The organism is Pseudomonas sp. PDM10, from assembly GCF_014852295.1.
Lineage (GTDB): Bacteria > Pseudomonadota > Gammaproteobacteria > Pseudomonadales > Pseudomonadaceae > Aquipseudomonas.
Map to the genome: position 1 here is coordinate 456,131 of NZ_JACVBJ010000001.1, position 55,914 is coordinate 512,044.

The 55,914-nt window shown below is 59.2% G+C and carries 55 protein-coding genes, 1 tRNA gene and 2 pseudogenes (2 of these 58 only partly in view); 31 read left to right on the plus strand and 27 right to left on the minus strand.

Annotated elements, in window-relative coordinates:
• Positions 1-2,830, minus strand: partial view of an efflux RND transporter permease subunit EmhB gene (gene emhB, locus IB252_RS02145; protein ID WP_192406539.1) — the 5' portion only. The gene continues 335 nt to the left of window position 1, outside the view; only the first 2,830 of its 3,165 coding nucleotides appear in the window; its start codon is at positions 2,828-2,830; the stop codon falls past the left edge of the window.
• Positions 2,831-2,833: 3 nt separating this feature from the next.
• Positions 2,834-3,991 carry an efflux RND transporter periplasmic adaptor subunit gene (locus IB252_RS02150; protein WP_192406541.1) on the minus strand — a complete coding sequence of 386 codons (1,158 nt, stop codon included), beginning with the start codon at positions 3,989-3,991 and terminating at the stop codon, positions 2,834-2,836.
• 265 nt (positions 3,992-4,256) lie between these two features.
• Here IB252_RS02150 and emhR point away from each other — a divergent pair, with 265 nt between their 5' ends.
• Positions 4,257-4,889 (plus strand): efflux system transcriptional repressor EmhR, encoded by a 633-nt coding sequence (gene emhR / locus IB252_RS02155; protein ID WP_111450916.1) that lies wholly within the window; start codon positions 4,257-4,259, stop codon positions 4,887-4,889.
• 152 nt (positions 4,890-5,041) lie between these two features.
• Here the strand turns inward: emhR and IB252_RS02160 are convergent, their stop codons facing one another.
• Genes IB252_RS02160 through IB252_RS02170 form a run of 3 tightly spaced genes read right to left on the minus strand, consistent with a single transcriptional unit; the run spans position 5,042 to position 7,608 of the window.
• Positions 5,042-6,091: an alkene reductase gene (locus IB252_RS02160; RefSeq protein ID WP_192406543.1), complete on the minus strand. Its 1,050-nt coding sequence runs from the start codon at positions 6,089-6,091 to the stop codon at positions 5,042-5,044.
• Positions 6,092-6,112: 21 nt separating this feature from the next.
• Positions 6,113-7,279 (minus strand): MFS transporter, encoded by a 1,167-nt coding sequence (locus tag IB252_RS02165; protein WP_192406545.1) that lies wholly within the window; start codon positions 7,277-7,279, stop codon positions 6,113-6,115.
• Between the two features lie 26 nt (positions 7,280-7,305).
• The gene (locus tag IB252_RS02170) at positions 7,306-7,608 is read right to left on the minus strand and encodes an ArsR/SmtB family transcription factor (RefSeq protein ID WP_093225791.1); all 303 of its coding nucleotides are present in this window, start codon (positions 7,606-7,608) and stop codon (positions 7,306-7,308) included.
• A 171-nt stretch (positions 7,609-7,779) separates the two neighbouring features.
• Here IB252_RS02170 and IB252_RS02175 point away from each other — a divergent pair, with 171 nt between their 5' ends.
• Entirely contained in the window at positions 7,780-8,358 is a 579-nt protein-coding gene (locus tag IB252_RS02175) for an ACP phosphodiesterase (RefSeq protein ID WP_192406547.1), read from the plus strand.
• Between the two features lie 108 nt (positions 8,359-8,466).
• On the opposite strand, the gene IB252_RS02180 is transcribed toward IB252_RS02175, so the two are convergent.
• Together IB252_RS02180 and olsB are read right to left on the minus strand one after the other, a co-directional pair.
• Positions 8,467-9,258, minus strand: a complete 792-nt coding sequence (locus tag IB252_RS02180; protein ID WP_111450911.1) for a lysophospholipid acyltransferase family protein — start codon at positions 9,256-9,258, stop codon at positions 8,467-8,469.
• A complete protein-coding gene (gene olsB / locus IB252_RS02185) occupies positions 9,258-10,013 on the minus strand; it encodes an L-ornithine N(alpha)-acyltransferase (RefSeq protein WP_192406549.1) in 756 nt (251 codons plus the stop codon). The genes IB252_RS02180 and olsB overlap by 1 nt, the downstream gene beginning before the upstream one ends.
• 155 nt (positions 10,014-10,168) lie before the next feature.
• Between olsB and IB252_RS02190 the strand changes: the two genes are divergently transcribed.
• The 5 genes from IB252_RS02190 (at position 10,169) to IB252_RS02210 (ending at position 14,504) form a co-directional block, all read left to right on the plus strand.
• Positions 10,169-11,056 (plus strand): acyl-CoA dehydrogenase family protein, encoded by an 888-nt coding sequence (locus tag IB252_RS02190; protein WP_192406551.1) that lies wholly within the window; start codon positions 10,169-10,171, stop codon positions 11,054-11,056.
• A 157-nt stretch (positions 11,057-11,213) separates the two neighbouring features.
• On the plus strand, positions 11,214-12,308 hold the full coding sequence (locus IB252_RS02195; RefSeq protein WP_192406553.1) for a serine hydrolase domain-containing protein: 1,095 nt from the start codon (positions 11,214-11,216) through the stop codon (positions 12,306-12,308).
• Entirely contained in the window at positions 12,305-12,634 is a 330-nt protein-coding gene (locus IB252_RS02200) for an amidase (protein ID WP_192406555.1), read from the plus strand. The genes IB252_RS02195 and IB252_RS02200 overlap by 4 nt, the downstream gene beginning before the upstream one ends.
• Positions 12,635-12,754: 120 nt before the next feature.
• Positions 12,755-13,345, plus strand: coding sequence for a YceI family protein (locus IB252_RS02205; protein ID WP_111450907.1), 591 nt, complete (start codon positions 12,755-12,757; stop codon positions 13,343-13,345).
• 1 nt (position 13,346) lies between these two features.
• Complete coding sequence (locus IB252_RS02210; protein WP_192406557.1) at positions 13,347-14,504, plus strand: phospholipase D-like domain-containing protein; 1,158 nt, start codon at positions 13,347-13,349, stop codon at positions 14,502-14,504.
• A gap of 53 nt (positions 14,505-14,557) precedes the next feature.
• Here IB252_RS02210 and bglX read toward each other — a convergent pair whose 3' ends face one another.
• The gene (bglX, locus tag IB252_RS02215; RefSeq protein ID WP_111450905.1) at positions 14,558-16,849 is read right to left on the minus strand and encodes a beta-glucosidase BglX; all 2,292 of its coding nucleotides are present in this window, start codon (positions 16,847-16,849) and stop codon (positions 14,558-14,560) included.
• A 236-nt stretch (positions 16,850-17,085) separates the two neighbouring features.
• Here bglX and IB252_RS02220 point away from each other — a divergent pair, with 236 nt between their 5' ends.
• The 4 genes from IB252_RS02220 (at position 17,086) to IB252_RS02235 (ending at position 20,645) form a co-directional block, all read left to right on the plus strand.
• Positions 17,086-17,697, plus strand: a complete 612-nt coding sequence (locus IB252_RS02220) for a LemA family protein (RefSeq protein WP_008152939.1) — start codon at positions 17,086-17,088, stop codon at positions 17,695-17,697.
• A 43-nt stretch (positions 17,698-17,740) separates the two neighbouring features.
• Positions 17,741-18,493: a TPM domain-containing protein gene (locus IB252_RS02225; protein ID WP_192406559.1), complete on the plus strand. Its 753-nt coding sequence runs from the start codon at positions 17,741-17,743 to the stop codon at positions 18,491-18,493.
• Between the two features lie 33 nt (positions 18,494-18,526).
• A complete protein-coding gene (locus IB252_RS02230) occupies positions 18,527-19,144 on the plus strand; it encodes a TPM domain-containing protein (protein WP_192406561.1) in 618 nt (205 codons plus the stop codon).
• Between the two features lie 286 nt (positions 19,145-19,430).
• Positions 19,431-20,645 (plus strand): class I SAM-dependent methyltransferase, encoded by a 1,215-nt coding sequence (locus IB252_RS02235; protein ID WP_134097733.1) that lies wholly within the window; start codon positions 19,431-19,433, stop codon positions 20,643-20,645.
• A gap of 136 nt (positions 20,646-20,781) precedes the next feature.
• Here IB252_RS02235 and IB252_RS02240 read toward each other — a convergent pair whose 3' ends face one another.
• On the minus strand, positions 20,782-21,672 hold the full coding sequence (locus IB252_RS02240) for a DMT family transporter (protein ID WP_059402326.1): 891 nt from the start codon (positions 21,670-21,672) through the stop codon (positions 20,782-20,784).
• A gap of 281 nt (positions 21,673-21,953) precedes the next feature.
• On the opposite strand from IB252_RS02240, the gene IB252_RS02245 reads away from it, so the two are divergent.
• The 3 genes from IB252_RS02245 (at position 21,954) to IB252_RS02255 (ending at position 23,381) form a co-directional block, all read left to right on the plus strand.
• Complete coding sequence (locus tag IB252_RS02245; RefSeq protein WP_008152949.1) at positions 21,954-22,535, plus strand: DJ-1/PfpI family protein; 582 nt, start codon at positions 21,954-21,956, stop codon at positions 22,533-22,535.
• Between the two features lie 14 nt (positions 22,536-22,549).
• Positions 22,550-22,855: a ribbon-helix-helix domain-containing protein gene (locus IB252_RS02250; RefSeq protein WP_008025707.1), complete on the plus strand. Its 306-nt coding sequence runs from the start codon at positions 22,550-22,552 to the stop codon at positions 22,853-22,855.
• Positions 22,856-23,036: 181 nt separating this feature from the next.
• On the plus strand, positions 23,037-23,381 hold the full coding sequence (locus IB252_RS02255) for a YegP family protein (protein ID WP_008152953.1): 345 nt from the start codon (positions 23,037-23,039) through the stop codon (positions 23,379-23,381).
• Between the two features lie 142 nt (positions 23,382-23,523).
• Here IB252_RS02255 and IB252_RS02260 read toward each other — a convergent pair whose 3' ends face one another.
• Positions 23,524-24,543: a DUF4917 family protein gene (locus tag IB252_RS02260; protein ID WP_192406563.1), complete on the minus strand. Its 1,020-nt coding sequence runs from the start codon at positions 24,541-24,543 to the stop codon at positions 23,524-23,526.
• A 156-nt stretch (positions 24,544-24,699) separates the two neighbouring features.
• On the opposite strand from IB252_RS02260, the gene yiaY reads away from it, so the two are divergent.
• From yiaY to IB252_RS02285, 5 genes are all read left to right on the plus strand, one after another.
• Positions 24,700-25,848 (plus strand): L-threonine dehydrogenase, encoded by a 1,149-nt coding sequence (yiaY, locus tag IB252_RS02265; protein WP_192406565.1) that lies wholly within the window; start codon positions 24,700-24,702, stop codon positions 25,846-25,848.
• 228 nt (positions 25,849-26,076) lie between these two features.
• Positions 26,077-26,985 (plus strand): LysR family transcriptional regulator, encoded by a 909-nt coding sequence (locus IB252_RS02270; protein WP_192406567.1) that lies wholly within the window; start codon positions 26,077-26,079, stop codon positions 26,983-26,985.
• Between the two features lie 238 nt (positions 26,986-27,223).
• Complete coding sequence (locus IB252_RS02275; protein WP_192406569.1) at positions 27,224-28,417, plus strand: CaiB/BaiF CoA transferase family protein; 1,194 nt, start codon at positions 27,224-27,226, stop codon at positions 28,415-28,417.
• Complete coding sequence (locus IB252_RS02280) at positions 28,414-29,340, plus strand: hydroxymethylglutaryl-CoA lyase (protein WP_192406571.1); 927 nt, start codon at positions 28,414-28,416, stop codon at positions 29,338-29,340. The genes IB252_RS02275 and IB252_RS02280 overlap by 4 nt, the downstream gene beginning before the upstream one ends.
• A 187-nt stretch (positions 29,341-29,527) precedes the next feature.
• Entirely contained in the window at positions 29,528-30,859 is a 1,332-nt protein-coding gene (locus IB252_RS02285; protein ID WP_111450892.1) for an MFS transporter, read from the plus strand.
• A gap of 180 nt (positions 30,860-31,039) precedes the next feature.
• Here IB252_RS02285 and IB252_RS02290 read toward each other — a convergent pair.
• Positions 31,040-31,285, minus strand: a pseudogene (locus IB252_RS02290) (DMT family transporter); the annotation flags it as partial.
• A gap of 336 nt (positions 31,286-31,621) precedes the next feature.
• Between IB252_RS02290 and fos the strand changes: the two are divergent.
• The 5 genes from fos (at position 31,622) to IB252_RS02315 (ending at position 35,026) form a co-directional block, all read left to right on the plus strand.
• The gene (fos, locus tag IB252_RS02295; RefSeq protein WP_192407560.1) at positions 31,622-32,038 is read left to right on the plus strand and encodes a fosfomycin resistance glutathione transferase; all 417 of its coding nucleotides are present in this window, start codon (positions 31,622-31,624) and stop codon (positions 32,036-32,038) included.
• A 62-nt stretch (positions 32,039-32,100) separates the two neighbouring features.
• Complete coding sequence (locus IB252_RS02300; protein ID WP_192406573.1) at positions 32,101-32,739, plus strand: LysE family translocator; 639 nt, start codon at positions 32,101-32,103, stop codon at positions 32,737-32,739.
• An 85-nt stretch (positions 32,740-32,824) separates the two neighbouring features.
• Positions 32,825-34,174: a sensor domain-containing diguanylate cyclase gene (locus tag IB252_RS02305; protein ID WP_192406580.1), complete on the plus strand. Its 1,350-nt coding sequence runs from the start codon at positions 32,825-32,827 to the stop codon at positions 34,172-34,174.
• Between the two features lie 116 nt (positions 34,175-34,290).
• Complete coding sequence (locus IB252_RS02310; RefSeq protein ID WP_008152986.1) at positions 34,291-34,449, plus strand: KGG domain-containing protein; 159 nt, start codon at positions 34,291-34,293, stop codon at positions 34,447-34,449.
• Positions 34,450-34,522: 73 nt separating this feature from the next.
• Positions 34,523-35,026: a DUF4142 domain-containing protein gene (locus tag IB252_RS02315; RefSeq protein ID WP_008152987.1), complete on the plus strand. Its 504-nt coding sequence runs from the start codon at positions 34,523-34,525 to the stop codon at positions 35,024-35,026.
• Between the two features lie 46 nt (positions 35,027-35,072).
• Here the strand turns inward: IB252_RS02315 and IB252_RS02320 are convergent, their stop codons facing one another.
• The 3 genes from IB252_RS02320 to IB252_RS02330 form a co-directional block, all read right to left on the minus strand.
• Positions 35,073-35,483 carry a low affinity iron permease family protein gene (locus tag IB252_RS02320; RefSeq protein ID WP_192406582.1) on the minus strand — a complete coding sequence of 137 codons (411 nt, stop codon included), beginning with the start codon at positions 35,481-35,483 and terminating at the stop codon, positions 35,073-35,075.
• 122 nt (positions 35,484-35,605) lie between these two features.
• Complete coding sequence (locus tag IB252_RS02325; protein ID WP_192407562.1) at positions 35,606-36,145, minus strand: AidA/PixA family protein; 540 nt, start codon at positions 36,143-36,145, stop codon at positions 35,606-35,608.
• A gap of 124 nt (positions 36,146-36,269) precedes the next feature.
• A complete protein-coding gene (locus IB252_RS02330) occupies positions 36,270-36,773 on the minus strand; it encodes an inclusion body family protein (protein WP_111450873.1) in 504 nt (167 codons plus the stop codon).
• A 441-nt stretch (positions 36,774-37,214) separates the two neighbouring features.
• Here IB252_RS02330 and IB252_RS02335 point away from each other — a divergent pair, with 441 nt between their 5' ends.
• Together IB252_RS02335 and tam are read left to right on the plus strand one after the other, a co-directional pair.
• Complete coding sequence (locus tag IB252_RS02335; RefSeq protein ID WP_111450872.1) at positions 37,215-37,544, plus strand: YXWGXW repeat-containing protein; 330 nt, start codon at positions 37,215-37,217, stop codon at positions 37,542-37,544.
• Between the two features lie 104 nt (positions 37,545-37,648).
• Positions 37,649-38,419, plus strand: a complete 771-nt coding sequence (gene tam, locus IB252_RS02340; protein ID WP_111450870.1) for a trans-aconitate 2-methyltransferase — start codon at positions 37,649-37,651, stop codon at positions 38,417-38,419.
• 79 nt (positions 38,420-38,498) lie between these two features.
• Here the strand turns inward: tam and IB252_RS02345 are convergent, their stop codons facing one another.
• A complete protein-coding gene (locus IB252_RS02345) occupies positions 38,499-38,840 on the minus strand; it encodes a hypothetical protein (protein ID WP_192406584.1) in 342 nt (113 codons plus the stop codon).
• Positions 38,841-39,280: 440 nt separating this feature from the next.
• Here IB252_RS02345 and IB252_RS02350 point away from each other — a divergent pair, with 440 nt between their 5' ends.
• The 5 genes from IB252_RS02350 to IB252_RS02370 are packed head-to-tail and all read left to right on the plus strand — an operon-like array spanning position 39,281 to position 44,312.
• The gene (locus IB252_RS02350; RefSeq protein ID WP_192406586.1) at positions 39,281-40,747 is read left to right on the plus strand and encodes a cytochrome c oxidase subunit II; all 1,467 of its coding nucleotides are present in this window, start codon (positions 39,281-39,283) and stop codon (positions 40,745-40,747) included.
• Positions 40,748-40,796: 49 nt separating this feature from the next.
• Positions 40,797-42,572 (plus strand): cytochrome c oxidase subunit I, encoded by a 1,776-nt coding sequence (gene ctaD / locus IB252_RS02355; RefSeq protein WP_192407564.1) that lies wholly within the window; start codon positions 40,797-40,799, stop codon positions 42,570-42,572.
• Positions 42,569-43,261, plus strand: coding sequence for a cytochrome c oxidase subunit 3 (locus tag IB252_RS02360; RefSeq protein ID WP_192406588.1), 693 nt, complete (start codon positions 42,569-42,571; stop codon positions 43,259-43,261). Before ctaD ends, IB252_RS02360 begins: the two co-directional genes overlap by 4 nt.
• 6 nt (positions 43,262-43,267) lie before the next feature.
• Positions 43,268-43,981 (plus strand): heme-copper oxidase subunit III family protein, encoded by a 714-nt coding sequence (locus tag IB252_RS02365; protein WP_192406590.1) that lies wholly within the window; start codon positions 43,268-43,270, stop codon positions 43,979-43,981.
• Positions 43,982-43,994: 13 nt separating this feature from the next.
• The gene (locus tag IB252_RS02370) at positions 43,995-44,312 is read left to right on the plus strand and encodes a cytochrome C oxidase subunit IV family protein (RefSeq protein WP_192406592.1); all 318 of its coding nucleotides are present in this window, start codon (positions 43,995-43,997) and stop codon (positions 44,310-44,312) included.
• Between the two features lie 32 nt (positions 44,313-44,344).
• Here IB252_RS02370 and IB252_RS02375 read toward each other — a convergent pair whose 3' ends face one another.
• The 12 genes and pseudogenes from IB252_RS02375 to IB252_RS02430 all read right to left on the minus strand — a co-directional run.
• Complete coding sequence (locus IB252_RS02375; protein WP_111450863.1) at positions 44,345-44,905, minus strand: magnesium transporter; 561 nt, start codon at positions 44,903-44,905, stop codon at positions 44,345-44,347.
• Between the two features lie 294 nt (positions 44,906-45,199).
• Positions 45,200-45,273 (minus strand) — tRNA-Gly (locus IB252_RS02380).
• A 179-nt stretch (positions 45,274-45,452) separates the two neighbouring features.
• Positions 45,453-46,337, minus strand: a complete 885-nt coding sequence (locus IB252_RS02385; RefSeq protein WP_111450861.1) for an alpha/beta fold hydrolase — start codon at positions 46,335-46,337, stop codon at positions 45,453-45,455.
• Between the two features lie 312 nt (positions 46,338-46,649).
• On the minus strand, positions 46,650-47,342 hold the full coding sequence (locus tag IB252_RS02390; protein ID WP_192406594.1) for a pseudouridine synthase: 693 nt from the start codon (positions 47,340-47,342) through the stop codon (positions 46,650-46,652).
• Positions 47,343-47,398: 56 nt separating this feature from the next.
• On the minus strand, positions 47,399-47,593 hold the full coding sequence (locus IB252_RS02395) for a cysteine-rich CWC family protein (RefSeq protein ID WP_008153014.1): 195 nt from the start codon (positions 47,591-47,593) through the stop codon (positions 47,399-47,401).
• Between the two features lie 6 nt (positions 47,594-47,599).
• Positions 47,600-47,744: pseudogene (locus tag IB252_RS02400) on the minus strand (GGDEF domain-containing protein); the annotation flags it as partial.
• A gap of 59 nt (positions 47,745-47,803) precedes the next feature.
• The gene (gene atzF, locus IB252_RS02405; protein WP_192406596.1) at positions 47,804-49,576 is read right to left on the minus strand and encodes an allophanate hydrolase; all 1,773 of its coding nucleotides are present in this window, start codon (positions 49,574-49,576) and stop codon (positions 47,804-47,806) included.
• 25 nt (positions 49,577-49,601) lie between these two features.
• The gene (gene uca, locus IB252_RS02410; RefSeq protein ID WP_192406599.1) at positions 49,602-53,249 is read right to left on the minus strand and encodes an urea carboxylase; all 3,648 of its coding nucleotides are present in this window, start codon (positions 53,247-53,249) and stop codon (positions 49,602-49,604) included.
• Between the two features lie 307 nt (positions 53,250-53,556).
• Entirely contained in the window at positions 53,557-54,198 is a 642-nt protein-coding gene (locus IB252_RS02415; protein WP_192406601.1) for an urea amidolyase associated protein UAAP2, read from the minus strand.
• An 11-nt stretch (positions 54,199-54,209) separates the two neighbouring features.
• Entirely contained in the window at positions 54,210-54,935 is a 726-nt protein-coding gene (locus IB252_RS02420) for an urea amidolyase associated protein UAAP1 (protein WP_192406603.1), read from the minus strand.
• Positions 54,936-54,947: 12 nt separating this feature from the next.
• Entirely contained in the window at positions 54,948-55,736 is a 789-nt protein-coding gene (locus IB252_RS02425; RefSeq protein WP_192406605.1) for an ABC transporter ATP-binding protein, read from the minus strand.
• On the minus strand, positions 55,733-55,914 hold the end of the coding sequence (locus tag IB252_RS02430; protein WP_033054095.1) for an ABC transporter permease. Its footprint extends 634 nt past the window's final position; the window shows 182 of its 816 coding nt (coding positions 635-816); its start codon lies off the right edge, out of view; it ends in the stop codon at positions 55,733-55,735. Before IB252_RS02430 ends, IB252_RS02425 begins: the two co-directional genes overlap by 4 nt.

Below are 55,914 nucleotides of genomic sequence, written 5' to 3' on the forward strand. Positions count from 1 at the left end.
TTTTCGCCGCCAGACCAATGGTGGTCAACAGACCCACCAGGAAGTACACGTCGTTGGACAGACCGCGCAAGCTGGTTGCCATCAAGGCACCGATAATCCCCAGCGGCACCACGAGCACCACCGCAATCGGAATCGACCAGCTTTCATACAACGCGGCCAGACACAGGAACACCATCAGGATCGACAACGCGAACAGCGCCGGCGCCTGCGAGCCCGCCAGTCGTTCTTCGTACGACAGGCCGGTCCAGGAAATACCAACACCGGCCGGCAGTTTCTGGGCCAGGGCTTCGACTTCGGCCATGGCTTCACCGGTGGAATAGCCGGGTGCCGGGGCACCGAGGATTTCCATCGCTTCTACGCCGTTGTAACGCGACAGCTTCGGCGCACCGTAAATCCACTCGCCCTTGGCGAACGCGGAGAATGGAACCATGGTGCCGGCGCTGTTGCGTACGTACCATTTCTTCACGTCTTCAGGACTCATGCGCGCGCCCGGCTGGCCTTGTACGTAAACCTTCTTCACCCGACCGCGGTCGATGAAGTCGTTGACGTAGCTACTGCCCAGCGCAATCGACAGGGTGCTGTTGATGTCGGCGATGGTAATGCCCAGGGCACTGGCCTTCTCGTCATCGATTTCCAGTTGGTATTGCGGTTCGTCGTTCAAACCGTTCGGGCGGACCTGCGACAGCACCTTGCTCTGCGCCGCCATACCGAGGAACTGGTTGCGTGCAGCCATCAGTGCGTCGTGACCGATACCGGCACGGTCTTGCAGGAACACGTCGAAACCGGTGGCGTTACCCAATTCCAGCACCGCCGGAGGTGCGAACGCAAACACCATGGCGTCACGGAAGGTGAAGAAATGCTGCTGGGCACGGGCCGCAACTTTGAACACGCTGTTGTCGGCGTTACGTTCGTGCCACGGTCTGAGCATGATGAACGCCATACCCGAACTCTGACCACGGCCGGCGAAGTTGAAGCCGGTCACGGTAAACACCGAGGCTACCGCGTCACCTTCACCGCCGTCCTTGCCCGGACGCAGCAGGAACTCACGCATCTCGTCCACGACCACTTGTGTGCGCTGGGAACTGGAACCGGCCGGGGTTTGCACCTGGGCAAACAGTACACCTTGGTCTTCTTCCGGCAGGAACGCGGATGGAATACGCAGGAACAACCAGATCATGCCGACGACGATGATCACGTACACCAGCAGATACGGCACCTTGTTGCGCAGAATGTTGCCAACGCCGCGCTCGTAGCTTTTCACACTACGGTCGAAGTTGCGGTTGAACCAGCCGAAAAATCCGCGTTTCGGGACGCCGTGCTCACCCTTGGGAATCGCTTTGAGCATGGTGGCGCAGAGCGCCGGGGTAAAGATCAGTGCGACCAGTACCGACAGGGCCATGGCCGAGACGATGGTGATCGAAAACTGCTTGTAGATCACGCCGGTGGAACCGCCGAAGAATGCCATCGGCAACAGTACCGCCGAGAGCACCAGGGCAATACCGACCAGTGCACCCTGGATCTGCCCCATGGATTTCTTGGTGGCCTCCTTGGGTGACAGGCCTTCCTCGCTCATGACTCGTTCGACGTTCTCCACCACGACGATGGCGTCGTCCACCAGCAAACCGATGGCCAGCACCATACCGAACATGGTCAGGGTGTTGATGCTGAAACCGAACGCCGCGAGGATCCCGAAGGTCCCCAGCAGTACCACGGGCACGGTCATCGTGGTGATGACGGTGGCGCGGAAGTTTTGCAGGAACAGGAACATCACCAGGAACACCAGCACGATCGCTTCGACCAGGGTTTCAACCACACCCTTGATCGACTCGGTCACCACCGGCGTGGTGTCGTACGGGAATACCACTTCCATCCCTTGCGGGAAGAACGGCTTGAGGGATTCGATGGTCTTGCGCAGCGCTTTTGCCGTGTCGAGGGCGTTGGCACCGTTGGCCAGTTTCACCGCCAGACCGGAGGCCGGGCTGCCGTTGAACTGGGCGCTGATCGAGTAGTTTTCACCGCCCAGACCGACATCCGCCACGTCGCCGACACGCACTTGCGAGCCATCCTTGTTGACCTTCAGCAGGATGGCCTTGAACTGCTCAGCCGTTTGCAGACGGGTCTTGCCGATGATCGTCGCGTTCAGTTGCTGACCGGCCACGGCAGGCAAGCCACCGAGTTGACCGGACGACACCTGGACGTTTTGCGCGGCGATGGCGGTTTTCACGTCGCCCGGGGTCAGGTTGAAGTTGTTCAACTTGGCCGGGTCGAGCCAGATCCGCATTGCGTACTGGGCACCGAAGACCTGGAAGTCACCCACACCGGCGGTCCGCGAGATCGGGTCCTGCATGTTCGACACGATGTAGTTGGACAGGTCGTCCTTGGTCATGCTGCCGTCGCGCGACACCACGCCGATCACCATCAGGAAGTTTTTCACTGCCTTGGTCACGCGGATACCCTGTTGCTGCACTTCTTGCGGCAGCAGCGGGGTGGCCAGGTTCAGCTTGTTCTGGACCTGAACCTGCGCGGTATCGGAGTTGGTGCCCTGCTCGAAGGTCGCGGTAATGGTCATGCTGCCGTCGGAGTTACTTTCCGAGGAGACATAACGCAGGTTATCGATACCGTTGAGCTGTTGCTCGATCACCTGGACCACGGTGTCCTGCACGGTTTGTGCGGACGCGCCCGGGTAAGTCACCTGGATCGCAATGGCCGGAGGCGCAATGCTCGGGTATTGGTTGATCGGCAGTTTGAGGATCGAGAGTGCCCCGACCAGCATGATGACCAGGGCAATTACCCAGGCAAAAATCGGACGGTCGATAAAAAATCTGGACATGGTTTACTCCCCTTTGCCGCTGGAAGCCTTGTTAGCTACCTGTGCGGGGGCCGGGTTCTTTGCGCCAACGTTAGTCGCTTCACTGGCCTTTACTTCGACGCCAGGTTTAACGAATTGCAGTCCTTCGGTGATCAGGCGATCGCCGGCTTTCAGACCGTCTTCGATCAGCCACTGGTTGCCGACGGTGCGGCTGGCCTTGAGGTGACGCAGTTCGACCTTGTTATCCGGGCCGACGACCAGCGCGGTCGGGGTGCCTTTGAGATCACGGGTCACGCCTTGTTGCGGGGCGAGGATCGCCGCGCTGTTCACACCGGCCTGCAGTTGGGCGTGTACAAACATGCCGGGCAGCAGGGTGTGGTCAGGGTTCGGGAATACCGCACGCAAGGTCACGGAACCGGTGGTCTGGTCTACCGAGACTTCCGAGAACTCGAGCTTGCCTTCCTGTTTGTACTGGCTGCCGTCTTCGAGGGTCAGCTTGACCGCGGCCGCGTTGTCGCCGGATTTTTGCAGACGACCGCTTTCCAGTTCGCGGCGCAGTTCCAGCAGCTCTACCGAAGACTGGGTCACGTCGACATAGATCGGGTCCAGTTGCTGAATCACCGCCATCGCTTCGACCTGGCCGCTGGTGACCAGCGCGCCTTCAGTCACGGTCGAGCGGCCGATGCGTCCGGAGAGTGGCGCGTAAACCTTGGTGTAACGCACATTGATCTGGGCGCTTTGCAGGGCGGCTTCCGATTGCAACCGGTTGGCCAGGGCCGTGTCGTATTCCTGACGGCTCACCGCCTGTTCGCTGACCAACTGCTTGTAGCGGTCGGAAATCGATTTGGTCTGTTGCAGGTTGGCTTCGGCGCTTTTCAGAGTGGCTTCATAAACCGCCGGATCGATCTGATACAGCTGCTGGCCGGCTTTGACGTCGCCGCCTTCCTTGAACAGGCGCTTGAGAATGATGCCGTTGACCTGAGGGCGAACTTCGGCGATGCGGTACGCGCTGGTACGGCCCGGAAGCTCGGAGGTCAGGGTGAAGGCTTGAGGTTGCAGAGTAACGACGCCGACCTGAGGGGGTGGTGCGGCAGGTGCCGCCTCTTCCTTTTTGCATCCGCTGAGCAGCGATGCCAAGGCGAGGGCGGTGACCAGAGCGGTAACAGCTGGCTTGAATTGCATGAAAATCCTCGGGTCAGGCGCGCAAATTGCGCACTCGAAAGGTGGAAAGGTAAAAAATGTGCGCTGAGTGGATAAGTAGCTTGCTAAGGAATATACTTACGTTCATGGTTGTTTGTAAATACCTTGGCCGCGTATCCACACCGTTACAAAAGCCGTTCAAGGGTTCGAATTGTAGGCCGGGGACGACGCCTGAGAGCGATCGCCCCACTTTTATTCAGCTGATGTTCAGACATCGCTGAAGCATCCTGATTGAGGTTGTACTGCCATGGTCCGTCGCACCAAAGAGGAAGCTCAAGAAACCCGCAGCCAGATACTGGAAGCGGCAGAAAAGGCCTTTTACGAAAGGGGCGTGGCGCGCACGACACTGGCGGATATCGCTACCCTGGCCGGGGTCACTCGCGGGGCCATCTATTGGCATTTCAGCAACAAGGCGGATCTGGTGCAGGCCATGCTTGATACCTTGCATGAGCCGCTGGATGAAATGGCCAAGGCCAGTGAAAGCGAAGATGAACTCGACCCCTTGGGCTGCATGCGCAAACTGCTGATTCATTTGTTTCATCAAGTTGCCATGGATCCGAAAACCCGACGCATCAATGAGATTCTGTTTCATAAGTGCGAATTCACCGATGAAATGTGCGACCTGCGCCAGCAGCGCCGAGCGGTCAGCCTTGATTGCAATGTGCGAATCGCCCTGGCCCTGAGTAATGCGGTCAATCGGGGACAGTTACCGGAAAGCCTCGATACGGCCCGCGCGGCCATCAGCCTGCATGCATACATCGACGGCATCCTGTATCAGTGGCTGTTGGCGCCCGACAGCTTTGAACTGCATATCGACGCCGAGTGTTTGGTTGATACAGGGTTGGATATGCTGCGCTTGAGCCCCAGCCTGCGCAAATGAAACAAAATACCTAATGGGGGCTTTTATATACGTACGCTCGCCAGGTTGATAGGTAGTGAGCTACCTGATTTGTAGGGATTTTGTGAGTAACCCGGTTGCCAAAAAGCCCCGGCTCTTTCGAGTCGGGGCTTTTGCGTTTCAAGGGGAGACGCTTACAACACCGGGTAGTCGATGTAGCCGACCGGGCCCTTGGCGTAGAACAGTTCAGGACGCGCCTCGTTCAGCGGCGCATCGGCCTTCAACCGTGCCGGCAAGTCTGGGTTGGCAATGAATGGCACGCCGAAGGCCACCGCATCGGCCTTGCCGCTGGCGAGCCAGGCGTTGGCGCTGTCTTTGGTGAAGCGTTCGTTGACGATGTACGGGCCGCCGAACGCTTCTTTCAATTGTGGACCCAGGCTGTCGCCATCTTCTTTCTCGCGGGAGCAGATGAAGGCGATGCCTCGTTTGCCCAGTTCGCGAGCGACGTAAGTGAACGTCTCGGACAGGTTGTCGTCGCCCATGTCATGGAGGTCGGCACGGGGTGACAGGTGCACACCTACGCGGCCTGCGCCCCAGACTTCGATTGCGGCATCGGTCACTTCCAGCAACAGGCGAGCACGATTTTCCACGGAACCGCCGTAGTTGTCGGTGCGCTGGTTGGTGCTGCTTTGCAGGAACTGGTCGAGCAGGTAACCGTTGGCGCCATGGATTTCCACACCGTCGAAACCGGCCGCCTTGGCGTTCTCGGCACCGACGCGGTAGGCGTCGACGATGTCGGCGATTTCAGCGGTTTCCAGGGCGCGTGGGGTTGGGAAGTCGGCCAGTGGACGAACCAGGCTGACATGGCCTTTTGGCTGAATGGCGCTGGGTGCGACCGGCACCTCACCGCCCAGGTACGACCCGTGGGAAATACGGCCGACGTGCCACAGTTGCTGGAAAATCTTGCCGCCCGCGCCGTGGATAGCCTTGGTCACATTGGCCCAGCCACGCACTTGATCGTTGGACCAGATGCCTGGGGTGTCCGGGTAGCCGACGCCCATCGGCGTGACCGAAGTGGCCTCGCTGAGGATCAGGCCGGCCGAGGCGCGCTGTACGTAGTACTCGGCCATCAGCGCGTTCGGCACGCGGCCTTCGTCGGCGCGGCAGCGGGTCAGCGGCGCCATGATGATGCGGTTGGCCAACTCGAGGTCGCCCAGTTTGATCGGATCGAAAATAGTCGTCATGAAATAGCTCTCTTGTAGAGATCAGTTGGTAGCAGGGGCCAGTTCGGGATTGCCGCTCTGACGGAAGGTAATCAGGGTCACCAGCAGGGCGAGTACCGCCAGTGCTGCTGCCGCGAGAGGAACGCTGGTCAGGCCGAAACCGTGGGCGATGACGCTGCCACCGACCCAGGCACCCAGTGCGTTGCCGATATTGAAAGCGCCGATGTTGAGGGTCGACACCAGGTTCGGTGCGGCTTTGCCGTAGGTCACCACGTTCACTTGCAGGGCGGGCACGGCGGCAAAGCACGCGGTGGCCCAGAGGAACAGGGTGATTTCGGTCGGAATCAGCGCAACGCTGGTCCAGTTCAGTACGGTCGAGATCACGGCCATCGAGATAAAGACGCCAATCAACGTGGCGGCCATGCCTTTGTCAGCCAGTTTGCCGCCGATGATGTTGCCGACCGTCAGGCCCAAGCCGATGAGCATCAGGGTCCAGGTCACGCCTTTGGGCGAGACGCCAGTGACATCGCCGAGCAGCGGGGCGACGTAGGTGAACAGGGTGAATACCGAAGCTGCGAACAACGCGGTCATGCTCAACGACAGCCAGATTCCGGCGCCTTTGAGGGCGCGCAGTTCGGCGCGCATGTCGAGTTTCTCTTCATCGCGCTTGGCCGGCAGGAAGCGGATCAGGCCGATCAACGCGATCACGCCAATCACGGTCACCGCCCAGAAGGTCGAACGCCAACCTGCTTCCTGGCCGAGCGCGGTGCCCAGCGGAACGCCGAGCACGTTGGCCAGGGTCAGGCCGGTGAACATCAAGGCCACGGCCGAAGCGCGCTTGTTCGCCGGAACCAGACCCGCTGCCACCACTGAGCCAATGCCGAAGAATGCACCGTGGCAGAGGGCGGTGACCACACGGGCAAACATCAGCACGTTGTAGTCGGTGGCCATTGCACAGAGCAGGTTGCCGACGATGAAGATGCCCATCAACACTACCAGCGCAGCCTTGCGCGGCAATCTGGAGGTGGCCAGTGCCATGAACGGCGCACCGATGGCCACGCCCAGGGCGTAACCGGTCACCAGCCAGCCGGCACCGGGAATCGACACACCGAGGTCGGCCGCCACATCGGGCAGCAAGCCCATGATGACGAACTCGGTGGTACCGATGGCGAAGGCGCTCAAGGCCAGAATGAGTAGCGAGAGGGGCATTGTTGCTTCCTTGTCGGCTTTAAGGGTCAGAGCTCTTTGCTGAAGGTCTTGAGGAATTCCTGAATGGTTTCCTCATTGCGTTTGAAAAAATGCCACTGGCCGACTTTGCGGCTGCTGATCAGGCCGGCGCGTTGCAGGGTTGCCAGGTGTGCAGACACCGTGGACTGCGACAAACCGCAACGTTGATCGATCTGCCCGGCGCAGACACCGTGCTCGTTGCTGTGAGACTGATCGGGGAATTCGACGGTCGGGTCTTTGAGCCAGTGCAGGATTTCTCGCCGTACTGGGTGTGCCAGGGCTTTTATTATTTCGTCGAGATTGAGGGTCATGGTGTTGGGCTCGTGATGAGTAAAACGCTATATCGCGATGAGGCGAACTTTAAATCGGTAATTCGCGATATACAAATATGATTTTGGTCTGACGACCGCATAATTCGGTATATCGAGTTATAACGATATGTTGAGTGTAACGATACCAAGGCGCAGTGCTAAGCTGCGCCCATGAACTATCTCGCACATCTGCACCTCGGTGGCCAGCGCCCCGGTCAATTGCTCGGCAGTCTGTATGGCGATTTCGTCAAAGGGCGGCTGCAAGGGCAGTTCGATCCGGAAATCGAAGCGGCCATCCAGCTGCATCGCAGCATCGATGTCTTTACCGACCGCCATCCGTTGGTGGACGTTTCGTTGTCACGGTTTTCCCTGACCCGCAGGCGTTATGCCGGGATCGTGCTTGACGTGTTTTTCGATCATTGCCTGGCCCGGGACTGGACGCTGTACGCCGACCAGCCGCTGGAGCAATTCACTTCGGGTGTGTACCGGGTGCTGTCCGCCGAGGCGCAATTGCCGGAACGCCTGGCGCAGATCGCGCCGCATATGGTGGCCAATGACTGGTTGGGTTCCTATCAAGAATTTGCGGTGTTGGAGCAGGTGCTGCGGGGGATTTCACGGAGGCTGACGCGACCGGAGGAGCTGGCCGCAGCGATGCAGGAATTGCGGGTGTTGTATGAACCGTTGAGCGATGACTTTCGGTTGTTCTATCCGCAGCTTCAGGATTTCGTCAAAAGCTATCCAACAACATAAACCCCCTGTGGGAGCGAGCCTGCTCGCGATTGCGGTGTGTCAGTCGACATCGATGTTGAATGACCGACCGCAATCGCGAGCAGGCTCGCTCCCACAGGGGATGTGTGTTTAAGCAGCGATGGCGGGGCGCATTGGCGCTTGCTGTTTTTCCGGAATCGCCCCAAACAACGCCTTCTGCACCGCCTGCTGTGCCTCGAACGCCAGTGCCGCACGCTCGCGACCTTCACACGCGATCGGCTTGAGCAAATGAATCTCCACGTCCCCCCGATCATTTGCAAACAAGCGCATCAAGTGCGAGAGCAAATCATCATCGCCAATGAACGGCGCCAGCGAATCGAGCTTCCCGTCGCGCAGATAACGAATCGCCACCGGCTGCAACTTCACTTCGGAGTCGATTGCCGCAGACAGCAATCGACCGTGGAAAGTACGCAACGAGCGGCCATCGGTGGTGGTGCCTTCCGGGAACATCAGCAGCGGATGTTCCTGCTCCAGATGACGGGTCATCTGTTTGCGGATCAACTGGCTGTCGCCCGACCCTCGACGGATAAACAGGCTGCCAGCCTTGGCCGCCAACCAGCCCGCCACCGGCCAGGTGCGCACTTCGGCCTTGGACAGGAATGACAGCGGCGTGAGCATGCCCAGCAGCGGAATGTCGGTCCAGGACACATGATTGCTGACCCAGAGCATCGGCGCCTTCGGCAATTCACCGTGCACGGTCACGCGAAAGGGCAGGGCATTGCTCAGGCGTGCCATGAAAAATCGCGACCAGCGCTGGCGACGGACCATCGAATGAGCAATCCCCAGGCGTTCGAACAACCCGAATACACCGGCCATGCTCAAACCCAGCGCCACCACCACTAACACTCGCGCAATCCGCGCGTACACCCGTAACCGACTCATCACACGGCCGCCTTGAAGTGTTTGGCATAACGCGGGCAGAGCTCGTCGCGCTTGAGCAGGATGAACACGTCGGCGACCTGGAAATCTTCGTCCCAGCACGGCTCGCCGCAGATCTTCGCGCCAAGGCGCATGTAGGCCTTGAGCAGCGGTGGCATTTCGGCGATGACGTTGGACGGGATGTCGAGGCTCGGCAGCGGTTTTTTCGGTTCGGCCCGCAGGTGTTCAGTGCACAGGTAACGTTCGCGCAAGCGCTGCATGATCGCGTGGGCTTGAATGCCGCCGTCCTGCATCGGGATGCTCGCGCAACCCATCAAATAGCTGTAGCCGCCCTGGTTCAGCACTTCGGCCAGCTCGCCCCAGAGTACGGCGATGGTGCCGCCATTACGGTAGGCCGGGTCGACGCAAGTGCGGCCGATTTCCAGGATCGGGCCTTTGAGATGGATCAGGCCGTGCAGGCTGAATTCTTCTTCGCTGTAGAACTTGCCCAGGCTGCTGGCGGCGGTGTGGTCGAGCAAACGGGTAGTCGCCACCAGTCGCCCGGTGTTCAAGTCACGTACGCCGATGTGGGCGCAGTGAACATCATAGTCATCCATGTCCAGACCCAGCTCCGCGCCTTTGAGCTTGGCGTTGAATTCGCCGCTGAACACGTTGAAGCGCAGGGCCTGGGCTTCCTGCAAGGCCTCGGCGCCCACCAGGCGTTCGGCTTGCAGGCGGCGTTCATTGCCGGTGTCGCTGATGCGGGCGATCTGAGTCATTGCGAATCTCCGTACGGGCCGGTCACCCGTCTTGGGTTGCAGCCGATCGACTTTCTTTATGCAGCCGTGTTGTGCAAAGTCAGGCTATGTAGCCCCGGTGTCATCGCCATGAAGCTTTGGTGATGCTTATATGACAGCCTTTGAGGAGCCTCCTTATGCTCTGGCAAAACCTGCTGCGCCGCTGTGAACGTCTGCCCACCAACCCGGACCTGAGCGAGGGTTTCGCGACCTTGTTGCACCAGTTGGGCAACGTCACGCCGTTCGAACTGGCGGTGGCCGGCGGGCGTTTGATGTCAACGCCGGGGCTGGCGTTTCTGGTGGGCTATCAGGCGGCGTTGCGCATGCTCTGGCCGAGCGCGCCGCTGAGCCTCGGCGCGTTGTGCGCGACCGAACAGCGCAGCCTGCGGGTGGCGGACATGCAGACCCGTCTGCACGATTTGCGCCTGAGCGGGCGCAAGGATTTTGTCACCGCAGGCGATGCCGCCGATTGGCTGCTGATCGCTGCTCGCAGTGAAGCCCCCGACGAAAAACCGCGCCTGAGTCTGGCGGTGGTTTATCCCGGTGAACCGGGTGTGCGTCTGGAGAAGCTACCGGCGATCCCGTTGATGCCAGACATCAGCCATGGTCGGCTGTTTCTCGATAACGCTCAGTGCGAACTGTTGGCGGGGGATGGCTGGGAGGCCTACATCAAACCGTTTCGCACCCTTGAAGACATTTACGTTCTGAGCGCCATGACCGCCTGGCTGTACGGCATCGGTCAGGACAGCGACTGGCCGCAAGCCTTGCAACTGCGTTTGCTGGCGCTGCTGGCCGGGTGCGCGGAAGTCAGCCGGCAGGCGCCGAATAATCCGTCTGGGCATGTGTTGCTCGGTGGCTTGTTTGCGCAGTTCGATGGGCTCAAGGCTGAGGTGACTCAGGCACTGGCCGATGGCCCGCCGCAGTGGGCGGCGATGTGGCAGCGTGATCAGGGCGTGATGGATTTTGCGGCAGGTGCGCGGGGGAAGCGGTTGGCCAAGGCACTCGCGGGATCTTCGCTGGATTGACGGGCCCCATCGCGAGCAGGCTCGCTCCCACAAGGGGAATGCATTTCAAATGTGGGAGCGAGCCTGCTCGCGATGGCGGCCGCATTGATAACACCAATCCCGGAACTGTCATCAACCTCTACTAGGCTCAGCAGGCCAATCCCTCCGAGCCCCCACCATGTTCAAAGGCTTGTCCCTGATCTTTATGCTCCTGCTCAGCCTCACGGCCCACGCCGAATACTGGCCTGCCGAGCAATGGCCAACCGGTCCGACAGTCAGCGGACCGGCGCTTCAAGCGCTGGAAACTTACGCCTTCCCACCCCGTGATGAGGCCACCCGAAAAGGCATCCGCACCGACGCCTTGCTGGTGATCCGCGACGGTCAACTGATCTACGAACGCTACGCTGGCCCGACCACCGCCGACACCCCGCACCTGACCTGGTCCATCAGCAAAAGCCTGATGGCCACGGTCCTCGGCGTGGCCTATGGCGAAGGGCTGTTCAAGCTCCGGGACCCGGTGCAGACATTTTATCCGCCGCTGGAAAAACACCCGACGATGACCATGGCCGACCTGCTGCATTGGGCCTCGGGTCTGGATTGGCAGGAAGACTATGAATACGCGCCGTTGAAATCCTCGGTGGTCGCGATGCTCTACACCCGTGGCCACCCGAACATGGCCGCGTTCACCGCCGATCACGGTGAATACGCCAAACCCGGTCAGGCATTCCGTTACTCCAGCGGTGACAGCAATTTGTTATCCGCTGCGCTGAAAACCATCGTCGGTCCGACCCGCTATCCGGACTATCCATGGACGGCTCTGTTCGAGCCCTTGGGGATTCGTCACGCTGTCTGGGAAACCGACGCCACGGGGACATTCGTCGCTTCGTCCTACGCCTACCTCACCGCCCGAGACCTTGCGCGAGTTGGTCTGCTGATGGCCCGCGACGGCCGTTGGGGCGAGCAACAATTGCTACCCAAGGACTGGGTCACGTTCAACCGTGAACCTTTCGCCCATTATCAAGCCAATCAGGACGACGCCGTGCCCGGCGGCCATTGGTGGCTTAACCGCGAAGTGGAAGGCGCCGCAAAACCATGGCCCGATGCACCTGCCGACACCTTCGCCGCGCTGGGTCATTGGGGGCAGGCGATGTACGTGATTCCCAGCGAACACCTGGTGATCGTGCGCTACGGCGATGACCGCGACGGCAGCTACCGGCACAACGAATTGCTCAAGCTCGCGCTCCAGGCATTTGCCGCGAAGGTGCTGCCATGAAACGTCGCAGCTTCGTTCGTCGCCGACCGCTCGGCACGCTGTTGTTGATCCTGTCGATCGCCTTGCTCGGCTGGATCTGGCAAGAGCGCGTGGCGCTGTGGGCCTTCCCGGAGATCATCAGCGGCTATACCGCCAAGGAATATTGTTCGTGCCGTTACGTGATGAACAACCCGGCCGAGTACTGCCACAGCTATGTGAAGCAGTGGCTGCCGACCAGCGGCTTTACTGATCACCCCGCCAGCAAGCGCGTCACCGTCAGCGGCATGGGCCGCAACAACAGCGCGCAATGGATCAGCGAACGCCAAGGTTGCCGTCTGTCGCCCTGACTTCGGCGAGTTGGGCTTTTGTAGGGAATGTGTTTGACCCAAGATCCGTGGCATTAGAGTTTGCAACCTGCCTCAGGCCAGTTAAGGTTCAGCTCACGTTTATCTGCCCCACGAGTCTCTATGTTCAACCGCGTCCTCTGCAAAACCCTCGCCTTTCTGCTGCTGGCCAGCGCCACGCTGTCGGCCCACGCCGATTGGTATCTGGATGGCGAGTCCTCGCGGCTGTCGTTCATCAGCACCAAAAACACCAGTATCTCCGAGGTGCAGCGCTTTCTGGTGCTGCACGGCAAGGTCGATCCCAAAGGCCTGGCCGAGGTGGAAGTCGAGCTGGACTCGGTCAACAGTGGCATCCCGCTGCGCGATGAACGCATGCGCAAGGACCTGTTTGAAATCCAGACTTTCCCCCAAGCGCTGATCACCACGCAGATCGATCTGCGGCCGATCAACGATCTGGCGCCCGGCGCGCAACTTGAATTGCGCCTGCCGCTGACCGTCAACCTGCATGGCAAACAACACGAATACAACGCCGAACTGCTGGCGACTCGTCTCGATGACCGGCGCTTCCAGGTGGTGACCCTCGAACCGCTGATCATCAATGCCGCGGATTTCGATCTGGCCCCCGGTCTGGAAAGTTTGCGCAAGGTCGCCGGTTTGTCGGCCATCAGTCTGTCGGTGCCGGTGGGTGCGGTACTGATTTTCACGGCGCGCTGACATGGCCGGCGCAATTTTCCCCTGGCGTGAAGGCAACCGTTTTGAACTGTTGATCGACGGTCCGCAGTTTTTTCCACGGATGTTGGTCGCGATTGCCCGCGCCGAAGAGCAGGTCGAACTGGAGCTGTATCTGGTGGAGGCGGGTGCCTGTGCCGAGGCGATGGTTCAGGCGTTGGTCCAGGCAGCCGAACGTGGCGTGCGCGTGCGCTGCCTGTTCGATGATTATGGCAGCCTCGCGTTCACCCTGACCTTGCGCCGTCGATTGATGGCGGCGGGCGTGGAACTGCGTTTCTACAATCGCCTGAGCTGGCGGCGCTGGGTGGGTAACTTCTACCGCGATCACCGTAAGTTGTTGCTGGTCGATCAGAGCATGGCCGTGGTGGGCGGCACCGGGGTGACCGATGAATTCTGGACGCCGGGCGAAGACACCAGCGAATGGCACGAAGTGATGGTGGAAATCACCGGCCCCTTGGTCATCGACTGGCAGTTGCTGTTCGACCGTCAATGGATTGCCAACCGCCATCGGCGCGCCTGGAAACCTGCTTCGCATTTCGGCCTGCCGCGTCTGCCACGCGTGCCATCGATGGGCGAGGGCATGGGCCGGGTCGCCTATGCCGACGCCCGCCAGCACCGGGACATCCTGCAATCGTTGACTCGCGCACTGAACAGTGGCCAGCAACGAATCTGGCTGGCGACGCCGTATTTCCTGCCGACCTGGAAAGTCCGCCGCTCACTGCGCCGGGCAGCGGGCCGCGGTGTTGACGTGCGTCTGCTGCTGACCGGGCCACGCACCGATCACCCGTCGGTGCGCTACGCCGGGCATCGCTACTACCCGCGATTGCTCAAGGCCGGGGTGGCGATCTTCGAATACCAGCCGTGTTTCCTGCACTTGAAAATGGTCCTGATCGACGACTGGGTGAGCATCGGCTCGTGCAATTTCGATCACTGGAACTTGCGCTTCAACCTGGAAGCCAACCTTGAGGCGCTGGATCCGGGGCTGACGCGTGCGGTGGCGGCAAGTTTCGAGAGGGACTTTGCGCAGAGCCAGGAAGTCAGCCTGGAAGCATGGCAACGCCGGCCGCTGTGGCGGCGGGTGAAGCAAAGGATTTGGGGATGGGTGGATCGGCTGGTGGTGAATCTGCTGGATCGACGGGGGTAGGGGCGAGGATCGTTCCCACGCGGAGCGTGGGAACGATCAGTCCGCGCGGGGGGTTACAGCAATTCGAAGCTCTGCTGCGTCACGTCCTGAGAATCCAGGCCGATCTCCACATTGAACTTGCCCGGTTCTGCCGCGTACTTGAGCTGGGTGTTGTAGAACTTCAGGTCATCCTCGGTGATGGTGAAGTGCACGACTTTCTGTTCGCCGGCCTTGAGCGTGATTTTCTGGAAGTTCTTCAGTTCCTTGAGCGGGCGGATCATCGAACCAGTCACGTCCTGGATGTACAACTGCACCACGGTTTCGCCGTCACGCTTGCCGGTGTTTTTCACCATGACGCTGGCGTCGAGCTTGCCGGTTTTGTTCAGTGTGGTCGACGACAGCGCCATGTCGCTCAGGCTGAAATCGGTGTAGCTCAGACCGAAGCCGAACGGGAACAGAGGACCTGTGGTGTCATCGAAATACTGCGAGGTGTAGTTGCCCGGTTTGCCCGGCGTGAACGGCCGGCCAATGCTCAGGTGGTTGTAGTAGGTCGGAATCTGGCCTACCGAACGCGGGAAGGTGATCGGCAATTTGCCCGACGGGTTGTAGTCGCCGAACAGTACGTCGGCGATGGCGTTGCCGCCTTCGGTACCGGTGAACCAGGTTTCCAGGATCGCGTCGGCCTGTTCCTTCTCTTCGAGAATCGTCAGCGGACGGCCGTTCATCAATACCAGCACCAGCGGTTTGCCGGTGGCCTTCAGGGCCTTGATCAAATCGCGCTGGTTGGCCGGGATGTTCAGGTCGGTGCGGCTCGACGATTCGTGGGACATGCCACGGGACTCGCCCACTGCTGCCACCACCACATCGGCATCCTTGGCGGCTTTCACCGCTTCGTCGATCAGCACTTGGGCCGAGCGCGGATCGTCCACCACTTCCGGTGCGTCGAAGTTGAGGAAGTTCAGGTAATCCAGGACCTTCTTGTCGCTGGTGATGTTGGCGCCACGGGCGTAGATCAGCGTCGATTGCGCGCCCAGTGCCGTGGTCATGCCGTCGAACAGGGTCACCGATTGCGCGGGCTTACCGGCGGCGGCCCAGCTGCCCATCATGTCGATCGGTGCCTTGGCCAGCGGGCCGACCAGGGCGATTTTCGCGGTTTTCTTCAGCGGCAGGGTTTCGCCCTGGTTCTTCAGCAACACCATGCTGCGACGCGCGACATCACGGGCCTCGGCGCGGTGCAAGCGGCTTTCGGCGTACGTGTCGGCCGGATCATCCTCAGCCTTGCCGATGCGCAGGTACGGGTCCTTGAACAGGCCCATGTCGTACTTGGCGGCGAGCACTTCACGCACGGCGTTGTCGATGTCGCTTTGCTGGATCTCACCCGCCTTCAACAGCCCCGGCAGCTCTTTGCCGTAGAGGGTGTCGTTCATGCTCATGTCGATGCCAGCCTTGATCGCCAGCTTCGCGGCTTCGCGACCGTCACGGGCAACGCCGTGTTTGATTAACTCGAAAATCGCCCCGTGGTCGCTGACGGCCAGGCCTTTGAAGCCCCATTGCTTGCGCAACAGGTCGTTCATCAGCCAGGTGTTGGCGGTGGCCGGCACGCCGTTGATCGAGTTCAGCGCGACCATTACCCCGCCAGCACCGGCGTCGATAGCCGCACGGTACGGTGGCAGGTAGTCCTGGAACATCTTGACCGGGCTCATGTCGACGACGTTGTAGTCGCGACCGCCCTCGACCGCGCCATACAGGGCAAAGTGCTTGACGCTGGCCATGATGCTGTCGGCCGCGTTCGCGCCCGTGCCCTGGAAGGCTTTGACCATGACGCCGGCAATGCGCGACACCAGGTACGTGTCTTCACCGAAGCCTTCGGAAGTCCGGCCCCAGCGCGGGTCGCGGGAGATGTCGACCATCGGCGCGAAGGTGATGTCGAGGCTGTCCGCCGCGGCTTCCTTGGCGGCGATGCGCCCGGACAGGCCGATGGCGTCCATGTCCCAACTCGAGGCCAGGGCTATCGGAATCGGGAAAATGGTGCGGTGGCCGTGGATCACGTCATAGGCGAAGAACATCGGGATCTTCAGCCGGCTGCGCATGGCCGCGTCCTGCATCGGACGGTTTTCCGGACGGGTGATCGAGTTGAACGTGCCACCGATATTGCCGGCAGCGATTTCCTTGCGGATCAGCTCTCGAGGCATTTCCGGGCCGATGCTGATCAGGCGCAACTGGCCGATCTTTTCATCGAGGGTCATTTGCTTCATCAGGTTGCTGATGAACGCGTCCTTGTTTTCCAGAGGAGCGGGCGTCGTGGCGGCCAATACGTTATGACTGGCCAGGCTGACGAACAGGCCCAGCAAACACAGCTTCTTCATGAATAGTTTTCTCAAAAGCCTAAACGGCAGTGAATACGCGCCGGTCAGCCAAAATTTAGGGAGCGACTATTGTTGTTCAGGTAAATGCAGCACACTTCCGCGTGTTTTCGCGCTGGGGCATCTTTTAGCCCATTGGCTCGATGCAATCCAGTGGCGGCGGCAGATTATGCCCCAAGAGCCGGGTTCAAAGTTCGAAGGTTGTTTTTCAACGGAATGTGCAAGGGAGCATTAACCAGATGAACGTACGACACCACTATCGGTCGAGCCTGCAAGTTGCAGCCTTGATGTTGCTGACCACACTGCTGGCCGGCTGCGGCATCAATACGATTCCGACCCTCGACGAACAGGCCAAGGCTGCCTGGGGCCAGGTGCAGAACCAGTACCAGCGCCGCGCCGACCTGATTCCCAACCTGGTGGAAACCGTCAAGGGCTACGCCAAGCACGAAGAAGAAACCCTGACCGCCGTGATTGAAGCCCGGGCCAAGGCCACTTCGATCCAGGTCGATGCCAAAACCCTGGATAACCCGGAAAAACTCAAACAGTTCCAGCAGGCCCAGGATCAGCTGACCGGTGCCTTGAGCCGTTTGATGGTGGTGTCCGAGCGTTACCCGGACCTCAAGGCCAACCAGAACTTCCTGGCGTTGCAATCGCAACTTGAAGGCACCGAGAACCGCATTGCCGTGGCGCGCCGGGACTTCATCCTCGCCGTGCAGAAATACAACACGGAACTGCGGACCTTCCCCGGTCGCCTGTGGCACTCGGTGATGTACAGCGATTTGCCAATCCGCGAAACTTTCGAGGCCACCAGCCCCGATGCGGAAAAAGCGCCTCAAGTGAAGTTCCAGTAAGCGCCGGTATGGGCTTGAAGCGTCACCAAGGATGAGGTTGCCAATGCGTGCGTTGAAAGTTGGCCTGGTGCTGTTGCTCTGGGTGTTTGCCCTGACGGCCCAGGCTGCGTTGAAGTTTCCGGAACTGACCGGGCGGGTGGTCGATAACGCCCAGATGATCGAGCCTGCGGTGCGTGAGCAGCTGACGCAACAGCTTCAGGCCCATGAAAAAGCCACCGGTGAGCAGCTGGTGGTGGTCACGCTGCCGGATTTGCAGGGTACCGACATTGCGGACTTCGGTTATCAACTGGGGCGCTACTGGGGTATTGGCCAGAAGGACAAGAACAACGGTGCATTGCTGATCGTCGCGCGCGATGATCGCAAACTGCGGATTGAAGTCGGTTATGGCCTGGAAGATCGGCTGACCGATGCGCAGAGCTCGGTGATCATCAATCAGGTGATCACCCCGGCGTTCAAGACCGGTAACTTCAGCAAGGGCATCAGCGACGGGGTCGCGGCGATGCTCGTGGTGCTGGGCGGCAATCCACTGGATGAGCCGTCCACGGTGTATGACTCCGGCGGCAATCAGGAAAGCGACTTCGTCTCACGGCATCCGGGGATCTTCGTGTTTCTGGTGATGCTGTTCATCCTGACGGTATTTGTCTGCCAGATGCTCGGGATCCTGCCCAGCGGCGGCGGTCGAGGCGGTTCTAGCGGCGGATTCGGCGGTGGAGGTTTTGGTGGTGGCGGTGGAGGCGGGGGCTTCAGCGGCGGCGGGGGCAGTTTCGGGGGAGGCGGTTCCTCGGGCGGCTGGTGATCACACAACAATAGCGAGTGGGCATTCTTAAACATGGCATTACTGACTGAACACGAACAACGCAAAGTTGCCGAGGCGATTGCCCGGGTCGAGCGCGACACCGACGCCGAACTGGTGACCGTGCTCGCGGCCCGCGCCGACGACTATGCATACATCCCGCTGCTCTGGGCCAGCCTGCTGGCGCTGGTCGTGCCGGGTATCGTGCATTACCTCACGGGCTGGCTGACCCTTCACAGTTTGCTGCTGGTGCAATGGATCAGTTTCATCGTGCTGTGCCTGGTGTTCAGGATTCCAAAAGTCACCACTCACCTGGTCCCGCGCTCGGTGCGTCACTGGCGCGCCTCGAACCTGGCGCGCCGGCAGTTTCTGGAGCAGAACCTGCACCACACAGTGGGCGGCACCGGGATGCTGATTTTTGTCTGCGAGGCTGAACGCTATGTGGAAATTCTGGTGGATGAAGGGATTTCCAAACGGCTGGACAACAAGATCTGGGAGGGAATTGTTGCGGCGTTCACTCAGCAGGTGAAGCAGGGGCAGACGTTGCAGGGATTTGTCACCTGCGTCGAGGCGTGTGGCGAGTTGCTCAAGGTGCATGTGCCGGTGACGCATGTGAGGAATGAGTTGCCGAATCGGTTGGTGGTGTTGGGCTGATTTCACACTCCGGATCTGACACACCTTCTGTGGTGAGAGGGCTTTTGTGGCGAGGGGACTTGTCCCCGTTGGGTCGCGAAGCGGCCCCATTCGATTCATCGGTTAGACCGAGTTCTCAGGTTTTACGACTGCTTCGCAGCCGAACGGGGACAAGTCCCCTCGCCACAGGGGACTCGACTTGCCTCGCGATTCGCACCGTTCGGTAAATAACTGCGTGTCCCGAACGGCCATCCCCCCTAAAATACCCGCCATTCCCCGATCCGCACCGCCCGAGGCCGTTTTTCCCATGTCTGTCACCGCCACTCCCGCCAGCCTCGCGCCGGATCACCACGCCCAGTTCATCGACCTGCTGCAATCCAGCCTCGACGATAACGCCTTCATCAAACTGGTGCTGGCCAAGTACGTCGGCACTGAAGTGGACTTGCAGCGGCTGATCATCAAGCAGCTGACGGTCAAGGATCAGCCCTGCCTGTCCTTCGTCTACCGCTACAAAACCCGCGACATCACCAAGAATTTGCCGATTGCCGAGGGCGTAGCGACCATCGCCGCACTCTTGCCGGCATCGTTCAAAAATGCGCATTTGCTGTCGTTGACGGATGAAGCTCAGCTGGAATACAGCAAAAAGGGCAAGTCTTCGCTGTTCAAGAGCAAACCTCAGCAATTGCGTGAAGTGCCGTCCGCTGAGCATAACCGCGAGAAGAACCGCTTTCTCGACCTGAGCCGGCCGTTCCTCGCCGACCTTGGTGTGACGAACAGCAAGCACGAGCTGATCCCGGCGATGTCGCGCAAGTGGAAGCAGATCAACAAGTTCATCGAAGTCTTCAGCCATGCGCTGACCACCTCACCGCTGGCGCTGGACAAGCCGGTTCAGGTGGCGGATTTCGGCTCGGGCAAGGGTTACCTGACGTTCGCGATCCATGACTATCTGCGCAACACCTTGAAGGCCGAAGGCGTGGTGACCGGCGTCGAGTTGCGCGAAGAGATGGTGGATTTGTGCAACGCCGCGGCCGCAAAGCTCGAGCATCCAGGGCTGGTGTTCAAGTGCGGTGACGTACGCAGCGTGGCGCCGAGCGAGCTGGACGTGATGATCGCGCTGCATGCCTGCGACATCGCCACCGACTACGCGATCCACACCGGCATCCGTTCCGGCGCCTCGATCATCATGTGCTCGCCGTGCTGCCACAAGCAGATCCGCCTGCAGATCCAGAGCCCGGCGCTGCTCAAGCCAATGCTGCAATACGGTCTGCATTTGGGCCAGCAAGCGGAAATGGTCACCGACAGTTTGCGCGCGTTGTTCCTGGAAGCCTGCGGTTACGAGACCAAGGTGTTCGAGTTCATCTCACTGGACCACACCAACAAGAACAAAATGATCCTGGCGGTCAAACGTGCCGAGCCGGTTGATCCGGCCCAGCTGTTGGTGAAGATTCAGGAATTGAAGGATTTCTACCACATCAGCGAACATTGCCTGGAAACCCTGCTGCGGGCTGACGGCTACCTCTGATCACAATCCCTGTAGGAGCATAGCTTGCTCGCGATAGCGATTTCAAAGACGCCATCGTCTGTAGGAGCACAGCTTGCTCGCGATAGCGATCTTGAGGACGCCATCGCGAGCAAGCTTTGCTCCTACGGGGCCGGGGTCAGGCTGTAGCAACCTGCGCTGGCTTGACGGCCGTCTTGCGCCCCAGCATCACGGTCACGATCACCCCGGCGGCAAACAGCCAGGTGATCGGCTCGATGTGTTCGCCGAAGAACAGCGCCGAAAAAGCGATGGTGAAGAAGATCTGCAACAGCTGGATCTGACTGACCCGGGCAATCCCCCCCATCGCCAACCCGGCGTACCAGGCGAAGAAACCGATGAACTGCGAGAACAGCGAGACGTAACCGAAGGCCCACCAGGTCTTGGCCGAAATCTCGCCCTGATGTTGCAGCGCCAGGTACACCACCGGCCCGATCAGCAACGGCGTCGACAGCACCAGTGCCCAACAGATCACCTGCCAACCGCCCATCTCCTTGGCCAATCGGCCGCCCTCGGCATAACCCAGGCCGCCAACGGCAATCGCGCCGAGCATCAGCAAATCACCGGCCTGAATGCTGCCGGCCCCGCTGATCAGCGCATAACCCAGCACCAGCGCGCTGCCCAGCGCAGCGCAGGCCCAGAAGGCTTTCGACGGTCGTTCATGGGACAACCACGCGGCGTACAGCGCCACGCACAACGGCTGTAAGCCGTTGACCAGCGCACCGTGAGACGCCGGCAAGGTTTGCATGGCCCAGGCCGACAATACCGGGAAGCCGAGGATCACCCCGGCAATCACCAGGGTCAGGCCTTTGACCTGTTTCCAGGTCGGCCATTTTTCCCGACGCCAGAGCAACAGCAACGCCGCCGGAACCGCCGCGAACAGCGCACGGCCCAGGCCGTTGAGCAGCGGATGGAGTTCCTGCACGACGATCCGTGTGAAGGGCAGGGTGAGGCTGAAGATCACAACGCCGAGCAGGCCGAGGGCCATGCCGGTGTTTTCGCGCGAGGACATGATGGCAACCAGAATCGAGGGTGGCGGGAAGACCTTCATCTAGCCATAAACCCGGCGTTTGCTGCTGCTACAGCTAGGCGCAGAGTTATCCGTACAGTTTGCGGACGCCATCGCGGGCAAGCCTTGCTCCTACAGGTGAGAACGACACTGGACATGTAGGAGCAGGGCTTGCCCGCGATGAACGATGACGCGGTCCATCAGGTAGTAGCTGGTTATTACCCGACCCTGCGGATAAGGACTACCTTGAATACTCCTACGTAATTCCCAGAGGAGTCCTCCCCATGGCCGCTAAAAAAATTCTGATGCTGGTCGGCGATTACGTCGAAGACTACGAAGTGATGGTGCCGTTTCAGGCGCTGCTGATGGTCGGCCACACGGTGCACGCCGTTTGCCCGGACAAAACCGCCGGTCAGACCGTACGCACGGCAATCCATGACTTCGAAGGTGACCAGACCTACAGCGAAAAACCCGGTCACCTGTTTGCCCTGAACTTCGACTTCGCCAAGGTCAAGTCCGAGGACTATGACGCCCTGCTGGTGCCGGGTGGTCGTGCGCCAGAGTACCTGCGCCTGAACGAAAAAGTCCTGGAGCTGGTGCGCGCGTTCGACAAGGCCGGCAAACCGATCGCCGCCGTGTGTCACGGTGCTCAATTGCTCGCGGCCGCGGGGATTCTCGAAGGTCGTGAGTGCAGCGCCTACCCGGCCTGTGCTCCGGAAGTGCGCCTGGCGGGCGGTACGTTCATCGATATCCCGGTGACGGAAGGTCATGTTCAGGGCAATCTGGCCACTGCTCCGGCCTGGCCGGCGCACCCGAGCTGGCTCGCCGGTTTCCTCGGGTTGCTGGGCACCAAAATCACGCTGTAACGAGGGACCTTTCCATGTGCGAGCTCTACGTCAAAGCCGATCCGATTCTCTACGAATCGCGCTCCCGCTCGCTGCGCATCTGCGGGGTGGTCACCACCCTGCGGCTGGAGAATCAGTTCTGGGACATCCTCAGCGAAATCGCCGAGGTCGACGGCATGACCACCAACCAGTTGATCGCCAAGCTGTATGAAGAGGTGATGGACTACCGCGGCGAGGTGGTGAATTTCGCCTCGTTTTTGCGGGTCAGTTGTACCCGTTATCTGAGTCAGCGACGGGTGCAGGCGCCGGAGTTATCGGTGGTGCGTGCGGTGGTGAAATAGGTGATTTTGTGCTGACCTTACCGGCCTCATCGCGAGCAGGCTCGCTCCCACAGGGGAATTGTGTACATCGATCCATTGTGGGAGCGGGCTTGCTCGCGAAGGGGCCGGTACAGGCGACAAAAATCCTCGCCTGGTCTTTACTCTGAAGCGCAAAACCTCTCAATTGCCAAGGAGAAAGAGCATGTCTGGATGGTATGAAGTGAGCAAAAGCAGCAATGGTCAGTTCAAATTTGTACTGAAGGCCGCTAACGCGGAAACCATTCTGACCAGCGAGCTGTACACCACCCGCGCTGCCGCTGACAAAGGCATCGTGTCGGTTCAGAGCAACAGCCCGAAGGATGAGCGCTACGAGAAGAAAACCACCAAGGATGGCCATCCTTACTTCAACCTCAAGGCTGCTAACCACGAGATCATCGGTAGCAGCGAGGCTTACACCTCTGCTGCCGCGCTGGAGAAAGGCATCGCCAGCGTCAAAGCCAACGGACCGACCACGGTGATCAAGGACAAGACCCTGCCAGTGCTTTGAATCCCGATACAAATTTCCTGTTGCTTTTAATGATCGTTCCCACGCTCCGCGTTGGAATGCCTCTGGGGACGCTCCGCGTCCAGTGACGCGGAGCGTCACGGGCTGCATTCCCACGCAGAGCGTGGGAACGATCTTATGGCCTTCAGACCTCGACTGGGACTGTGAGCTTCGGACTCCCCAACGCATGCGTCTTCGAATCAAAAAACCGCAACTCACTCCCGGTGCCTTCAAACACCTTCGCGTAATGCCGCTTCTGGTGCTGAATGAACGCCTTGCTGCGCGGATAAATCGAGATCGCCACCCTTTGCGGTTTCGCCTGGCGCAAGGCGTGAATGATGTGGCTGTCCTGCTCACCCAGGGCATGGCCAAACAGGCACAACCCGTCGCCATGGCCAAGTAACTGGTCGTAGCAGAACGACAGATAGTCCGAGCTGCGAATGGTCTTGAGCTTGTCCTGCGCCGGACCTTCATTGACGAACAGCGGCACGTCGTCGAGGGTCTTGATCGTGTTGTTGATCGCGAAACTGCCGAGTAACGTGCCCTCGGTCGACATCAGTTTGCGCGCCGTACCGTCCTGATTTCGCACCAGATGCAATCCGCCATGCAGGTAAAGCAGCCGGGTTTTATCGGTCGCCGTGGCGCTTAGATCGAAGCTTGATTCTGCACCCTGGAACAGGTCGCTGATCGCATCAGGCTGGTGTTGGGTCGCCCAGTAGTTGAGCAGATCGTAGTTGGTGGTGAACACGGTCCGGTAGCGGCCCAGTTCCTGATTGATCATCGCCAGCGACGAAGGCACCACCAGTCGCCACGGGATGTGCACCGCGTGCACGGTGTTGATCAGCGCTTCCTTGATCGCGTAGTAACGATTGCGCGGCGCGGCGGAACTCACCGCCAGGGCCTTGTTGACCCGGCTGGTGGTTTTCAGCGCGCTGAGCACCTGCTCGAAGCTGCGCGTCTGCATGGCGTCGAACACGCTCAGCTCGGACTGGCTCAGGGGTTTTTCTTCGACGGTACGGGCGTTTTCGAACAGCGAGTCGTAGCCGAAATCGTCCCACACGGCGCGACTGGCGCCGTTGCCCACCAGCAGGCCGCTGAACGAGGCGGTGGCGCGCAAGGCGTTCCAGTCTTCAAGTTGGGCATCAACATCCTGGAAATCGGTCATTGCGTTCAAAGTCTCAAAGCAGAAGGTCTGGTGGGCGGCGACTTTATCACGACCAAGACTTGAGCCAGATCAAGTTACTTAATGACCGATAGGTCGATCCTGTGGGTCCCCGCTGGATCGGCGCTAACGATTCGGCCTCAGCCAGGAGACTCGCTCATGAGCAGCACGTTTTTCATCCCCGCCGTGAACATCATGGGCATCGGTTGCCTCGACGAAGCCATGGACGCCATTCGCAAGTACGGTTTTCGCAAGGCGCTGATCGTCACCGACGTCGGGCTGGCCAAGGCGGGCGTAGCGAAGATGATTGCCGAGAAGTTGGCGATGCAGGACATCGATTCGGTGATTTTCGACGGCGCCAAGCCTAACCCGAGCATCGCCAACGTCGAGATCGGTCTGGGTCTGCTGAAGGAAACCCGCTGTGATTTCGTGGTGTCCCTGGGCGGCGGTTCGCCCCATGACTGCGCCAAAGGCATCGCGTTGTGCGCAACCAACGGCGGGCAGATTGGCGATTACGAAGGCGTCGATCAATCCACCCAGCCGCAACTGCCGCTGATCGCCATCAACACCACCGCCGGCACCGCCAGCGAGATGACCCGTTTCTGCATCATCACCGACGAGTCCCGTCACGTGAAAATGGCCATTGTCGATCGCAACGTCACGCCGCTGCTGTCGGTCAACGACCCGGCGCTGATGGTCGCCATGCCCAAGGGCCTGACGGCTGCCACTGGCATGGACGCACTGACCCACGCCATCGAAGCCTACGTTTCCACGGCGGCCAATCCGATCACGGATGCCTGCGCACTGAAGGCGATCACGTTGATCAGCAACAACCTGCGCCTGGCCGTCCGCGACGGCAGTGACATGGCCGCGCGGGAAAACATGGCCTACGCGCAGTTCCTCGCTGGCATGGCGTTCAATAACGCATCCCTGGGTTTTGTCCACGCCATGGCCCACCAGTTGGGCGGGTTCTACGACTTGCCTCATGGTGTGTGCAACGCGGTCTTGCTGCCCCACGTACAAAGCTTTAACGCGCTGGTTTGCGCCGATCGCCTTACCGATGTCGCCCTTGCGATGGGCGTCGATGTTCGCGGTTTCACCCCGGAAGCGGGCGCCCAAGCGGCCATCGTGGCGATCTGCAGCCTGTCCAAAGACGTGGAAATCCCCGCCGGTTTGCGTGAGCTCGGCGCCAAGCTCAACGACATCCCGATGCTCGCCAGCAATGCGTTGAAAGATGCGTGTGGCCTGACCAATCCTCGCGTGGCGGATCAGCGTCAGATCGAGGAGATTTTCCGCAGCGCGTTTTAGGAAGTATTGCGTTGGGCGCGAGCATCGCGCCCAACGCCATCGCCCAGGCACCGCCGACCGGCGAACGGTTATTGGCCAGAAACAGGCTGATCCGATAACTCAAAGACTGACCAAACACCGCGACGCAATAGGGCGGCCAGAACTGCCTGTGGGCTAATTGCTTTGCCGAATCGCGTAAAAACCGGGCTATCCTGCCGACTCTGTCGAACAGAAGTCATCGAGCCCTCCATGCTGCAAAAAAGCCTGATCCGCCGCCTCGACCTGATCACTCTCCAGCTGTTTGTCGCCGTTCATGAGGAGGGTACGCTGACCCGTGCCGCCGCGCGTGAAGCCATCGCCGTGTCGGCGGCCAGCAAGCGGCTGATGGAGTTGGAAGAAGCGCTGGGCATCAGCCTGTTCGTGCGCCAGGCCAAGGGCATGACCCTGACGCCGGCCGGTGAAACCTTGTTGCACCATGCTCGGCAGATGCTGTTCAACGTGGAGAAAATGGGGCTCGAACTGGGCGAACACAGCCACGGTATTCGCGGCTATGTGCGGATGCTCGCCAACCTGTCGGCGATCATTCAGTTCCTGCCCGAAGACCTGCGGGACTTCTCCGCGCGTCATCCTCAAGTCAAGACCGACCTCGAAGAACGCCCCAGCAGCGGGGTGATTCAGGGGGTGCTGGATGGCGTGGCGGACCTTGGGATCTGCTCCAGTGACAGCGACGTCAAAGGTCTGCACAGCGTGCTTTATCGACAGGACAAACTGATGGTGTTGATGCTGCCCGATCATCCGTTGGCGAGTCGTTCCAGCCTGGCCTTCGCCGATACGCTGGGCAGCGATTACGTCGGTTTGCATTCCGCCAGTTCAATCAATATGCGTACCCACGCAGCCGCGCGCGAGGCGGGCAAAGTGCTGCGGTTGCGGATTCATGTACCGGGTTTCGACGCCATGTGCCGGATGGTCCAGGCCAACATGGGCATCGGCATCCTGCCGCAAAAAGCCTATGAGCTGTTTGGCCGGGCGTTGGGCTTGCACGCGGTGCCGTTGACGGATGACTGGTCGGATCGCGCGTTGGTTCTGGTGGTGCGTGATGAAGCGGCGCTGTCGCCGGTGAGCCGGATGTTGTTCGAGCATTTGCGTGGGCATGTCTGATCATTCTCGATTGGATGGACTGGCCCCATCGCGAGCAGGCTCGCTCCCACAGGGGATTTATGTGCGCCGCAGATCAACTGTGGGAGCGAGCCTGCTCGCGATGGCGGCCTCAAGGTCGCGGTAATCTTCCGGGCGTTCGCGTTTCGCGAACGCTCGTTGCCAACTGAAGGTTGGATTCCAGCCCCCGTGGTCCTCTAGCCTTGGCTCATATTCCAAGAACAACATGAGGTACCCCGCGATGACTGCCCCCTTGAGTGCAATCAAAGTGATCGAGATCGGCACGCTGATCGCCGCGCCGTTCGCCGCGCGCATGCTTGCCGAGTTCGGCGCCGACGTGATCAAGATCGAAGCCATGGGTCAGGGCGACCCGCTGCGCAAATGGCGCAAGCTGCACGAAGGCACGTCGCTGTGGTGGTACTTGCAATCGCGAAACAAGAAGTCCCTCGCACTGAATCTCAAATCACCCGAAGGCATTGAACTGGTCAAACAACTGGCGACCAGCGCCGACGTGCTGATCGAAAACCTGCGTCCAGGTGCCCTGGAGAAACTCGGTCTGGGCTGGGACGTGTTGCACGCCCTCAACCCTGACCTGACGCTGGTGCGTATATCCGGTTATGGCCAGACCGGCCCTTACCGTGATCGTCCAGGTTTTGGCGCCATCGGCGAGGCCATGGGCGGGATCCGCTACACCACCGGCACCCCCGGTTCACCGCCGGCGCGGGTGGGCGTCAGCCTCGGCGATTCCCTGGCTTCGTTGCACGCGGTGATCGGTGCCTTGATGTCGCTGCTGCGGGTAAAGACCGGGCAGGGCGGTGGGCAAGTCGTCGATGTGTCGCTGGCTGAAAGTGTGTTCAACGTCATGGAAAGCCTGGTGCCGGAATACGACATGCTCGGCCATGTTCGTGAGCGCAGCGGCGGGGCCTTGCCGGGCATCGCGCCGTCTAACACTTATCTGACGGCCGATGGCGCCTACGTGGTGATCGCCGGCAACAGCGACCCGATCTACAAGCGCTTGATGGACGTCATCGGTCGCCGTGACCTGGCCGATGCGCCGGAGTTCGCCCATAACGACGGGCGTGCCGCCAAGAGCAACGTGCTCGACGCGGCGATCACTCACTGGACCAGCAGCCTGCCGATCGACGAAGTGTTGTCGGCACTGGAAGCGGCCGAAGTCCCGGCCGGGCGCATCTATTCAGTCGCCGACATCGTCGCCGATCCGCACTATCAAGCGCGGGACATGCTGCTCAACGCCGACCTGCCCGGCGGTGCCACGGTGAAGATGCCCGGCATCGTGCCGAAAATGTCCGAGACGCCCGGTGGCGTGAACTGGTCCGGACCTACGTTGGGCCAGCACACCGACGGCATCCTCGCGGGGCTGGGCCTTACGGATTCGGACATCGAACGGCTGAAAGCGGAAGGGGTGGTGCAATGATCACTGATTTTTCCGAGACTCTGATTGTTCAGGAAGTCTCCCCCCGCGACGGCTTGCAGATCGAGCCGACCTGGGTCGAAACCGTCGACAAGATTGCCTTGATCGATCAGCTGTCGCTGGCCGGTTTCAGCCGCATCGAAGCAGGTTCGTTCGTTTCGCCCAAGGCGATTCCGGCGCTGCGCGATGGTGAGCGGGTGTTCAAGGGCATCACCCGGCAACCGGGGGTGATTTACGTCGCGTTGATCCCCAACCTCAAAGGCGCGCAACGGGCGTTGGCGACCAGGGCCGACGAGTTGAACCTGGTGATGTCCGCCAGCCAGACCCACAACCTGGCGAACATGCGCATGCGTTGCGAAGCCTCATTGGCCGCGTTCGGCGAGATCGTGCAATACGTTCGCGGGACGTCGGTGCGACTCAACGCCAGCATCGCCACCACCTTCGGCTGCCCGTTTGAAGGCAAGATCGATGAGGATCGCGTGCTGCAAATCGTCGAGGCGTATCAGGAGCTCGGGATTCAGGGCATTACCTTGGCCGACACTACCGGCATGGCCAATCCGCGGCAGGTCGATCGGCTGGTGCGGCGGGTCTTGCAACGAGTTTCGCCGGCTGATCTGACCCTGCATTTCCACAACACCCGCGGCCTCGGTTTGTGCAACGTACTGGCCGCTTATGAGGCCGGTGCCCGACGCTTTGACGCGGCGCTGGGCGGCCTCGGCGGTTGCCCGTTCGCGCCGGGTGCCTCGGGCAATATTTGCACCGAAGATTTGGTCAACCTGTGCGATGAAATCGGCATTCACACCGGCATCGATCTGCCGCTGTTGCTGCAATTGTCACGAGGATTACCCGCACTGCTGGGCCACGAAGTGCCCGGTCAACTGGCCAAGGCCGGACGCAATTGCGATTTGCATCCGTCCCCGTCCTGATCCCAACAAATCCCTGTAGGAGCCGAGCTTGCTCGCGATAGCGGTGGGTCAGTCAATTGATATGTCGGATATGACTCAGTCATCGCGAGCAGGCTCGCTCCCACAGTAAAAGCATCCACACCCGATCATCTCAACCAGACAACAAAAACAATCGGACACCCACGGGCAGTCCACCTGGAGAACCATCATGAGCCTAAATGTACTGGAGGCGGGCGCGAGCCCGTCCGTTAGCCACGACGAAGAAAAAGCCCTGGTCAGCAAAGTCGCCTGGCGCCTGATGCCGTTGATCATGGTCTGCTACCTGTTCGCGTTTTTCGACCGCATCAACATCAGCTTCGCCAAGTTCCAGCTGCAGACCGACCTGAGCCTGAGCGACACCGCTTACGGACTCGGCGCCGGGTTGTTCGTGGTCGGTTACGTGATCTTCGAAGTGCCGAGCAACATGATGCTGTACAAGGTCGGCGCCCGGCGCTGGATCGCCCGGATCATGATGTCCTGGGGGCTCGCTACTGCGGCCATGGTCTTCGTCAATAGCGAATGGCAGTTCTACGTGCTGCGCTTTGTGATTGGTGCGATGGAAGCCGGTTTTGCGCCGGGAGTCCTGTATTACCTGACGCTGTGGTTCCCGCAGCATTATCGTGGGCGCATCACGTCGATGTTGTTTCTGGCGTCGGCGTTTGCCGGTCTGGTCGGCGCACCGTTCTCCGGGCTGGTGCTTCAACACCTCGACGGCTTCCTCGATATGCGCGGCTGGCACTGGCTGTTTCTGCTGGGCGGCGTGCCTTGCATCGGCCTCGGCTTGCTGGTGCTGACATTGCTCAAGGACCGCATCGAAGACGCCCATTGGCTGACGCCCTCAGAGAAAACGCTGCTGGCCAGCCGTATTGCGCACCATGAACCGCACAAGAGCGGCGGCTCGTTGCTCGCCGCACTGCGGATTCCGGGTTTCCTGACACTCGGGCTGATCTACTTCCTGATTCAGGTGGCGTCCTACGGCTTGAACTTCTGGGCCCCGCAACTGATTCGCAGCGCCGGCACCGAGAGCCCGGTGATGATCGGTTTGCTGACCGCCATCCCTTACATCTGCGGCGCCATCAGCATGGTGGTGATCGGGCGGTTGTCTGACTCGACCGGCGAGCGACGCAAGTTTGTCGCAGGTTTGGTTGCGGTGGGCGCGGTGGGGTTCTTCTGTGCGGGAATCTTCGCTAACCACACGACCTTCCTGATTGTCGCGCTGGGCTTGCTCGGTGCCGGAATCATCGCGTCTATCCCGAGTTTCTGGACCCTGCCGCCCAAACTGCTGGCCGGTGCGGGCGCAGGGGCTGCTGGCGGGATTGCAGTCATCAACACCCTCGGCCAGTTCGGCGGCATCGTCAGCCCGGTGATGGTGGGGCGGATCAAAGACCTGACGGGCAGTACCACGCCGGCGCTGTATGTCATCGGCGTCGCTGCGCTGATCGCCGTCGCGCTGCTGCTCTGGGGGTTGCCGCAGAAGCTGCGTACGCTCGACAAGTTTTAAAAGTTTCGCAGGCTACGCCGGTTCCTGCATCGACCACGCATCACTGCAGGAGCTGGCGGAGGCTGCGATCGCAAGAAGATGATCGTTCCCACGCTCTGCGTGGGAATGCTTCAAGGGACGCTCTGCGTCCAGTGACGCGGAGCGTCACGGGCTACATTCCCACGCAGAGCGTGGGAACGATCAAGACGTTGCTGTTATCGCTTTTTCCAATGTGCCTCCGAACTGAATCAACACCACTCCAGCCATTAACAACACCGCCCCAGACACCCGAGGCACTGTCATCTCCCGCCCCACCAACCCAAACCACCCGAAGTGATCCAGCACTAGCGACGCAACCACTTGTCCCGCCAGCACCAACGCCATAAACCCCGAGGCTCCGAGTTTGGGCAATAGCATCAGCGCCAGCGAAATAAAGCACACCCCAAACGTGGTATTTCAGGTATGCCTGCATTTGTGGCAAGGAGTCTTATCGGAATGCCGGTAGATGACGATTATTTTTGGTTTGAAAGCGACGCATCAGCTGATGTTTGTCACCCACTTGCTTAAAACCGCTTTCATTTCTTTTGGACTCGCGAAATCACCGCTATCCGCTTCAGTCAGCGCTTGCTGGATTTCGTCGAACAGCAAGGCCTGGTGTGCTGAGTGCCTGTGCGATATGTCTGTTGTATGAAACGCATCGCTGTGTTTTTTGGTTTTAGGCTTTTCCACTGCTTTTGCGCTCCAGATACCGTTGGTTCAGAACATACCCGTGAGGAAATTAAATTGCTAACAGGCCTCAACCACCTGACCCTCGCTGTCACCGATTTGAACCGCAGCGTGGCGTTCTATCAAGATCTGATGCAACTTCAGCTTGAAGCCACGTGGGGCACTGGCGCCTATCTCTCGCTGCCGGGTCTTTGGTTGTGCCTTTCCCTTGATCCACTGCGCAATTCTGAACCCGCCGCCGACTACACCCATTTCGCCTTCAACATCAACGCAACAGACTTCCCGCTCTTCGTCGAACGCCTGCGATCCGCCGACGTCCGGGAATGGCGTGATAACCGGAGCGAAGGCGCGTCCTTTTATTTCCTCGACCCAGACGGGCACAAGCTCGAAGCCCATGTCGGCGACCTGGCATCGAGGCTGGCAGCCTGTCGGCAGCGGCCCTATGCAGGAATGAAGTTCTTCGACGATCAGTAAGTCGGGTTCCGGGAACCTGAGATAGACTTGCGTGCATTCACCCAGGCTCAACAGGACATCCAATGACCCCATCGCTGCTAATGGCTGTTCTCGTCTCTGGCTTTATCTACGGCATCACGCCGGGGCCGGGTGTGTTGGCGGTGTTCGGCATCGGTGCGGCGCGTGGTCGGAGGGCCGGGGCGGGGTTTCTCTGCGGGCATTTGCTGGGGGATGTGGTCTGGTGCAGCACTGCGCTGATCGCGATTGTCGGTGCGCGGGAAATCGGCAGTACCGCATTCGATGTGCTGGGAGTACTCAGTGGGCTGTACCTGTTTTGGCTCGGTCTGCGCGCGGTTCGCGCTCGTCGCAGCAGTGACGAAGCACCTCAAGGCCCGGCGCGGCAGCCGTTCTGGCACGGCATTCTGTTTGGCCTGACCAATCCGAAGGCTTACCCGGTGGCGGTAGCGACTTTTACGGCGCTGCTGTCCAGCCGTGCCGAATTGCTGCACTGGTCGATGCTGCCGTGGCTGATTGTCCTGAGTTTCGTCGGTGGCCTCATGGCCTACGCTATCCTCATTGGCATTGTCGGTGCGCGGCAGGTGCGCATGTTGTACCAGCGCCATGAGCTGCTGATCACCCGGTTGTGTGGGGTGATGTTTATCGGATTCGCCATCAATGCCCTGGCGCATGCATTGCCGGGGCTGGTGACGAACAAGGCGTGAGGCTGATTGCAAGGAGGCGTCAGCTGTACTGATGGGGCAGGGAAGGTTCTTTATTGCTGCATTGGCCGGATACGCTCACCGCACTATGGCAACCAGAAATTCCGCGCCGTTGGCGAGTTACATTGATCTCTTGCTGGACGCCGTCTGTGCGGTCGACAAACAAGGTCGCTTCGTTTTTGTCAGCGCGGCTTGCGAACGTATTTTCGGTTATACCCCCGACGAGCTGATCGGCCAGCCGATGATCGATCTGGTGCATCCCGCCGATCGTCAGCGCACCCTCGATGCCGCGCGGGAGATCATGGGTGGCGACCCCAAGCTCAATTTCGAAAACCGCTACCTGCGCAAAGATGGCCGAGTGGCGCACATCCTCTGGTCGGCACGCTGGTCGGAGGTCGACCAACTGCGCATCGCCGTGGCGCGCGACATCACTGAGCGCAAACAGGCCGAATCCCGGCAAGCGGCGTTGTATGCGATCTCCGAAGCGGCCCACGCGGCGGAAGACTTGCTCGCACTGTTCAAACGCATCCATTTGATCATCGGTGAATGGCTGCCGGCGCTGAATTTCTCCGTGGCGCTGTATGACGAACACTGTGCACAGCTGAATTTCCCTTATCACGTGGACGACCTGGAGCTGCAACCCGAACAGCCCGGAACGATCACCGGACGCCTCTGTGCCGAGGTGATTCGCAGTGGCCAGCCGATTCTGCTGACCCCGGATCAAGACAATCCACTGGCGGGGTTTGAGGCGCTGGTCGCGGGCCAGCATTCACCTTGCTGGCTGGGTGTGCCGTTGAGTTCACAAAACGGCACCATCGGTGCGCTGATCGTTAAAAGCGTGCCCGGTGGTGAGCGTTACACCGAACAGGACAAGGAGCTGCTGCAATACGTTTGCGCACAGGTCGCCACCGCGATTGAGCGCAAGCAATTGCTTGCCCGACTGCAGCGCATGGCCCAGTACGACCAGCTGACTCAGCTGCCCAACCGAGAGTTACTCCGTGACCGGCTTAAAGATTCACTGGCGCTGGCGCGGGCGGACTCCGGCCGAATGGCACTGCTGTACGTCGACCTCGACCGCTTCAAGCAAGTCAACGACACCCACGGTCATGCGGTCGGCGACATGCTGTTGCAAGCGGTCGCCAATCGTCTCAAAGGCTGTGTGCGAGAAACCGACACGGTGGCGCGTATCGGCGGTGATGAGTTTGTAGTGTTGTTGCACAGCATCCACGCCTCGGAAGACGCCGACAGCGTGGCGGGAAAAATCCGACAGGTTTTGGCTCACCCCCTGCGTCTGGACGGTCACAGCCTGATCATCCAGACGAGCATCGGCGTTGCGCGATACCCCGACGACGGCACTGAAGAAAAGCAATTGTTCCGGCATGCCGATGAGGCCATGTACGCCGCCAAGCGCCAACATCACCAACGTCTCGGGGCCTGAAAATCTGCCACCGTTCGTCGTGGCGTTTTCAACTTTTCTAAACCTTTGCGGTGATCGAAATTCTGATTCTATGCGGGCTCCTGCTCGCCGCGATCATCACCAAGAGGTAGAGAATCATGCCTAATTCAAGAAACTCGAACTCGGGAAACTTCGCCAACGATCGAACGAAGGCGTCTGAAGCCGGTCGCAAAGGTGGGAAAACTACCACCACGACTGTCGATAAAGACCCTTCGAAACCCGATATGGGCCGCAAAGGTGGTCAGAAATCGAAGTAGCGGTGAAGGTAGTTTTGATTGAGAGGCGGGAGCGTAAGCTCCCGTTTGAATTTTTTACGAGGAGGGCGCGACCATGAGCCGGATGGCCACCCGATTACGCAATGCCAGTTTTGCCACGTTGCTGGGCCTGTGCGCCAGCAGTGCCTTTGCCCAGTCCCCCGCCGAATTCATCAACGATGCGTCGGCCAAAGGCATGGCCGATATCGAAGCCAGCCGCCTGGCGCACCAGAAAACCGAATCCAAAGAGGTCAAGGATTACACCATCGTCGTCATCAACGACCGCACCACCGCCAACCAGCACCTGGCGAAAATCGCCAAACAACTGGATTTGCCGGTGGCTCCGCGTGAAGAGGTCGTCGATAAAGCCAAAGCCTTGATGCCGCAAGTGCAGGACGGCGCGAGCTTCGACCAGGCCTACGCGGCCAGTCAGGTGAAAACCACCCAGGAAGCCATCGAGCAGCTTCAACAGGCAGCGCAGACCACCGACGTGCCTGAAATCAAGGCCTTCGCCGAAGAAACGTTGCCCAAATTGCAGAACCACCTGCAAATGGCCAAGGCGCTGCAAGCCAGTCGCTAACCCACGAAGTACGCGGGTGACCTTGAGCCACCCGCGATGATCCCGATCAGCATTCATCCAAATCCTGCTTGCCTTTTTCCTGGACGACGGTACCGTCCAGGGGAATCGTTTCGCCCTCGCCAAGTTTCCGATACTTCTTTCGTAGCGCTTCCAACTGCTTGAGGTCCAGCGCCTCAAGCCCCAGCATCGCGTTCTGCGCCTCCTTCGTCACCCGCAGCAACTCATCGACCTTCAAGTGCAAAATGTCCGTGTCGCGGTTCTGGGTGTTCTGGATCAGGAACACCATCAGGAAGGTGATGATGGTGGTCGACGTATTGATGATCAGCTGCCAGGTGTCGTTGAAGTGAAAAATCGGCCCACTCAGACCCCACAGAAAAATCAGAATGATTGCCCCCATGAACGTCTTGGGGCTACCCGCCCACAGGGCAAGTTTCTGAGCGACTTTTGCGAATTTCATAGCCGTGTTCCTTATAGGGATGCGCCTGATTTTCAGACAGCGACGGCGAGTTGGAAATTCTAATTACATTTGTATGTTCAATAAAAAAACCGGCCCTTGAGGCCGGTTTTTCAGGAGTCCATTCACTCCACCAACTTAATGTCCACCGACCAGCTGAAGTATCCCAATGCCTCGCAACTTTTATTGATCAGCATGAATTTCAGTTCGCACGCCGCCACCCCAGCCGCCAATTGCGTGCAATGCCAGTAATGATCATCGGCCGTGTGGCTGCCCGGTTGGGTCGGGCTTTCGGGGTTGGGGGCGGGGACTGTCAGGTTGGTGTGAACGACCAATTCAGGCGGTGAAAGTACCCCGGCATTACCTACTGACATCTCGTAGAACACCACGCTGTGTTCGGCGAGCAAGCTGACGGTCCTGCCACGGATATGGAAGTCCTTTCCGTTGCTGGCGAGAAAGGTCGCAAGGCTGTCATTTGTTGTACTTTGTGGTGTTTGGGTTCCGCTGATGACGAAGATGAAACCTTCTTCAATCCTGGTCGCGTTTTGCGGATCAAGACTGGGTTGCGGATAGCGTGAAAGCAGTGATTCGGCATCGACGATCAGCAGCACATTATTGGCTGGCGCGATACTTCTCGAGGGGGAGGCAATCGGTTCGGAAGTCATCATGGATTCCTTTCATGATGTTGATGCAGGACGGCAGCCGCATCGGCTCAAGCAGGACATCCCGTCCCGGCCCAGGCGGCAACGAACTCGGCAGGCCCCTCGTCGCCAAGGGGCCTGGTCATCGTCAGTTTCGGATGGTAATGAACGGATCCCACGAGCAGCAGCCTACGATCTTGCAGTCGCGATCAACGATCAGGAAATGGAAGTGGTAGGTCACGCTACCGCACGAAAGTGTTTCCGAAGACCAGTAATGGTTGTCGACTTTCTGGCAGCTCGGCACCGACGGGTTGCTGGTGTTGGGAACGGCAACGCACGCTGTAGCCTTGCGCGGCGTGGGTGTTGAGATCAACTCGTTGCCGACATTGCCAATGAACTTGTAGAAAATCACTGCATTCTCGAAGCTCTGCGACAGGCTGGTTTCACGCCAGCGAATCAAGTCGCCAACCTGGGCTTTCAAGTTGAGTTCGCCACCGGCCTGGCCGCTGACGACGTTGTTCTGGTTGGTCACCATGTACACATGATTGACGTCGATCAACGTCGGCGACGCAGGGTTTTTGCTGATGTTCGGGTAGTTTTTCAGAATGGTTTCAGTGTCGATTGAAACAAGTACATCCGTGACTCGAGACATAGTAAAGCTCCTTGTTCATAGTGAATGCCTGGCATCTTCCAGGCACAACAACGCTTGCTTGCCTTACGGCCGTTGCGAAAACACTACGGGCGGAACCCACCTGTCACGGGCATGAGCTGGCCTTGCTCCTTGCGTGCAAACTAACGGGTTCGGGTTCCTTCCGACGGGCCGCGATAGGACTATAGGTGCCGTTTTCAGACTGTCAAAATTGCTTGCCTGTCAGTTCGACGAACGGTCGATTTAGTTATGATTTCAGAAGATTTGGCGATAAAGAACGCTCATTCAAATTCTCGTTGTTATGTGGGTACCAAGTCATACAAGTTCAGGTAATAGACAGATACGACCTGCTACAAGATCAATTAGCCAGGCAGGAGCGTGGCTGGGGAAGGGGGGGATTTTTGCTGATTCACTCAATGCGGCGGTCAAGTCCGAGGAGGCAGCATGTGGTTACGTTATATGGCGTTATTGGCGGTGATGTTCGCAGCGTCCGGCTGTGTGCAGGAGCGGGTCGTTCATGAGCGGCGTCCGGTTCAGCATGAGTACGTTGAAGTCATTGCACCGCAGCCGCCACCGGAACGGGTAATCGAAGTAGAGCCTATGGCACGTCCGGGGTACGTTTGGTCCCGAGGATACTGGCGTTGGGAAGGTGGGCGTTATGTCGCTGTTCATGGCCACTGGGTGCCGGAACGACCGGGTTATCGTTATGTGCATCCCCACTGGGAGCAGCGTAATAATGGCTGGTATTGGCAACGAGGAGGTTGGGTTAACTGACCGCTTTCGCCATAGGTCGGATTGGGCAGAGCGCATCGGTCGAGGTATTGTAGCGAACCGGTTTTCCGCCTCTTGCTACAACAACGCACCGACAGGAGAACGCAATGAGTTGGTCCGCCAAACAATACGTCGCTTTTGAAGATGAACGCACACGTCCCGCCCGTGACTTGCTGGCCGCAATCCCTGCTGTGGACGCGCGCTCGGCAATTGACATCGGTTGCGGCCCCGGTAATTCGACCGAGTTGCTGGTTGAGCGCTTCGCCAATGCCACGGTGCGTGGCCTGGACAGTTCGACCGATATGATCGACGCCGCCCGCAAGCGCTTGCCGCAGGTGCAATTCGATACGGCTGATATTGATACCTGGAACGAAAACGGCCCGTTCGATGTGATTTTCGCCAACGCGGTGTTGCAGTGGCTACCGGATCACGCGAAGTTACTGCCTGCACTGGCGAGCAAGCTGGCCCCTGGTGGCAGCCTGGCGATCCAGATGCCGGACAATCTCAATGAGCCTTCGCATCGCTTGATGCGCGAAGTTGCAGCCGATGGTCCATGGGTTGGCAAACTGGCGGACGCCGCCGGGCAGCGGACGGAAATGGCAGATGCCAGTGGTTATTACTCCATGCTGCGAGCCCATTGTTCCCGTGTCGATGTGTGGCGCACGACGTACCATCATCCACTTGCTGGCGGCGCGTCTGGTGTGGTCGAGTGGTTCAAGGGCAGCGGATTGCGGCCGTTTCTTGATCCGCTGGATGAGGCGGAGCGGGCGCAGTATCTCAAGCAGTATCAAGCGGCAATCGAGCTGGCTTATCCGCCGTTGGCCGATGGTTCAGTGCTGCTGCCGTTCCCACGGTTGTTTATCGTTGCGACGCGCTGATGCATTGATGAAAAAGGGACAGATTCTGCTCTTTTCGTCTGTCCCTTTTGCGTACCAATGGCCGAGCATCCCGTCGTAGCTAGGCGTCAATCAGCTGATCAATCAAAACCGCGTTGCTATAGATCAAGCTTCCATCACTCGCTCGATGCCCGACCAAATGGAACTGACCGCGCTCGTTGTGTATATAGACGCGCATTTGGCAGTCGGACAAAGGGCCGTATCCCTCTGGCAATTTCAACTCCAGCGTGTCCATGTCGACATCGACCATGGCTTCACGCTCATGGGTCTTCTGCAGGTGTTCTTCAGCGTCCTCCAGACCCTTATGGAGGGAGCCATCGACGTAAAAATGGATTTCACCCATCGGGGTCGACTTTTGTTGTCCGTTGACTTTGCACCAGCCTTCGATCGTCAAGGCACTCATGGCGAAATCTCCGTTGTGGACGGCTGGACTCTATAGCTCTTGGCCGTCACTTGTCTGACCGCTATGCATAGGCAAGGACTTTTGCGGGCGCTTTTAGCCGATCTTTGCCTTCCGTAATCAGACCTGATTATAGCTGGCAACCGGGCTTCGCTTACTCGACGTGGCGACCAGGCGAGAGGTGTTACTTAATAGTTACAGTTATATATAGCGAATCGGTTTCAAGTGATCAAGTTGACGCAGAAGTTGGAATATCCAGACGCCAATGGTTTTCCCGATAAGCGCTGGTTCCGGCCATGAACTATACTTCCTGCGGACTTTGCCACAAAGATAGTGGTATTTGTCTAGCCTGTTTTGGCGTCAGATTAGTATTTATTTGACGGTGTTGTTCTGTGGCGATGTTTAGGCATACCGATGAGTAACAGGAATAGGATGAAAGCAAAATGGCAATGGCAATTATTCTTGTACTAATCGTTATTGCGTCCGTGCTGTTCCATTTATTAGCGCCTTGGCATGCGGCACCGCCAGCCTCCAATTGGGGGTCAATAGACACCACCCTGTTCATCACCCTGATCATCAGCGGAATATTTTTCATCGCCGTCACTCTATTCATGGCGGTGGCCTTGATACGTTTCCGTCACAAGAAAGGCGGCAGGGCGGCCTACCAACCAGAAAATAAAAAGTTGGAAACATGGTTGATTATCGTGACCTCGATAGGTATTGCCGCGATGTTGGCGCCAGGCCTGGTTGTTTATGATGATTTCATCCGGGTGCCAAAAAATGCTTATGAACTCGAAGTGGTCGCCCAGCAGTGGCAATGGGCGTTTCGTTTTCCGGGTCAGGATGGAAAGCTGGGAAAGTCAGACATCAAGTTTGTTGACTCGGTCAATCCTCTCGGTCTTGATCCCAAGGATTCTGCCGGGCAGGACGATGTACTAATAAGAAGCAATGAAGTTCACCTTCCGCTCGATCAGCCGGTGAAAGTCTTATTGCGTTCCAAAGATGTACTGCACGATTTCTATATACCGCAGATTCGCAGCAAGATGGACATGGTGCCTGGGATGGTGTCGTACTTTTGGTTTACACCGACGGTAATCGGAAAGTATGAAATACTGTGTGCCGAGTATTGTGGCGTAGGTCATTACAACATGCGCGGCTATATGATCGTAGAAGACCGGACCGCCTTCGAACAATGGCTTAACAGTCAACCGACTTTTGCGCAGACATTAACGACAGCTGCCAAACCCAGTCGGGACAGCGTGCTGGAAAAAGGTCGCCAGTTGGTCGAAAAATACGGCTGCGTTGCCTGCCATAGCCAGGATGGAACTGCCAGTCTCGGCCCAGGATGGAAGGGACTGTACGGCCGCACTGAACAGCTTGCCGATGGCACCAGCGTGCTCGTCGATGAGGCCTACGTGAAAGAGTCGATCCTCGATCCGAAGGCTCGACTGGTACAGGGTTATCCGCCGGTCATGGTGGCCTATACTCTCACTGAAGATGAACTGGGTGCTGTCGTCGCCCTGATCAAATCACTGGGTGTCGCGCAGCAAGAACCTTCTACCGGCGAAAAACTGGACGGAGGTGACGACTTGGCGACACAGGGGCAGCGGCTGGCCCAGTCACTCGGCTGTCTGGCCTGCCACAGTGTCGATGGCAGCAAGGGCGTCGGCCCCAGCTGGCAGGGCCTGTATAACGAGCCCGTAACCCTTGCCGACGGTTCGACGATAAAGGCCGATGAGGGCTATATAAAAGATTCGGTGCTTAATCCCGGTGCCAAAATCGTCAAGGGCTACGCAGCCATCATGCCGGCCTTTACCCCGAGTGATCAGGAGTTGAACGCACTGATCGCTTTTATCAAATCCAAAGCGAAAGCCGACGCTGATACGAGCAAGGCGGAGCCAGGGAAGTAACCGTAAAGCAGCCAGGAATGCACCGAAACTTCGACAGGAGGATGACGTGATGGCCTATGCGGAGCAAGCCGAAACAGAAGCACTACACGAGCCCAAAAGCTTCCTGACCAAATATATCTGGAGTCAGGATCACAAGGTCATCGCCATTCAATATTCCTTGACGGCTATATTCGTGGGCGTTATCGCCGTGGTGTTGTCCGACTTGATGCGCATACAGATTGGCTTCCCCGGCACTTTGGCGTTCATGGACGCCAGTGCTTACTATCAGGCGATGACCATGCACGGCATGATCATGGTCATTTACTTGCTGACGGCCTTGTTTCTGGGGGGCTTCGGTAACTATCTGATCCCGCTGATGGTGGGCGCCCGCGACATGGTCTTCCCCTATGTCAACATGCTGAGTTACTGGTTCTACCTGCTGGCGGTAGTGGTGCTGCTCTCCAGTTTCTTTGTCCCTGGCGGCCCCACCGGTTCGGGCTGGACGCTCTATCCGCCACAGTCCATTTCTCCGGGGACACCGGGGGTCGAGTGGGGCATCGTCATGATGCTCGTCTCACTGGCGATTTTTATTGTCGCAGCCACCATGGGCGGGTTGAACTACGTCACCACGGTGTTGCAGGCGCGTACGCACGGCATGACATTGTTTCGCATGCCGCTCTCCGTATGGGGCATCTTCATGGCCTCGATCATGGCTTTGCTGGCCTTCCCGGCGTTGTTCGTCAGTGCGGTCATGATGCTGTTTGACAAGCTGTTGGGCACCAGCTTCTTTATGCCGGCGATGATCTCGCTGGGGCAGCAGCTCGATCACCAGGGTGGCAGCCCCATATTATTCCAGCACCTGTTCTGGTTCTTCGGCCACCCGGAGGTCTACATCGTTGCGCTCCCTGCGTTTGGTCTGGTCTCTGACTTGATCAGCACCCATGCGCGTAAAAATATCTTCGGCTACCGAATGATGGTATGGGCCATTATTGCGATTGGCGTACTCAGCTTTGTGGTCTGGGCGCACCATATGTATGTCAGCGGAATGAACCCGTACTTTGGCTTTTTCTTCGCCGTCACCACCTTGATCATCGCGGTGCCGACCGCACTGAAAGTCTACAACTGGGTGCTGACCCTGTGGCGCGGCGACATTCATCTGACCGTGCCGATGCTGTTTGCCCTGGCCTTTATCGTCACCTTCCTGGTCGGCGGTCTGACCGGGTTGTTTCTCGGCAATGTGATCGTGGATATTCCACTCTCGGACACCTATTTCGTCGTCGCCCATTTTCATATGGTCATGGGGGTTGCGCCGGTACTGGTGGTGTTCGGCGGTATTTATCACTGGTTCCCGAAAGTCACCGGGCGCATGTGGAACGACACCCTGGGCAAGTTGCATTTCTGGATTACCTTTCTGGGCACCTACGCCATTTTCTTCCCCATGCACTACCTGGGTTTTCAGGGGATGCCACGCCGCTACTACGCCTATGACAACTACGCGTTCATCCCGCAGTCGGCGCATGAGTTGAATGCCTTCATTACGGTGATCGCATTGGCCGTCGGCGTTTCCCAGTTGTTGTTCCTGTTCAACCTGGCCTGGAGTGCATTCAAGGGCAGGCCCGCAGGCAGTAATCCCTGGGGCGCGGCCAGTCTGGAATGGCAAACGCCGAACACCCCGCCGATACACGGTAACTGGGGAGCGAAGCTGCCGGTCGTGCATCGCTGGGCCTATGACTACAGTGTGCCGGGGATAGAACAGGATTTCGTTCCGCAGACAGTCTCCGCCGAGGAGTTGGAGCAGATGCGGCAACTGAGTGCCGGAACCAAGATAGCGGACGTTAGAACATGAGCAGGTTGCTATTGAGAAACGCCGACGGCGCGGACCCCGGCGGCAGCTGGAATCGCGATCCGCCGGGTATTCAGGCTGGCGAAGGTGCCGATCGAAACCAAATCGCAAGAACAGGCCTGCGCTTATTTCTGGCCGTGGTGAGTTCGTTATTCTTTCTCTTCTTGCTCGCCTTTATCGCCCGTTCACAAATGACCGACTGGCTCCCCCTGACAGAGCCCATGGCGCCGTTAGCCAATCTAAGGCAGTTATGGCTGAATTCGGCTTTTCTGGTAGTCAGTTGCGTCGCACTGCAGTGGTCGCGTATGGCCGCCCGACGGGCGCGACTGGGTGCCGCTGTGATTGGTTTTGCATTGGCGGGCGTATTCGCCATTGCTTTTCTGGCGGGGCAGTTCTGGGTCTGGCAGCAGTTTGTCGCCTGGGGTTACTTTCTCGCCAGCAATCCGGCCAACAGCTTCTTCTACCTGTTGACTGGCCTGCATGCGCTCCACCTGCTGGGCGGGCTGATAGCCTGGGGCATCATCGTTGCTAAATACCTGCAGCGCGTGCCGTTGCCGCAACTCAGCGCCAGCGTAGAGCTGTGTGCCATCTATTGGCATTACTTACTGGGTCTTTGGTTCGTGCTATTCGCTTTGCTGGCCAGCACGCCGCAAACCTATGAAGCGATCGCCAGATTCTGCGGCCTGAGGTGAAAAGCCATGGCATCGCACCCACTTGCCCCAGGCGAGTCCAGTTCATCCAATCCACCTAGCTTGCCGCCTGCTGCAGGATGGCAGGGCATCGCCAGCGACTGGTCCTCGGATAAGGAGGCCTTCAGGCAGGTGCCTTGGGGCAAGGCGATGATGTGGATATTTCTGCTCAGCGATACGTTCATATTCACCTGTTTTTTAACCGGCTACATGTCGGTACGCATGACCATCACCAGCGCCTGGCCGAACCCCAGTGAAGTGTTCGCATTGACGATCGGCGGCAGAGAAATCCCGCTAATTCTGATCGCCATCATGACCTTTGTGCTGATCAGCAGCAGCGGCACCATGGCCATGGCAGTCAATTTCGCCTATCGCCGTGATCGGGCGAAAACCACGGCCCTGATGCTGGCGACCGCTGCCTTGGGTGTGACCTTCGTCGGCATGCAGGCATTCGAATGGAGCAAGCTCATCGCGGAAGGCGTGCGTCCCTGGGGGAACCCTATGGGGGCGGCGCAGTTTGGCGCCAGTTTTTTCATGATTACCGGTTTTCACGGACTGCATGTGTCAATCGGCGCCATCTATCTCAGCATTGTGGCGTTGAAAGTACTGCGGGGAGATTATGAGCGCTCCGGAAACTATCAGAACGTCGAGATAGCCGGGCTTTACTGGCACTTCGTGGATTTGGTGTGGGTGTTTATTTTTGCTTTCTTCTATTTATGGTAGAGGAGCACGGGTGATGGCACATGCTCAGGGTCAGCAACATCCAATCAGCTTGTACCTTAAAATCTGGGGGCTGTTATTCGTCCTCAGCACGATGTCGTACCTTGTCGACTATTTCCACTTTCATGGTTACCTTCGGTGGTCCCTGATTATCACTTTCATGTTGTTGAAGGCAGGTTTAATTGTCTCCATCTTCATGCATATGGCCTGGGAACGGTTGGCCATGGTCTACGCCATACTGGTGCCACCGTTGTGTTTGCTGGTGCTCGTCGGACTGATGGCCACCGAGGCGGACTATGTATTCCTCAGCCGGGTTATTTCCTTCGGCCAATAAGCAGCTTCCGGATGGCCATCAGTCTCCAGGGGCTAACCCGATATCACTCGCTTGAACTGATGCCATTTGTGCTGCCAGGCTACAGTCCAATGGGGGGCGGCCGTTCCCGTGCCGGCAATCTCCAGCGCTGGGTGATGTTCGATAACCCCGTCCAACACCGATTCCTGAGCCGGCTCGACATCTACGAAGAAAATATGTTTTCCCTCTTCTACCACCTGTTTAAAACTGCGGAAGTGAGCGTTTGGCACCTGAATACCAAAAAAACCGCCTTCCCAGATGCAGAAGCCACATACAACAATGGCAAGAAAGATAAACGGCATCCAGCCTGCGGCGGATTCGGTCCAGCCCAGCCAATAGGCGCCGCCAAGAACCAGCGCCGCGAGTGGCACACCGATCACTGCACCAATTTCGCCAGAGTGGACAACATCCTGTTCCATTAACGAGTTGATTTCGTGAAGGTGATGTTGTTCAACATCGGCAACGTGTTGACTGAGTACATGAATTTGTTCGGAATTGATGCCGCTGGCTTCCAGCTCATTTTCAACGGCTTCAAGATCATCGAGATTGTTGCTGATGTAATAGTGTCGATTCATGCCACACCTCCCATCTCGTGCTTGCCGTAGACCTCCTTTGTCTTGTAGCTGCCAGTCGAGATTTGCAGTCGGTATCTGTACCCGTGGGCAACGCTTTACGCTTCATTCAAAGCATAAAAAAGTATAGCACTGCATATCATTCAGACATGGGGACGGGGAGCATGCGGTCTGATGCGCTCGGCAGGTTCTCCGGCACCTCAAATCCTGGGCACAAAAAAACCGGTCATAACGGACCGGTTTTTGTGTTCGTGCATCTCCCGTCAAAATCATCCTGACGTGAGACAAAAATTCGATTGGAGCGGGTGAAGGGAATCGAACCCTCGTTATCAGCTTGGGAAGCTGGAGTAATGCCATTATACGACACCCGCTCAGAGCGGTGACTTTGTACCAGATGTGGGCGTGGAAATGAAGTTTTTCTTTGTGTGGGACGGCTTTAGCACAATTGAAACAAAGCGGAGACCGTATGACGGTCTATCGCGGGCAAGCCTTGCTCCTACAGGAATGCATTCAACACCGTAGGGCTAAGCTTGCTCGCGATGACGCTGTTTCAGATGGCCAATGCATGTTGGTCCTGGACGTAGTGATAACGCGGTCGACTTTCGTGTTGCGAAGGTTTCAGGAAGCTCAGCAATGCGTTGCGGCTATCTCGGCAAGCAGCTTTGTGTTCCATGTCGAGAAAGTGGCCGGTGGCCTGCAGGGTGGTGAACGTAGCGTGTTGCACATGGTTGGCGAACAGTTGAGCGCCGTCGGCAGCGGTGTATTCGTCCCATTCGCCGTTCATGAACAGCACCGGCACGTTGACTTTCTCCGCGGCTTTGAAGAAGCACTGGCGATCACTGTGCAGCAGATCGCTGATGTGGAAGTGCATCTGCCCGTATTCATGCTCGGCCAGGGAACTGACGTGCCGATAATTGAAGCGCTTGAACAGGGTCGGCAGGTGTTTGCCGATGGTGCTGTTCACCAGGTTGCCGACCCGGTCACCGTCCCGGCTACCGAGGTAATCGATGCCGCGCTCGAGGTAGTCGAGCATGTGCGCGTTGATCTCCGGAGAGAACGAGCTGATCACGGCTTTTTCGATGCGTCGTGGCTGGTGGGCCAGGGCGACCAGGGTCGCGGCGCCACCCCAGGAAAACGACAGCACGTGTTCGGCGGCGAAGTGGTCGATCAGCTCCAGGAGGATCTGCCCTTCGATTTCCTTGGTCAGCAATTTCTCGTGCAGGTTGTGGGCTTTCGACTTGCCCGCGTAGGGCTGGTCGTAGCAAACCACATTGAACTGCGGGTGAAGGTTTTTCACGGTCTGTGCAAACGACGCAGTCGTGGCCATCGAGCCGTTGACCAAAATAATGGTCTTCTCTGCGGCGTCTGCGCGATAGAACTCCGTGTAAACCCGATACTGACCCTGTATATCCAGCACAGCGATTTCTGGCCTCATGTCATAAGACTCCAAGCAAGCGGGTATGCGCGCAAATGAGATTGCACGAGCTTTGTGACAGGTAGGCATACGCCTGGAATTTTTGAGCCCATGTCGATCCAGTGCAGTCCGGTCGACGGGTATTGTTATTGGCGGGCAGTCTGCCGGGGGAAAGCGGAACCTGAGGGTTCTCTACCGGCAAAAAGTTTCTTAGAAGTATGTTGTGACTCGTCGGTCACATTTCGGCCGACGTCCTGATTCAAGCAGGGGTCACGTCATCGCGCAAGTATCTTTGGAAAATTGTTCGACAACTTCTGCTGAGCGGTCGTCTGCTTAGATCAATTGAATCTCTTCGGTGCGTAATGCGCGGTACTCGCCCGGTTTCAGGGCACTGTCGAGCACCAGCAGGCCCATGCTTTCGCGGTGCAGGCGCAGCACCTTGTTGTCGAAATGGCCGAACATCCGCTTCACCTGATGATAACGGCCTTCGATGATGCTCAGGCGCGCCGATTTTGGCCCGAGCAAGACCAGTTCGGCAGGCTGGGTTGTAAGGTCTTCGAAGGCGAAGTACAGGCCTTCGGTGAATTTCAATGCGTATTGCGGGCCAATCTCTTGCTCGGTCTCGACGTAGTAGACCTTGGGTAGCTTGGTTTGCGGCTGGGTCAGGCGTCGCGACCAGCTGCCATCATTGGTGATCAGCATCAGGCCGGTGGTGTTGAAGTCCAGGCGTCCGGCGATGTGCAGGTCCTCCTTGTCCGGCTCATGGATCAGGTCGAGCACGGTCGGGTGTTGCGGATCGCGGGTGGCACTGACGCAGCCAGGCGGTTTGTGCAGCATGAAATAGCGTGCAGGCTTGCCGACTTGCAGGACCTCGTCGTTGACCTCGACGCGGCTGAACTCGAGTACCTCGGTGTGCGGGTCGCTGACGATTTTTCCGTCGATGCTGACGCGCTTTTCCACCAGCAACAGACGCACCTGCTTACGGTTGAAGCGCGGCAGGTTGCTGAGGAAACGGTCAATGCGCATGACGAGGGATCGGTAGGAAAGGGGCGCGTATCTTACGTGATCGATTGTGCGGTTGCTTACAGCTGCGCCTCGACTTGTGCGCAGCGTGGGCACAAACAGGATTTGTCGCGCAGTTCGGGCGGCAGCGCTTCGAGCACCGCCGGGTCGATGCTGACGCCGTAGCACCAGCAGGCCCGATCGGCGGTTCGCGGGTCGGCCAGGGTGCAGTCGTTGGAGGCGCCGCAGGCCGGGCAGAAATCTGGCTTATTCATGTAGGGTTATTCATAACTGGAGTGAGGCATTTCCACGCATGTGCGGTTACGGCCGGCTTGTTTGGCCCGGTACATCGCATGATCAGCCCTCGAGAGCAGCCTGTGCAAGGTGTCATCGGTCTGCAGGGAGCAGGCCGATGTTCACGGTCAGCGGGCAGGCATTCTAAAGGCACTGCCGGGAAATAACTGCTCGATGTGCAGGGCGAACGATCATTGAGCGAGGTAACGCCGCCACCCACCCAAGTGACTGATATCCACCGCTCCCTCCAACCCATACGCCTCACAAATAAACCCGCTCTCCCAGCGCCCATCGGCCAATTGCACCTTGCCCAACCCCAACGGTGCCGGGATCCCGGTCAAAAACGAGCCCAGCTCACGGCTCGGCAATTCCCAAACCTCCACCGCAATCGCCACCCCCCCGTCCTTCACGCGAACCATCCCGGGCCGAAACGGTGGGCCACCGGCCAGGGCATACAGTTGATAGTCCGGCGAGCTGAACGTCGTCTCGATCAGTCGAGCCCCGCGCTGCTTGAGCTGCCAGTTCAGAGCCAACCCATCCAGATGCGCGCCACACACCACCAATCGCGCCCGATCATTGCGTGCGACAGCCGACGGAACCGGTGTTGCCAAACCTTGCTGGCGCTGCAAGGCATCCGCCACACCCAACAAATACTGATCAGTAAACGCCCGCCCGAACAACGTCACGCCCCAAGGCAAACCATTGCCCATGAAACCGCTGGGCACGGCGACGGCGGCGTAATCGAGCAGGTTCATGAAGTTGGTGTAGTAGCCCAGTTCCGAATTGCGCAGCACTGGCTCGGCGTCCAGTTCCGCCAGTGTGACGGGGCGGCCAATGGTGGGGGTGAGCACGCAGTCGAGGCCTTCCAGCGCCTGGTCGCACAGGGCTTTCAGCGCTTGCAGCCGGTACTGGGCGCGGAAGGTTTGCACGCCGTTCACCGCTGGCGCCTTGGCCAGCACCGCGCGAATCACCGGCAGTACAGCTTCAGGATTTTGCTCCATCAGTTCGCCGGCGACGCTGTAGCGCTCAGCCACCCACGGGCCTTCATAGAGTAAACGCGCCGCTTCAAGGAACGGCGACAAATCCAGTTCCACGGCTTCACCGCCCAAGGCATTGAGCTGGTCGATGGCGTCACCGAATAACAACGGGCCTTCAGGGCAGCCGAAGAATTCCAGATCCTGAGCACGCGGCACGCCGAAGCGGAAGGGCCGAGGCGCACCAAACGCCGAGCCGTCATTCCACAACGGATTACTGCGGCTGTATTCATCGCGGGGATCAAGGTGCGCAGTGAGCGCGAGCAACTGGCTGGCTTCCCGAGCCGTCGCGGTGAACGTGGTCACACAATCGAGGGTGCGGCAGGCCGGAACCACACCGGCCGTGGAGATCAACCCTTTGGTGGCTTTCAAACCGACCAGATAGTTCAGCGCCGCCGGCACACGCCCGGAACCCGCCGTGTCCGTGCCCAGGGAAAAACTCGCCACACCGAGCGCCACCGCCAGTGAAGACCCGGCGCTGGAGCCGCCCGACGGATACTCCGGCAACACGCTGTTCGGGCACGCACCATACGGCGAGCGACTGCCGTTAAGCCCGGTGGCGAATTGATCAAGATTGGTCTTGCCCAACGGAATCGCCCCCAGTGCCAGCAACTGCTCGACGATGGTCGCCGAACGCTGCGGCACATAAGCAAATGCAGGGCACGCAGCGGTCGTCGGAATGCCCGCCAGATCAATGTTGTCCTTGATCGCGAATGGCACGCCGAACAGCGGCAAACTGTCGAGGTCGCGACCGTCGAGTGCGGCGAGGTACGGTTCCAGTTCTTCAACACTGAGCAAGTGGATGAACAGGTGATAGTCCGGGTTCAACGCCGCGGCCTTATCGCGCAGGCTCAGTAGCAGTTCACGGGGCGTGATGTTGCCGATGCGATAAGCGCTGCGCAGGGCGTCGAGTTGCAGATTGATGTTCATCGCGTTAGTCCTTTTCATAATGGGTTCAGTCGAGTTCCAGCACCACGACACGCTGTCCGGCACGCACCGCCGAACCCGGTTGCACACGAATCTCGCGTACCACACCGGCCATGGGCGCGAGCAATGGGATTTCCATCTTCATCGACTCCAGAATCACCAGCACATCACCCGCGGCAACCCGGCTGCCGGTTTCAACCTGAACCTGCCAAAGGTTGCCGGCGATGTGGCTGTCGACGCTCTGTAAACCGCTGGCGAGTGGTGCGTCGTCGGTGACTTCCGGGCCCCGTTCTTCACTGTCGAAATGCGCCTGGCCGCTGGCGATCCAGCGCTCGCGTTCGGCATTGAACGCGCCTTTTTGCTGATCGCGAAACGCGGCAATGCTTTCGGCTTCCTTCGTCAGGAAGGCTTGGTAATCCGCCAGATTGAGCTGACTGTACTCGATGTTCAGATCGAAGCGCCCGAGGGGGAAATCCCGTCGAATGCGCAGCAGTTCATCGGCACTGACCGGGTAGAAACGGATCTGATCGAAGAAGCGCAGCAGCCACGGTTTGCCATCGAATGCGGCGACCTCGCGATAGCGATTCCACATCTGCAACGTGCGGCCCACGAACTGATATCCGCCAGGGCCTTCCATGCCGTACACGCACAGGTAAGCCCCACCGATGCCCACCGAATTTTCCGCGGTCCAGGTGCGGGCCGGGTTGTATTTGGTGGTCACCAAACGATGACGTGGATCGAGCGGCGTCGCGACCGGCGCACCGAGGTAGACGTCGCCCAGGCCCATCACCAGGTAGCTGGCGTCGAACACCGTGCGCTGCACTTCATCGAGGTTTGGCAGGTCGTTGATGCGGCGGATGAACTCCAGATTGCTCGGGCACCACGGGGCGTCCTTGCGCACGGTGGTCATGTATTTTTCGATCGCCAACTGGCAGGCCGGGTCGTCCCAGGACAGTGGCAGATGGACGATGCGCGAGGGCACTTGCAGGTCCTTGGCGGCGCACACGGCGTCCCATTCGCCAGCGACGATGCCGAGCAGGTCGGCCAGCGGCAGTTGTTCGGGTTGGTAGTGCACTTGCAGCGAGCGGATGCCTGGGGTGAGGTCGATGACGCCGTGCAGGTTTTGGCTTTCCAGGGCTTGCATCAGTGCGTGGGCGCGGAAGCGCAGAACGAGGTCCAGTTCGGGTGCGCCGATTTCCAAAAGCAGATGAGTGTCCCCCGACAGCCTTGCCACCAGACGCGTATCACCCTGACCCAAATCCAACACCACAGGCGACACAACTCCCTGTAGGAGTGAGCCTGCTCGCGATAGCGGTGTGTCAGTCACATCAATGTTGGCTGTACTGCCGCCATCGCGAGCAGGCTCACTCCTACAGGGGGAATTCCATTTCAAGGCGAGGGTACGGGCGGTCTGGAGATCGACGGGGATAAATTGCACTTTGTCCCCGGCCTTCAATTGGCCCAGCTGCCAAAGATCCGCCTCGATCACCGTCACCGGGCAGACAAACCCGCCGAGGCTAGGGCCGTCGGGACCGAGGATGACCGGCATGTCCCCGGTGAAATCCACTGCACCAATGGCGTACGGATTGTCATGGATATTGGATGGATGCAGACCCGCCTCGCCACCATCGGCACGCACCCATTCAGGCTTCGGCCCGATCAACCGCACGCCGGTTCGGCTGGAGTTGAAATGCACTTCCCACTGGGTGGCGAAGAAGGTGCTGATGTAGTTTTTGGTGAAGTATTCCGGCGCACCATGAGGGCCGTAGATCACCCTGATTTGCCGCACGGTGGGCAACTCGGTGACCTGTTCTTCAGGCAGTTGAAGACCGCTGCTGCGATCGCTCAAAGCAAGGACATGCAACACGTCCCCGGCTCGCAACGCACGACCGCCATGCCCACCAAACTGGCCGAGGGTGAAGGTGCTTTTGCTGCCCAGATAATCCGGCACTTGCAGGCCACCGCGCAGGCACAAATAACTGCGGGCGCCCGCACCGGCAATCGTACCAAGGCTCAAAGTAGCGCCCGCCGGTACCAGCAAAGCCGTGTTCATCGGCACCACTTCACCATTAAGGGTCAGTGGAATCACGGCCCCGGTCACCGCCACCACCGCGTCGCAATTGAAGCGCAGCAGCGGCCCGCTCATGGTGATTTCCAGCGCAGCGGCGCCTTCGTCGTTACCCAGCAAAAGGTTGCCAAGACGCAACGCACGACTGTCCATCGGCCCTGACGGCGGCACGCCCACGGCCCAGTAACCGAGGCGGCCGGGATAGTCCTGAACGCTGGTCTGAGTGCCGGCGCTGAGCACTTCAAAGGTGTTGGCCTGATACACCAAACCTTCCAGGCAACGGGTCCACGGCTGGCCGTTGGCGAAGGGCACATCGAGCAGAATCTGCCGCAAATAATCACGGTTGGTTTCCACCCCATAGAGCAGGCTGTCGCCCAGCGCTTGATGCAGATCGGCAGCGGCTTCTTCGCGGGTCGGCGCCCAACTGATGACCTTGGCGATCATCGGATCGAAGTACGGCGGGATCTCGCAACCTGCCTCGACCCAAGTGTCGATGCGCAGGTGTTTGCCATCGGCGGCAGGGAAGTTCACGGCGGTCAGCAAGCCTGGGCTCGGCTGAAAATCGCGACCGGGATCTTCGGCATAAAGCCGCGCCTGAATTGCATGGCCGCAGGCTTTCAAACCTTGGCTCAATGTGCTCAGCGGCGGCAAATCACCCGCCGCCAGTTCCACCATCCAGCGCACCAGATCCACACCCCAGACTTGCTCGGTGACGCCGTGCTCCACCTGCAAACGGGTGTTCACTTCGAGAAAGTAGAAACGCTGAGCCTCGCTGTCGAAGACGAACTCAACGGTGCCGGCGCTGCGGTAATTCACCGCTTTCGCCAGTTTGATCGCCGCCGCGCACAGCTCTTCGGCCATGCCCTCGGGGAGGTTCGGTGCGGGGGTTTCTTCGAGGACTTTCTGGTTGCGCCGCTGCACCGAGCAGTCGCGCACGCCGAGGGCAATCACTTCGCCCTGGCCGTCGCCGAACACCTGGACTTCCAGATGTCGGGCGCGCTGGATGTACTTTTCGATGAACACCCCGGCGTCGCTGAAGTTGTTCTGGCCGAGGCGTTTGACGGCTTCAAAGGATTCGCTCAACTCGGCCGCACTGCGACATACGCGCATGCCGATGCCGCCACCGCCGGCGGTGCTTTTGAGCATTACCGGGTAGCCGACCTGTTCGCCAGCCATCAGCGCCGCGTCGAGGCTGTCGAGCAACTCGGTGCCTTCGAGCATCGGTACGCCGTGTCGCTTGGCCAAGGCTCGCGCGGTGTGCTTGAGGCCGAACACGCGCAGCTGCTCTGGTGTCGGGCCAATGAAGGCGATGTTGGCGGCTTCGCACGCTTCGGCGAACGCAGCGTTTTCCGAGAGAAAACCGTAGCCGGGATGGATCGCCATGGCGCCGGTGGATTTGGCGATGGCGAGGATTTTTTCGACGGCCAGATAGGTGCCGGCGGCTGCGCCTTCACCGAGGCTGTGGGCTTCATCGGCTTGCAGAATGTGCAAACTGGCGGCATCAGCTTCGGAGTAAACGGCAACGCCCTGGACCTGCAACTCACGCAGGGTGCGCAGGATGCGACAGGCAATGGCGCCACGGTTGGCAATCAGGACTTTTTCGAACATGGCATAACCCCTGGAGGCGATAACGCATCAGCCTCGACCTGGGATGCGGGCCGTCCCGCAGTTTTTCGATAGGCGCCGAGGTCGTCCCCGACGGCAGAATCAGTTCACTCAAAAACACCACCGTCCCCCTGTGGGAGTGAGCCTGCTCGCGATAGCGGAGTGTCAGTCAACGTTAATGGTGAATGTGCTGACGCTATCGCGAGCAGGCTCGCTCCCACATTGGATTTAGGGTGTTTTTACTGTTTGAGGCACTGGCCTGAACGGGCCTGGCACAGGGCAAACAACCATCTACGCAACCGCGCGAATTTCAGTTCCATACCAGCAGCTCCGCAGGAGTGGGGTTGTAGGCGTTGCACGGGTTGTTCAGTTGCGGGCAGTTGGAGATCAGCACGATCACGTCCATCTCGGCCCGCAGGTCGACGTATTTGCCCGGCGCCGATATCCCGTCCTCAAACGTCAGCCCGCCATCCGCCGTGACCGGCACGTTCATGAAGAAATTGATGTTCGGCCCAATGTCGCCCTTGCTCAATCGCCCGTCGTGGACGCAGGCCCGCAGGTAGTTGTCGCGGCAGCTGTGCATGTAGCGTTTCTCCAAGGCGTAACGCACGGTGTTGCTCTCTTGCGCACACGCACCGCCGAGGGTGTCGTGACGGCCGCAGGTGTCGGCAACGATGGTCAGCATCGGCTTGCCGAGGTTGGAATAGAGCACGCTGCCGGTGCTCAGGTAGACGCTGTTCTGTCGGCGCAACGTGCGTTGTACGTCGTAGCGCTCCTTCGGGTTGGCGACGCTGTAGAACAACGTATCGACGGCCTGATTGCCTTCCAGGTCGAGGATGCGCAAGGTCTGGCCAGCCTTGACCTCCATCAGCCACGGTTCGCCGGCCGGGATGGTGGCGCGGTAGATCGCGGTTTCGGGCAGCTGTTGAGCGGTAGCGATTGCGAGTGACATGGCAGCGATCCTCAGGCGAACAGACGGTCGGTGTTGATGAAGCCGCGCTCGTTTTCCGGGCGCGAGGTGCGGCAGTGTTCGGCGACGCTGGCATCGGCGTTCATCCAGCTCAACTTCAATGGCTTCGGCGCGTACTCAGGTGAAGGATCCATCGGATGTTGCAGCGCGGTGAGTACCACCAGCGTGTCCATCGGCGCATACAACTCGATGTAGTCGCCGGCCCTGGAATGGCCTTCGACGAAATGAAAACGCCCGGCCTCATCGACGTTCACGCGACTGAACAGGTTGAGCGTCATCAGCAAATCGGACAGGCCCAAACCCCACTTACCCAATTCCACCAACAGGTTGTCGGCGCCGTTGCGGAAGAAGCCGTTGCGCAGTTCCTGATAGCGCCCCGCGCCGTATTTTTCTGCGACCTCTTCAGCGCAGAGCACGCCGCCGAGGCTGTCACTCCAACCGCAGGTGTCGGCGGTAATGGCGGCCAGCACGCGGCCCATGTCCGAATACAGGCAATGGCCGGTGGTGAGCTTGGCGGTGTGTTGGCATTTGAGGCTGTCGGGCAGGTTCAGGCGTTCGGTTTTTTCGTTGGCGTTGAGCAGCGTCAGGCTGACGTTGGCACCCCCGCGCAGGTCGGTCAGGCGCAGCAGTTGGCCGCGTTTCAGGACGAAGGAACGATGGCCGCCACCGGGGAGCATTTCTTCGGCGAAGGGCGGGAACAGTTGGGTCGAATCAGTCATTTCAAAATTCCTCTAAGCGATACGAAGCGTGCCTGCCAGCTCAGCCGGCAAGGCATCGACGGCGGCGCGGTTGACGCGGCGGTCGCTGTTCAAAGGGATGTCGTAGGTTATGCGGGCGCCATAGGCACCAGGGGCGTGTGGGTCGAGACGAACCTTGTCGAATACCAACAGGCGCGTGCCGAGGCTGAAGCCTTCGGACAGGTCGTGGGTGACCATGAACACCGTCAGTTGCGTCTCGCGCCACAGCTCCAGCAGCAGGCCGTGCATGTCTTTGCGAATGCCCGGATCGAGGGCGCCGAACGGTTCGTCGAGCAGCAACACCCGAGGCTTCATGATCAGCGCCTGGGCAATCGCCAGTCGTTGTTGCATGCCGCCGGAGAGCTGCGCCGGGTACTTGTCCAGCGAATGGCCGAGGCCGACTTTGTGCAGCAGCACTGAGGCTTGTTCGCGTGCGTCTTTTTTAGCGCTGCCGAACAACCGTCCGAGCAGCGGCGAGCGCGGCAGTTCAAGGCCCAGGGCGACGTTGTCCAGCACCGTTAAATGCGGGAACACCGAGTAGCGCTGGAACACCACGCCACGGCTGGCATCCGGCTCACCGGCCAAGGCCTGGCCATCCAACAGAATCTCGCCGCGACTGGCGCGTTCCTGGCCCAGCAAGAGCCGCAGGAAAGTCGACTTGCCACAACCCGACGCCCCGACCAAGGTGCAGAACTCACCCTCGTTGACGTTCAGGTTCAGCCCTTCGAGCACCACCTGATCGGCGTATTGCTGCCAGACATTTTTCACCGTGATGAAGCTCATGCGCGAGCCCCCTCATACCAAGGGAACGCCCGTTGGGTCAGGCGTTTCAGGCCCCAATCCATCAGCCAGGCGAGCAGGGTGATCCACACCACGTAGGGCAAAATCACGTCCATCGCCAGGTAGCGGCGCACCAGGAAAATCCGGTAGCCGAGGCCGTCGGTGGAGGCGATGGCTTCGG

What these genes read in the sequence shown, in the direction of transcription:
- bglX (WP_111450905.1), bottom strand. Translation starts at nt 16,849, where the DNA reads ATGAAGAAGCTGTGTTTGCTGGGCCTGTTCGTCAGCCTGGCCAGTCAT.
- IB252_RS02165 (WP_192406545.1), bottom strand. Translation starts at nt 7,279, where the DNA reads ATGCCCCTCTCGCTACTCATTCTGGCCTTGAGCGCCTTCGCCATCGGT.
- yiaY (WP_192406565.1), top strand. Translation starts at nt 24,700, where the DNA reads ATGAGCAGCACGTTTTTCATCCCCGCCGTGAACATCATGGGCATCGGT.
- ctaD (WP_192407564.1), top strand. Translation starts at nt 40,797, where the DNA reads ATGGCCTATGCGGAGCAAGCCGAAACAGAAGCACTACACGAGCCCAAA.
- olsB (WP_192406549.1), bottom strand. Translation starts at nt 10,013, where the DNA reads ATGACTCAGATCGCCCGCATCAGCGACACCGGCAATGAACGCCGCCTG.
- IB252_RS02325 (WP_192407562.1), bottom strand. Translation starts at nt 36,145, where the DNA reads ATGACTTCCGAACCGATTGCCTCCCCCTCGAGAAGTATCGCGCCAGCC.
- IB252_RS02345 (WP_192406584.1), bottom strand. Translation starts at nt 38,840, where the DNA reads ATGAGTGCCTTGACGATCGAAGGCTGGTGCAAAGTCAACGGACAACAA.
- IB252_RS02360 (WP_192406588.1), top strand. Translation starts at nt 42,569, where the DNA reads ATGAGCAGGTTGCTATTGAGAAACGCCGACGGCGCGGACCCCGGCGGC.
- IB252_RS02310 (WP_008152986.1), top strand. Translation starts at nt 34,291, where the DNA reads ATGCCTAATTCAAGAAACTCGAACTCGGGAAACTTCGCCAACGATCGA.
- IB252_RS02150 (WP_192406541.1), bottom strand. Translation starts at nt 3,991, where the DNA reads ATGCAATTCAAGCCAGCTGTTACCGCTCTGGTCACCGCCCTCGCCTTG.
- IB252_RS02375 (WP_111450863.1), bottom strand. Translation starts at nt 44,905, where the DNA reads ATGAATCGACACTATTACATCAGCAACAATCTCGATGATCTTGAAGCC.
- IB252_RS02180 (WP_111450911.1), bottom strand. Translation starts at nt 9,258, where the DNA reads ATGAGTCGGTTACGGGTGTACGCGCGGATTGCGCGAGTGTTAGTGGTG.
- IB252_RS02205 (WP_111450907.1), top strand. Translation starts at nt 12,755, where the DNA reads ATGTTCAACCGCGTCCTCTGCAAAACCCTCGCCTTTCTGCTGCTGGCC.
- emhR (WP_111450916.1), top strand. Translation starts at nt 4,257, where the DNA reads ATGGTCCGTCGCACCAAAGAGGAAGCTCAAGAAACCCGCAGCCAGATA.
- IB252_RS02275 (WP_192406569.1), top strand. Translation starts at nt 27,224, where the DNA reads ATGACTGCCCCCTTGAGTGCAATCAAAGTGATCGAGATCGGCACGCTG.
- IB252_RS02335 (WP_111450872.1), top strand. Translation starts at nt 37,215, where the DNA reads ATGTGGTTACGTTATATGGCGTTATTGGCGGTGATGTTCGCAGCGTCC.
- IB252_RS02175 (WP_192406547.1), top strand. Translation starts at nt 7,780, where the DNA reads ATGAACTATCTCGCACATCTGCACCTCGGTGGCCAGCGCCCCGGTCAA.
- IB252_RS02395 (WP_008153014.1), bottom strand. Translation starts at nt 47,593, where the DNA reads ATGAATAAGCCAGATTTCTGCCCGGCCTGCGGCGCCTCCAACGACTGC.
- atzF (WP_192406596.1), bottom strand. Translation starts at nt 49,576, where the DNA reads ATGAACATCAATCTGCAACTCGACGCCCTGCGCAGCGCTTATCGCATC.
- IB252_RS02225 (WP_192406559.1), top strand. Translation starts at nt 17,741, where the DNA reads ATGCGTGCGTTGAAAGTTGGCCTGGTGCTGTTGCTCTGGGTGTTTGCC.
- IB252_RS02235 (WP_134097733.1), top strand. Translation starts at nt 19,431, where the DNA reads ATGTCTGTCACCGCCACTCCCGCCAGCCTCGCGCCGGATCACCACGCC.
- IB252_RS02200 (WP_192406555.1), top strand. Translation starts at nt 12,305, where the DNA reads ATGAAACGTCGCAGCTTCGTTCGTCGCCGACCGCTCGGCACGCTGTTG.
- IB252_RS02230 (WP_192406561.1), top strand. Translation starts at nt 18,527, where the DNA reads ATGGCATTACTGACTGAACACGAACAACGCAAAGTTGCCGAGGCGATT.
- IB252_RS02285 (WP_111450892.1), top strand. Translation starts at nt 29,528, where the DNA reads ATGAGCCTAAATGTACTGGAGGCGGGCGCGAGCCCGTCCGTTAGCCAC.
- IB252_RS02195 (WP_192406553.1), top strand. Translation starts at nt 11,214, where the DNA reads ATGTTCAAAGGCTTGTCCCTGATCTTTATGCTCCTGCTCAGCCTCACG.
- IB252_RS02390 (WP_192406594.1), bottom strand. Translation starts at nt 47,342, where the DNA reads ATGCGCATTGACCGTTTCCTCAGCAACCTGCCGCGCTTCAACCGTAAG.
- IB252_RS02425 (WP_192406605.1), bottom strand. Translation starts at nt 55,736, where the DNA reads ATGAGCTTCATCACGGTGAAAAATGTCTGGCAGCAATACGCCGATCAG.
- IB252_RS02255 (WP_008152953.1), top strand. Translation starts at nt 23,037, where the DNA reads ATGTCTGGATGGTATGAAGTGAGCAAAAGCAGCAATGGTCAGTTCAAA.
- IB252_RS02300 (WP_192406573.1), top strand. Translation starts at nt 32,101, where the DNA reads ATGACCCCATCGCTGCTAATGGCTGTTCTCGTCTCTGGCTTTATCTAC.
- IB252_RS02280 (WP_192406571.1), top strand. Translation starts at nt 28,414, where the DNA reads ATGATCACTGATTTTTCCGAGACTCTGATTGTTCAGGAAGTCTCCCCC.
- uca (WP_192406599.1), bottom strand. Translation starts at nt 53,249, where the DNA reads ATGTTCGAAAAAGTCCTGATTGCCAACCGTGGCGCCATTGCCTGTCGC.
- IB252_RS02365 (WP_192406590.1), top strand. Translation starts at nt 43,268, where the DNA reads ATGGCATCGCACCCACTTGCCCCAGGCGAGTCCAGTTCATCCAATCCA.
- IB252_RS02330 (WP_111450873.1), bottom strand. Translation starts at nt 36,773, where the DNA reads ATGTCTCGAGTCACGGATGTACTTGTTTCAATCGACACTGAAACCATT.
- IB252_RS02270 (WP_192406567.1), top strand. Translation starts at nt 26,077, where the DNA reads ATGCTGCAAAAAAGCCTGATCCGCCGCCTCGACCTGATCACTCTCCAG.
- IB252_RS02305 (WP_192406580.1), top strand. Translation starts at nt 32,825, where the DNA reads ATGGCAACCAGAAATTCCGCGCCGTTGGCGAGTTACATTGATCTCTTG.
- IB252_RS02350 (WP_192406586.1), top strand. Translation starts at nt 39,281, where the DNA reads ATGGCAATGGCAATTATTCTTGTACTAATCGTTATTGCGTCCGTGCTG.
- IB252_RS02260 (WP_192406563.1), bottom strand. Translation starts at nt 24,543, where the DNA reads ATGACCGATTTCCAGGATGTTGATGCCCAACTTGAAGACTGGAACGCC.
- IB252_RS02420 (WP_192406603.1), bottom strand. Translation starts at nt 54,935, where the DNA reads ATGACTGATTCGACCCAACTGTTCCCGCCCTTCGCCGAAGAAATGCTC.
- IB252_RS02190 (WP_192406551.1), top strand. Translation starts at nt 10,169, where the DNA reads ATGCTCTGGCAAAACCTGCTGCGCCGCTGTGAACGTCTGCCCACCAAC.
- IB252_RS02415 (WP_192406601.1), bottom strand. Translation starts at nt 54,198, where the DNA reads ATGTCACTCGCAATCGCTACCGCTCAACAGCTGCCCGAAACCGCGATC.
- IB252_RS02220 (WP_008152939.1), top strand. Translation starts at nt 17,086, where the DNA reads ATGAACGTACGACACCACTATCGGTCGAGCCTGCAAGTTGCAGCCTTG.
- IB252_RS02160 (WP_192406543.1), bottom strand. Translation starts at nt 6,091, where the DNA reads ATGACGACTATTTTCGATCCGATCAAACTGGGCGACCTCGAGTTGGCC.
- IB252_RS02170 (WP_093225791.1), bottom strand. Translation starts at nt 7,608, where the DNA reads ATGACCCTCAATCTCGACGAAATAATAAAAGCCCTGGCACACCCAGTA.
- IB252_RS02240 (WP_059402326.1), bottom strand. Translation starts at nt 21,672, where the DNA reads ATGTCCTCGCGCGAAAACACCGGCATGGCCCTCGGCCTGCTCGGCGTT.
- tam (WP_111450870.1), top strand. Translation starts at nt 37,649, where the DNA reads ATGAGTTGGTCCGCCAAACAATACGTCGCTTTTGAAGATGAACGCACA.
- IB252_RS02315 (WP_008152987.1), top strand. Translation starts at nt 34,523, where the DNA reads ATGAGCCGGATGGCCACCCGATTACGCAATGCCAGTTTTGCCACGTTG.
- IB252_RS02385 (WP_111450861.1), bottom strand. Translation starts at nt 46,337, where the DNA reads ATGAGGCCAGAAATCGCTGTGCTGGATATACAGGGTCAGTATCGGGTT.
- IB252_RS02250 (WP_008025707.1), top strand. Translation starts at nt 22,550, where the DNA reads ATGTGCGAGCTCTACGTCAAAGCCGATCCGATTCTCTACGAATCGCGC.
- IB252_RS02320 (WP_192406582.1), bottom strand. Translation starts at nt 35,483, where the DNA reads ATGAAATTCGCAAAAGTCGCTCAGAAACTTGCCCTGTGGGCGGGTAGC.
- IB252_RS02370 (WP_192406592.1), top strand. Translation starts at nt 43,995, where the DNA reads ATGGCACATGCTCAGGGTCAGCAACATCCAATCAGCTTGTACCTTAAA.
- IB252_RS02245 (WP_008152949.1), top strand. Translation starts at nt 21,954, where the DNA reads ATGGCCGCTAAAAAAATTCTGATGCTGGTCGGCGATTACGTCGAAGAC.
- IB252_RS02210 (WP_192406557.1), top strand. Translation starts at nt 13,347, where the DNA reads ATGGCCGGCGCAATTTTCCCCTGGCGTGAAGGCAACCGTTTTGAACTG.